Origin of the sequence: Shewanella sp. SM74 (assembly GCF_025653725.1) — a bacterium.
Lineage (GTDB): Bacteria > Pseudomonadota > Gammaproteobacteria > Enterobacterales > Shewanellaceae > Shewanella > Shewanella oncorhynchi.
Genome location: NZ_JAKKRZ010000021.1, coordinates 1 through 57,671 on the forward strand (window position 1 = coordinate 1; position 57,671 = coordinate 57,671).

Genomic DNA, 57,671 nt, shown 5'->3' on the forward strand with positions numbered 1-57,671 from the left:
AATATTACCTATAGTGCCAATCATCCCTATTAAAATGTCATTAACATCAACTTTAGAACGCTTATTTATTTCATCGAAATCGATTTTAGAAATGTATTGAACATCGTCATAATTGATGTACCCATTTTTAACATTTTTTGATGTAACCAAGGGAAATCCGTTTTGTTGGTACTTCGGTGATGCATGAGTACCATCCCTCACGTCGCAAATATCTTCTAAAACTTTCTCCTCCCACTCCCCACTAAACCCCTTAAAGCGAATCTCCGGCACTTTGTTTTTAACACTCATCTTATTCGCCTTTCAATAAGTTAGTGAGTTCACTCAAGCCTTGTAGGTCAAACTCATTTCCGGTAAGTTGGCCCATCATGTCGGCCAATTCTTGCTCGGTGGTCTCTATCTCATTCGCTACTTGCGAATAAGTCACCGCGTATTTATCGGCAAGGGCTTGCACTTTACTGGTGAGCTGAGTAATCACGGCGCTTGGCATGGCGGCGAGTTCAAGACTTAATGGCGCTATCCATTTTAAGTGCAGCAATTCGTTTACTTGATCAATGGTTAAGCCTTCGATAGTGGTTTTAGTTTTTAAGTGCAGGGCGATTTGGGCTTCCTTGACCGCTTTTTTCAGGGCTTTTTCTTCATCAATGAGTTTATTGGTCGCCATTATCTTGGCTTCGTAGCTTTCCTGCTCAAATTTAACTTTGCTGTCTTTCTGTTCTTTCAAGAAGGCTTTGGCCGCCTTGGCCACTTCGGCATTGGCAAAGCCGTCTTTGCTTTCTTTTACGGTGTCTTGCTCTTTGTCTTCTTCAGAAAGGGATTCGAGGATTTCTTCCAGCGTGCTGGCAATTTCGACAAGGCGGTTTTCTTGTTTATCCAATGCGGTTAAATCATCACTTAGGTGCGTTTGTTGTACTAAATCAAACGGCAATACATGGCCTTTGTAGCCGTCTTGTACTTCGGTGTCTTTACCGTCTTTTTTCTTGATAACAATATTTTGGTCAACTTGTTTCGTGGCGGCAAAGCCTTCGGTGTGCATCATCTCTAAATCGGCGCTAATCACTTGCCATTGGTTGTTTAAAAATTGGTAGGCTTGGTATTTGTCGATTAGGGCAATAGGTGCCAAACGGGTGAATAGCTCGGTACTTAATTCAGGCTCTTGCTGGTTGCGGTTAACACTTTCCCAGTTTTGGATCAGATGGGTGTGCAAGTAGTCATCAAAGCTGCTGTTGCCACTCACACCATGACTGCCGCCATCAAACGCTTGGTTGTAAGTGTTAATAAACTCGATGACTTGCGGGTGCTGGGTAATGGTGGCGTTGACCGCGTCTTTAGTAATGGCTAACTCGCTGTATGCGCTGGAGGTTGGCGTAAACAAAGCGGCGTGCAATTGTGGCAGGGTTTGCCAGTAGTGTTTTAGTTCGGCAATTTCGCTATTGGGAATGCCGCCTAGCATGGTGGCGCGTAAATCCCAGCTTGGCGTGGCCTTAGAGGAATCGACATAACGGGGTATGTTGAGATTGTAGCCGTTGTCGCGCAGGGTTTGTTTGCTGACCAGCTGCGAGAATGAATCGTTGTTTTCGCGGTGAATGACCGCATCCACAATGCGCTTGATGTCACTGGCTTGCAGTTTGTTGTTTTTGCCTTCTTTTAAAAAGTGTTTAGAGGCATCCACCACTAATACATCGGTATTTTGTCTTTTTTGTTTTAATACCAAAATCACGGTAGGAATACCGGTACCAAAAAAGATATTAGCGGGTAAGCCGATAATGGCATCAATATGATTTTGCTCAATGAGCTGGGTGCGAATTTTCCCTTCTTCACCACCACGAAACAGTACGCCGTGGGGCAATACAATGGTCATAATGCCATCGGGTTTTAGGTGGTAAAGGTCGTGCAGCAAAAAGGCAAAATCGGCTTTGGTTTTAGGCGCTAAGCCAAAACGGGAATAGCGCGGGTCGCTGTCTTTAAAGCTGGGGTCCCACTGTTGCGAATAAGGCGGGTTAGAGACGACCGCATCCACATACAGGGCGTGGTAAGAGCCTTGCGGGTCGTTTTCATCAAAATATGGCCAATCGTCTTCTAAGGTATCGCCATTACGGGTTTTGATGTTGCTAGCTTTAATCCCGCGCATGATGAGGTTCATACGGGTGAGGTTGTAGGTGTTGGCTTTTAGCTCTTGGGCATAATAGGTAATGCTGTCTTTACTTTTGGCGTATTTTTCGACCGCTTCACCAATGTTGATCAGTAGCGAGCCAGAGCCTGAGGTTGGGTCGTAAATTTCGATGGTGTCTTTGTGTTTTAATTCGTGGGCAATAATGTGCGACATCAGTACCGAGACTTCATGGGGCGTGTAAAACTCACCGGCTTTTTTACCGGCATTGGCGGCAAATTTTTCAATCAGGTATTCGTAAATGTAGCCCAGTACGTCATAGCCTTGCTGGCTATTCATGGGGATACTTTTGATGAGATGCAGTAAATCGCTGATGGCTTTAGTACGTTTGCCCGCGCTTTCACCGAGTTTACTTAGCCCCGTTTCTAGGGTGGCGAAAATGCCTTCAAACAATTTTTTGTGGGTAGGTGAAATTAAGCGACTAAAGGCCGAAAGTGCATCGCGCACGTTGGACTCGTCAAAGTCGAAGCTAGAGTCAACCCAGGTAGAAAACAAATTATCGTAAGCGATGAAATAGCCTAAGTTGTCTTGAATGTATTTGACCGTGTCGGCGTCTGCTTCGTTTAGGGCTTTAATGTCTTCAGGTGTCATTTCCTCTTTGGTGACAAACTGCACTAATTGGTCACTGAGGTATTTGTAAAAAATAAAGCCTAAGATGTAATCTTTGTATTCGTTAGCTTCGATTTTAGAACGCATCTGGTTGGCGGATTCCCAGATTTTGGCGGCTAGTTGTTGTTTGTTCATGTTTGCTCTAAATAGTCAGAATGAGTGAGGTCGCAATATGTTTAAAGGACATAAAGCACGTATCAAAATTGGGGGGTTGCGAGTTAAACACCATGGGTTTAACAAAATCATTAAAGCGTTGCCTGAAGAGTGGGTTGCTTTCTATCTCCTGTAAGCCAAGGCGTAACTCATTAGCTGGGTCCATGACGAATTCGGCATGTTGGTTGCCAAAGCGAGCAATATCTTCTGCTAATATGGCGAGAAAAAGGGGCGCAAGTAATTCATTATCAAGGGCCTGTGCTGCATGAATACAGTGTACGTCGTAAATATGTCTAACTAAGGTGACGTCATCGTTTCGGGCTGCATCACGCTTAACAGACATTGTGCGGCGTAACATGGAAAGCACTTTCTCTACCAAGGTGGTATTTACTGATACGCAGATGAATACGTTCACTTCTTGTGGCAGCTTATAAAGCTCTGCGACTAACGATTGGATGCCCCGCGTTTCCAGCGCAAGCAGTGGAATGGTTTCCATCAGTTCTAACTTGATGATTGGGCGTAGACAAGGAGCCTGGCTAAATTGTTGCGGATATTTAAGCTCATATTCCACATAGCGATATTCATCCTGAACTAATCTAGCTTCGATAGAAAATTTGTTCGATGCAATAATCGCTGTTTCAATTTGTACTGCTAACGCTTTACGATACTGTTTTTTCCTGCCGCGACTAAGGTGTTGAAATTGCGGCGTCGGGATCAGCTTTATGTCCACGTCTTCAGACATTCGAAGTATTTTAACATTGGACTTCGCCAGTGCGGTACCGCCGGAAAACACCATTTGATGAGTTTCAAACGTTAACTGTTCAAGCTCAGAAAGTAGAGCAACCACCCAATAATCTTTTTCAATAATGGCGGGGTTTCCGAGCGCTAATGCATCGGAAACCTCTAAGAACTGTTGTTTCAGTTTTTTCATGATCTACTTGCTGGCGTCAACAGTCTGTTACCAACAACCAATTTGCGATTGAACTGTTTTTGATCCCATGAGTAATGAACGGATGAGGGGATTTGGGTGTTTTTACCGGAAAGACTTTCTAAGGACAGATTATCTATCTCGAAATCGATGTCTTTCATTTTTAATATTTCACGCATAAGTGCATCGCTACCACCTGGACAGGTAGGCATTAAACGTCCTGTCAGACTATTTATTCGCGCTTTCGTGTATAAGCCATAGCCAAGCTTCATTATCTCGCCTCTATCCATTAACTGGTTAAGCGATCGGCCAATCTGGTCATAGCTAGCAATGCCGTCAAAGTCTTTGCGTTCGAAAACGTAGCGTCTAGAACGCTTTATCTTTTGAAAGATACTGTCAACAGCAGCCATTTAAACCTCCTTACTCTACAATAGCGCGAGTATAGCTTAACGTGAGGATAATAGGAATAAATGCGGCATTGCATCAAGATTTAATGCTGCAGCAGGATTTAATTAAGCTAATGATTGATAAGTTTTAATTTATATTAAATTGGTACCCACCTATATGCCTCTGCCATTCTCACCTAGTCTGCAATGCAACAGCGTTCATCCATGAAAATGAATTATTCCGACCCAAACTCGCTCAACTTGGCTACTTTAGCAATGGTAGAACGACTGCATTTAAGCAGACTCTGCACCTGTGGCGAGCTTTTCCCTTCATCGAGTAGTAACCGAATATTTTGCCTTAATCCATGGTCAGGCTGACGCCCAAGATACTTGCCTAAGGTTTTGGCCTTTTCGGTGCCTTGCGTTTGTCCATCTATCTATTAGATAACAATCTCACTTTCTGAGGATATTCATTACTAATGGTAATGCTAAAATCGAATTTTAGAGCCTAAGCACTAAATGATTTATGTCCAAAAGTGAGTTTGAAAATGATCAAACTTAATTATGAGAAACTGAAATTCGTCCTCAGATAAATTATCAAACAATAGCGGTATTACCGTTCATGACACCCATAATTTTTATCAAACTTTATTATGGTCGTACAGGTGTTAATGACTAACATCGATTGGCCATCCGGCGCGACATGTGCGACTCAGGAAGAGGACGGTGAAATCATTTTCTGGAAAGCCCCGGTGGAGACTGTATTGTCAGTGCGTGACGACGCTGAAAGCCGTGGTGATCTGCCATCTCTTCTCCATAAGGATATGGTACATAGCTGGTATCATAGGGATAGCGGCCATGACGATGATTTACCAGAGCTGGCGTGTGATTGGCGTACCGCGTTAGTCACCAAACCAGCTCGGTTCTAAGTTAAACGATGACAGAGATAGGCCAGAGATGAAAATCAGTAAGTTAGTTGAACATCAGTACCGTGCTAAGCCAAAACAGCTGGCGTTAAAACCGATCCTTCACCTCGTCTGCGTCTTAGAAGAAATCCTAGGAAATGCCAGTGCTGAGCAACTGCTGGCTATTATCAAAGACCATCAACAGCTAGTTGCGTTGCGTAAGCAATGCGCCACTCCGCACCACAACACGCTTGACGTTTATCGGATAGTGCGGAAAACCTCGCCGTTCAGGGCGAGGATGAATAGCGCAACGGCGAAGCCGTTCTGAGGGCTACGCCGGAGTTTGTTGCTGCTCAATATACTGCCGGATGATCTCAATTGGCGCACCACCACAGCTCCCCGCAAAATAACTGGGCGACCAGAGCGCACCTCCCCAGAGTTTCTTTTTGATCGAAGGGTAATTCTTTTTTCGGATCATCCGGCTGGATACACCTTTGAGACTGTTAACCAGATTCGACACGGCCACCTTCGGCGGGTAATTCACCAACAAATGCACATGGTCGTCTTCACCGTCGAACTCAACCAGCTCTGATTCAAAATCAAGACAGACCTTTTCAAAAAAGATTTTTAGATCATCCAGCACTTCTTTGGTAAAGACATTTCGTCGGTATTTTGTTACAAAGACCAAATGAACGTGCATTTTAAAAACACAATGCCTGCCATGCCTTAAATCGCTTTCAATTTCCATAGACCAATCTATAATTGAGTTGTATTGACACAGTATGAGCAAGCCATGCAACGACTGCAAGCCTACAAATTCGAACTGATTGTCACTGGAGAGCAGCAGCGTCAGATGCGCCGCTTCTCCGGTGCTTGTCGGTTTGTCTATAACAAGGCGCTGGCGTTGCAAAAAGAACGACATGAGCAGGGTGAAAAGAAACTATCGGCCTTTGAACTGAATAATCTGTTACCACAATGGAAAGCAGAGCCAGAAACAAAATGGCTGTCTGATTCACCTTCTCAAACGCTGCAACAGTCGCTGAAAGATTTAGATCGGGCGTACAAAAATTTCTTTGCCAAACGAGCAGACTTCCCGCGCTTCAAAAAGAAGGGTCAGTCAGATAGCTTTCGCTATCCACAAGGGGTGAAACTGGAGCAAGGCAATAATCGACTCTTCCTGCCCAAGCTCGGCTGGCTGCGTTACCGCAACAGTCGGACGGTGGAAGGTGAGATTAAAAACGTCACGGTCAGTCAGGTTTGTGGTAAGTGGTATGTATCGATCCAGACCGAGCGGGAAGTTGAAATTGCCGTGCATCAGGGCGATGCCATCGGCATTGACATGGGCATTGCCCGCTTTGCCACCCTGTCCGATGGCCGTTTCTACGCCCCGCTCAACAGTTTCAAACGGCACGAAACCGCTTTGCGCAAGGCGCAGCAGGCCATGAGCCGCAAGGTAAAATTCAGCAATAACTGGAAAAAGGCCAAAGCCAAAGTTCAGCGCATTCATTCCAATATCGGCAACAGCCGCCGTGACTACCTGCATAAAATATCAAACGACATTAGCAAAAACCACGCGATAGTCTGTATTGAAGATTTGCAGGTCAAAAACATGTCAAAATCAGCGGCAGGAACCGCCGAGCAACAGGGTAGGAATGTTAGGGCGAAGTCAGGCCTGAATAAAGCCATTCTTGATCAAGGCTGGTTTGAGTTCCGTCGCCAGCTCGATTACAAGCTGGCATGGAATGGCGGCCACCTGATCGCCGTTCCACCGAAAAACACCAGCCGGACGTGTCCGTGCTGTGGTCACATATCGAAGGATAACCGCGCCACGCAAGCTCGGTTTGCCTGTGTGGAATGTGGCTTTGAAGAAAACGCCGATGTCGTCGGCGCGATCAATGTATTAAGGGCGGGACACGCCCGATTAGCCTGTGAAGTGAGTGGTGCAACAATGCCGCCAGCAGCAGGAACCCACCGAAGCGAGTCCGGCGTTCGCGCCTAACCGCAGTAGGAATCCTCGTCGTTTACGGCGAGGAGGATGTCAATTCATAGACGGATGGCGAAAAAGCGATATCCCCAAAAGTGGAAAGGAAATACCTGACAAGCTATTAGAGATGTACAAGCTAATCGGGAACACGTTCCGTAGTTTCTCTGAGGATGATATTGCGAATAACATCTTAAGTGGTGAGTTAAGAGAGGTTCGAAATGACTGATGAACGCTTAGATAGAATGCACAAACTGGCTCAGCGTTTAGCTAAAAATGGCACGATGGATCAGCTAACCATGCGAAAAATCGATGCACTCGCGCTCAGCGCAAAGCTAGATGAAATGACAGCAGAGCGAATAAAGCATATTAGGGAGCGTGAGCACATTAGCCAAGGTGTCCTCGCTACGATTCTGAATATGAGCAATGAGAGCATTCAAAAATGGGAACAGGGAAAGTCTAAGCCACAGGGTGCCGCGTTAAGATTGCTTAACATGATTGATAAGAATGGCATTGAGTGTGTGCTTTCTTAAGAGACACAAGCCGCAGACGGAGCCGATGGTTCCGTTTTTTGCTTCTACCGTTCAAATTCCTGCAAATCTGCACCAAGCTAAATCACACCTAACAGCATGAATGTAAAGTGTTAACTTAAATATTTTCAGCTTAATTCCACCGAATCAAAGTTTGAATTTAGCCCTCCCTTACTTAAAATAATGTGACATAATTTACTATTAAATACCCCTACGAGAATTTGCGCATGGTTCAATCAAATCAACAGATAGAAACGATTTTAGCCGCATGGCTTAGCGTGGGGAATGAGTTCAATCCTCATAATAAATTGTATCGGCATCCTGAGTTTATCTTTAGAAAAGCCGGAGAGTGGAATGGATGGAATGATTTTTTTGGTCTGAGCCCCGATGCAGACACTTATGAGGAAAATGATCGAATAAATGAGTTAGAGAATCAGGCTTGGGAGTTATACAAAGAACGCTTTCATCAAGTGCGCCTTCCTTAATATATGTCCCCTGGGAGCGTTGCCGGGAACAACACATCTCCCATGTAAAGGCCTAACAGAGTTACGGACCTGGGGGAATCATGTCCCGGAGCTGAAGAAGTCCCGGACTAAAACACTCACATCTATGTCAGTGCTTAACACACATCTCAACGTCGCTTCATATCTATCCGGGCATTGGCCAAAATCAACAATTCCCATGTAATCGCCTAACAGAGTTGTCAGCCTGGGGGGAAAGCGTGTCCCGGAGCTGTCGTACTTGAGCCATCAGAAAAACATCAATCCCCGTTTGAGAGATTCCCTAGAAATTTGTGTCGTTTTGAATCTGTGAGAAGCTGCTAGAAACTCAAAGCAGGAGCGTACAAGATGACGATGAATATCCTAGGGACAGTAACAACGAGCGAAGGTGGCAGCACTCAATGCCTTAATCAATCCGGCAAGTGGGACTGTAGTTCTCTCTTTAATTGCTGTGATTGCGGCGTAAGCGACGGCGGCGCGGGTTGCGGTTGTCAATACTGTTTTAGCTGCAATGCTTGTGATCATTGCCTACAAGAAGAATGAATCGCTATGAGACCACTGTGTTATTCGGCAATAAGGGCGCGATTAAGCGCCTTTTTCCATGCTTAATGGCAATAAAAACCCGCACTAAGCGGGTATTAATTAGAAGGGACGCTCTTAGCCATTAGAGGTTTTCACGCGCCCAGTCGTAGGCTTGGCGATGATTGTCTAACGAGACTAGGCTGACTGCCAGCTCAACAAAGCCAGCCGCTCGAAGTGCTTCACATTGTTCAAGGTATTTGTCCATTTCGCTTGCGGCAGCAAGAAACGCATCCTCAATTTTTTCGTAGTCTGAAGAAGTGCAGTTGCTAACATCTGACTCGTCAGTGATTTCTTTAACAAACGCTTCTCTTGGGTCTACTGATTGAGTTTCCATCTATTTTTCCTCATTGGGTTATCTACTGTGAATAGGCTACCAATGATTGAATTTCTGGCAAATTTCAGATCTGGTGGATTAGACCTTCGGGAAAATATAGGTGCGTTCTATCTCGAAGCAGTGCAACGGTACTTTGTTAGCGCCGTACTCAGAATTAAAGTTGACCGTGGCTTCAAAATACCTGACGCGGGATACCCCAGCCTGCTTGTAAAAGTAATCAGCGGTTTGAGAGCGGTCATCGTTGTAGCCGCTCAACAAACTAAACTCTCGATGGATCCCCCCAAAAGCCTTCACGAAGGGATAGTACAATCTTGAGCGACTGCCATCATCAAAATCAGACTGATAACCGAGCTGTTTACCTACAGGCGAAGTCTCAGAGCAATCCAATTGGGTAAAGGATTTTTTCTGTTCTATTCCACCGTCTGCGTAAACACAGAGTGAACACGCTAGAGCTACTGAACACAAAAATCTGACTTTCATTTTAACCTTCCTTTTATCCACAATTTTTGTGAATAACGCTTGGATATGCTTAATACAAAATTAGGTTTCATCTGTTTCATCAGCAATTTAACACAAAATCCCCAGATAGAATCAAATCTATAGGGGCTAAATTACATCTTAGGCAGCTTCTTAGGTGCCTTGATGAAACAGAATATAGGCTGCGCCATTATCAATGGCCTCTAGGACCGCACCCCTGATTTCCTGCGGCACATCATCTATTGATACATCACCATCTTCATCGGAAATGCAGCAGGTGTTCACAACGAACTCCCAAATGCCGCAGTTATCCGCGTCATGGTTCTTGCGATGCGTATACGTCGCGATTTCTTCAATCCATGCCCAGACAGGCGTTTGCTCTGGCGTATCGTATTCAACGTATTCAGCCACATTGATGTCAGCAATATTCAGTATTTCCACTACCCTTTCCTCTCAGAATTATCGAGCCATTTGACTCATGCTCATTAACTCATATTGGGAAATTCACGCAAAAATTCGGGGTTCCCAGGCACGAATCAACTTACTCTGTTAACCTATTACTTTAATATTTTTTCGGTCACCATATATGGTTGTAAATTACGCACAAAAAACCGCTCATTGGGAGCGGAAACTCACTTGCGTGGATTGCGCCTGCAAGAGAGACTGTGATGGCCAGTGATAACATCTTGTATTTCACAGAAACATCCTTATATAGCACTATTGAAAAATTTAAGATTAATGTTTGCGGATAACATCGATTTCTTTCGAGCAAGCATAAATTCGCTTTGCCTTTCTCCCGAATCCATTAAACCCATATTTGAAAATATTTTGGCTCCGACTTATTGGGATCGGCCAGTTAAAGGCATGGCGCCGCAGGCTTTATGAGCCCCAGTGGACAGAACAAAAGCCGCTAAAAAGCGGCCATTTGAATAATCCCTACGAGTTATCGACGATAGTTATAATTCTGTTTCTGTGTATTTTGTGGGTAACCGCCCTGTGGTTGAGGCTGGTAACCGCCCTGTTGCTGTTGCTGTTGCTGTTGCTGTGGAGCATTTTGCTGGTAACCTTGCTGCTGCGGGGCATTTTGCTGGTAACCAGAGCTTTGGCCAGCACTGTCCTTTTGTGAGCTACCTAAAAGCTGTACCTGACCATCAAAGTCCACGACTACCTCTGTTGTGTAACGGTCTTGGCCGTTAGCATCTTTATATTTACGAGTCTTTTGCTTGCCTTCAATATAGACCTGACGGCCTTTACCACCGTATTGATTAATAATCTCTGCCAGCTTGCCCCAGACAACAATCTTGTGCCAATCGGTCACCTCTTGCTGAATACCCGCTTGGTCTTTCCAAGTGTCACTCGTGGCCACACTGAAATTTGCTACGCTTGAACCACTAGGAAGTGTTTTAAAATCAATATCCTGACCGATATTACCAACGATGATAACTTTATTAACTGAACCCATTTAGCTCTCTCCAAAGAAGTAATTAACGAGTATATTAAAACACAGACTCATAATCGCACAAATTTTGTATATTTAAATATTACTTGCCACCAGTTCCACACAGAACGTTGATACCGCCCTACCTACTCGCTTAGAAATCGCTTTCATTAGCAGAGTAATCTGCACGTATGCGGCAATTAGCTTGCTACGGCTCGGATCTTCTAGTCGTATCCAAAGAGAATGAAATGGATCGTTTACGTTGTTGCTTAGACAACCGTTGGCCAGCTGTAACAGATAACCCTGCACGTCCAGCCCAGTACCGGACTTCAATGACGAATACGATTTCACAGTTAATGGCTGACGATCACCAGCATGGATACACAAGCGGAAATCCTGCTTGTCGTGAGTAAGCACTGCATCGGCACCATAGAAACTAAATGCTTTACCAATTGGGTCGAGATTGCCGCTCGAAATCTCTGAATAGACAGCGTGAACAAACAACGCCTTTTGAGCGGGAGTAATATCCGGCGTTGGCTGCTCGCAAACTCTGGCACCGTGGTTAATTAACGTGTCAAACAATGAAAGCAGACTGTGTAAGGCGTTAACTTCGTTATCGGGCCACAACGAAGACAGTAAATCGGTTAACTGACTAGAGCTGGATAGTTTCATGAATGCCTCGCAATCAGGGAAAGATGGCCCGATATTCGCACCTGAATCAATTCACGCAAATTTGCTATCCCCTCCCCTGCCACGATTCACCGCAGAATTTCAATATAAATACCGTGTGACCACCAGAGTTTACTCGTCTACTCATAGATTTTTCTCGTCTGCTCTGGAGTGGCTTTCACAGTTTGATGCTAGAAATCAATACTGATACACAAATATATAGATCAAAATCTATCTGCTCCAGAAAATTACATTTAAAATCAGCAACTAACGCAAATTACAAATCATTTTTCCTCCTTGAAAAAATCTGAATCAAAAACTTAACAAAATTGCGCAAAAAAAATACAGATTTTTAATTGAAAGATCCTGTTGTTCAGCATGGAAAATAAATATATATAGAACAGCAGTTTACACTTGAATGACGAATTTTAATCACATTTTAAGACGAGTAAACTATATGGATTACACGAATAAAATATTGGTGTATTACGAGTAAAATATTGTGCAAACACGAAAACAATATTGAGAAACACGAATAAAATATAGGAGTCAACTTGTAAAAATTGGTAGGACACGAAAAAAATATGGAGTAAACACGAAAAAAATATGGAATAGCTATTTGGTGACCGTTATATTGATGCTACGGGAGGATGCCATGACAGATAAAACAAACAACACGCAGATTCAAAATGGTTCAGATGGGGTAACAACAACATCGAAAAAGGTCAAAACTGACAAATTTGATGTTCATCCTGAAGCGCAGCTGCCTCAGACTTATAGAAAGAACCACAATTTAATCTACAGTCGCATTTCAATGACGACTCATGAGCAAAATCTACTAGCTCTATTTCTGATCCAGATGCAAAAGACAGAATGGAAAGAAGATACCCAGCTCGAAATTTCTATCCCAGCTTCAAGATTGGCTGATTGGCTGGAAGTCGAATCCAAAAGCCTAGCTGCAACAATTAAACCTGTGGCACTTCGGCTTCAGAAACGAACTGTTCTAGCAGAGCACCCAACAACTCATGAATTTGAATCATCCGTGCTTTTTCCTACAGTGAAATACGCTCGAGGAAAGTTAACAATGGTTCCAAACTATGATTTGAGAGATTTCTTCCACGATGCTTCTAAGGGTTATGCTTCGGTCAACGTAGCAAGATTCCTACGACTGCGAGGTAAATACTCTAAACCGATGTATGACCTATTATCTCGGTTCAAAACACCTGACAAGCAGTTGTATAAAACAGACGTTATAACGCTCAAAGGTGTTTTCGGGTTAGTTGACGACAAAGATAACTATCTTCCAGGCAAGAAAACGATGAAGGACACATCGGTGTTCGTTAATCAGGCACTTGTAAAGTCGATTGAAGAAATAGAAGAAGCCTGTGGTGACGAATTGATGTTTTTCAACACAGATGCGTCGGGCAAAAAACGTCATGGCATTATCGAAAATAAAACTGGCAACAAAATCACGAGCATCGAGTTCGAGTACCTTTGGATAGATCAATTCATTAAATTGCATCCAATGGATCTCGAGGCGGCAGCGGAAGTCGCAATGAATGCAGAAAATCGCCTCCGTTTGAAGAAAGAAAAGATTACACAGGAAGAGACCGAGCAGCTGGCCGTCGCATACTACGTACTTTCAACACACTATGAAAAATACAGACCCCGCTGTAGAGAGTTATTTTACGATATCTACAAACACTACCGAAAAATTTCAATTGAAAAAGCGGAAAACTATACAGAATCGGAACGGCCCAAACTAAAGAGTTCAGCCCTCGATAAATTAGACTTCTTGTTAAACGTCGAAACCGACAAATAACTCCTCCCCTATCACTCCCTAGATCTATTCCAGTAGTTTACTCAATTGCGAGTAAACTACTGGGTTGCACACGAATAAAATACACAGAAAGTCACGAGTAAACTGCTGGTATATACACTAGCAAACTACATGAGTATTTAGTCAAAAATCTTAAAACCTATGTATCAAGGACTTACATTGAAAATATTACGAGTAAACTACATGTCTCGACACGTATAAACTCTATGAGTCACACGAATAAACTAATTGTTTAAGTACAAAGTTTATTCAATTTAGGGAGTCAACCCTATTTTTAGTACAATAAATAAGCTAATTTTTAGGTTGTGGATAAGTACACTAATAAACTCTATGGGTAACACGAGTAAAATCAGGGTATTACACGAGTAGACTCAAGTTTGATCACGAATTAGATCTGGGTGTAAAACGAGTTAGATCTGGGTAATCGACGAGTTAGATCTAGGAGTAAAGCGAAAAAACTATTTAAAAAACTATCTTAAGTTGCTGAAAAATTAAGGTAATACTTTCCTTATAGATCTTTATATCTTTCATAGTTCTTAATAAAAAGATCATATTTTTTTATAATCCCAAGCAAATAGATCGTTTATTTGATCTTCTTAAGATCAAAAGCATCAACCCCCTCATTAAGACCTGAACCAATGCACTAATGGGCATTACGATCATTTTAGACAATATCACTAAAAAACCCCCTACTAATCATAATGAAAATCTCTCTGGGATTATTCAGTGGATTTATCTCATGCAGTCAAAAACTAGCTACAAGGTGCGGAAAATAACTCACTCAATATGAGGTGTGTATTTTTACGCACTTACTATTGAAATCCACACCTTTTAGCAGTAGTCTTATACGCAATTGATAAATGGAGTTAAATTTCGATGAATGATCACTTCAGAGACAAAATGCAAATCACTGCTGACAGAGCACGTAAAATGCTCAATACAATGTCAGACTCTATTTCTAAGCACAAAATCGAATTTGGTTTAGACACCTTTCACCAGCGTTACTCAAAAGGCGCATTAGCCAACTTGAGAGGCCTTACACGTAAAATCGTGGAAAAGTCGATTAATGAGATGGAAGCTGCCGGTTACAAATTCGATAAAAAACTAAACGGTAGTGTTGAGGTTTATGATCTCACTGTTGAACAGGTAATCGATATTTACAAGCATCGTGGACACAAAGCGTTAAGAGAAAAATTTGAACGCGGCTATGTAGTATTCCTTTGTAACCTCAAAGGCGGTGTAAGTAAGACAGTTTCTACAGTGAACATTGCCCAAGCGTTACGTTGCCACTCTGAAATGATCCAGCATGACTTAAAAGTGTTAGTGCTGGACATTGATCCTCAAAGCTCAGCCAGTATGTTCATGAGCCATAAAAACTCTATTGGCACTATTGATAACACAGTTGTACAAGCGGTGTTTCAAGACCTGACCCGTGAAGAGCTATTAGATGAGTTTGTCATACCTACTCAAGTTCCAGGTGTAGACATCATACCTTCAAGCATCGCAGATGCGTTTATTGCTTCACAATGGGAAGCTCTATGCGTTCAGCGTTTTGGTTCGGATATTAATCCGTTTGAGGCTTTATCTCGCAACGTGTGTGAAAAGCTGATCAACGATTACGATTTTATCTTTATCGACTGCGGCCCACACTTAGACTCACTTTTAAAAAGCGCATTGTGTGCAGCTGACGTCTTAGTTACTCCGTTACCACCATCAACTGTCGATTTGCATTCAACATTGCAATATGTGACTCGTATTCCTGAAATGCTAGATCATTTAGAAGCAGAAGGCGCAGCAACAAATCTAAAAGGCCATTTGGCATTTATGTCTAAGTATTCGCAGAGCGAACAGGATATTAACAGCTCAATGATTGCTAACGCTGTTTTTGCTGAAGACATGATGATGGCTAGCATTCCTGAATTATCTGCTTTCAAGCGTTGTGCAGAAACATTTGATACCGTTGTGTCAGTACATCCTGGTAGCTACACAGGGGACTCAAAAGCCCTTAAAAAAGCTAGAGAGTCACTAGACCAATTTACCTTGGCGCTATTCCAACACATTTCAAGAATTAGAGGATCAGAATATGGTTTCTAATCCTAAAGAAGCACGTAAACGCGTACCCTTCGGAAGATCCTTAATTGACTCTGCTGGTTTAAATAGCCAATTACATCCAGAATCTGCTGAGTCTGCACTCGTTGCTAATACTGATGTACGGAACGAATCAGCCGCTGCAATTAAAATTAAATTGTCCAGTGGTCGTACTCTTACATTCACTCGTAAGCACTTAACGGCAGAAGAACTCAAAACAAAGTCTTTTGTACACCCATTTAACCCGCGTCCCGCTGCCGATGTAACTCCAAATTCATTGCTGCTCATCCGTGAAACAATAGCAAAAGTGCAATTTTCAGATGCATTGGCAACACGAGATTCTACTGGCTATCACTTGTTTGATGGTCAGCGCCGCCGCATGGCAGCAATCTTAGAGGGTTCCGGTCTAAATGTGCTGTTTACTGATTTTGAGCTCACGGAAGAAGAAGTTCACGAAATCGTTAAATACGTCCAAACCTCAGAAAAGTACAGTTACCGAGATGCTGGTTTTCAGATGAAAAAAGCACTCGCTAAAAACGAGATTGAGATTGCTAACAATGACGAAAAAGAAAAGCCTCAAAAACTCTCCCTAAGAGATCTAGCTGTTCAATTCGACGTTTCTTATTCGTATGTAACGAGAGCGCTGAAGGCCACAGAAATTCCAGATGAAATTATTGAGTTGTTCCCCTGCCCTTCTGCTTTAAGTTCGACACAGATTATGGCTCTTTATGACATTACTCAAAAGCATCAACTTTCCGTTTTATTGAACGAGCATTTACTATCGGCAATAGAAAACATTCGCATAGATGCAAATGAAAGCGGAACATCGGTAGCGGGATTATTCGATGTTGATGGCCTGAAAAACAGTCAGATACTGAAGGTGTTTGAAGATTTCGATAAGCAATTAAAACCCAAGAAGTTGGCAAATGATAAAATTGCAGAGGGTAATGACCGCAATCGTTGGGCTAGATTATCTACTCAAAACCGAAAGACAAAGGTGGAAGTGACAAGGTTGTCGGAGCAAGAGATTGAGAAGCTAAAACAATTCTTAATTGATTTAGTAGAAGCTAAAAACCAGTAGTAAAAAGAAACTGACAGGCCGACCGCCAAGCCTGACCTGTCATGCACCAACAAACATACTTATTCGGAGTATTTATGTCAGCAGAAGTGATGTTAACACTAGCCACGGCCTTAAACAACGCGATTACCAATAAACAACCATTCAGACTTCCTGCAATGAAGTTCTATGAACTGGCGGAACTTAATCGTTGTTGCGCGAAATTGAGACAGAGGGCCCATTAAGAAAATGAAGCCAGCAGTGATGCTGGTTTTTTTGAGTGATTCGGTGGAATCAAGCGTTAAAATATTGGATATATATTTTAAAAACAACAACTTAAGAGATTTTTAGTTTGGTGCGTTTTTTAGATAGAACCTAAATATCTGCACCAAGCAGCCTAGCGCGTAAGGTGTTGATAGTAATATGTATTTTAATTTTTTATATCAGTGATTCCACCGAATCAAGCCCGAGTTTTCTGCCCAGCCCTGGTATAGTGTTAAGCTCTAACTGATTTCGTTCCGCCCAGTCCCGCAATATTTCAATCAATGCTGGATTGTTTAGCTTAAACGCTGCTGCATAAGCCTCCCCTTTTAGCACAAACCCGTTTGCTCCGGCATCTAGTATCGCCTTAGCAATCTCAGGCTGATTTGAAGTAATTGCCGCACGCAGCAAAACACCATTCCTAAAGTTCAATAGATTACCCGTGAGCCCTGCTGAGATGTACTTGGCCACCAAGTGAGGTTTTTTATCGTAAATGGCCTTAAGTGCTTTGAGTTGCAGATTCATGTTCCTTCTCCTCCCTATCGAGTTGCAGCCAGAGAAGATTTACGTCTTGCCAATTTGATAACAGACTTGCCTTGTTCGGTGTAGCCTCGGTACTCGTTTTTCTTAATGCTATTTTTCATATTCTCAAGAATTATTGGCAGATCTTGCTCAGCGATAGTCCAATCATCATCGTGAAGCTCAAACACTTCACAAATTGCACAATCTCCCGTTTCTACGGTAATGAGTGGGAATAGACGCTCTGCATACTCGGTTTCTTTCAAATGTGGCTTAATCACTTTTAAGTAAAACACAGCTTGCAAATCGTAGCGTAAGTCTGCGAACTGGTAGGCAGCTAATGCTGGGTTAGCACTGCGCGTGGTTTTCAAATCGCAAGGAACAATGAATTTTTTTACGGCAGTTAACCAATCCACTTTACACTTAAGCATCAATCCGGTCTCAGGATCTCTTGTAAAGAATGCGACCTCCGCCATACCGTTTTTACGATTTAAAAATTTGTTCGCGTGAGCGTTGCGTTCAATGGCTTGATTGAGTCCGATAACACTATCAAACATCTCCTTTGACACTGGCAGCTTAAGCGCCTTAAGCGCGATGTGTTGATTATCCTGAAGTAATTTAATGATTGCAGCACAGGTCACCGTAGACTGAAGTTCGGTATCGCATAACGCAAAACACTCGTCACCAATATTCGCTTTTATCCACTCCAATTGACGAGACTCGAACGGTTTTTGCGGAGCGTTGGCTTGCTCAAGACGTTTGATTAATTCGGCAATGGTGCCGCTGGTTGTTAGTTTGTTGGCTGTGCAGGCATCTTTAAGCTCGGTTAATGATTTTGGATCATCTGGGAATTGCTCTGAGTCGAGCAGAGCAAATCTGCGAGCATTAAATACATCGGCTCCCTCTAGTGTTAATTCATGGCTTAGAACACCGGACTCGCGGGATTTAGCGCTGAAATTTTTACCTTTACCGTTGATATACGCTTGTTCGTATTTCATTGGGCTATCTGCATAGCACTTAACCTGACTTGAGCTAATGGCATCTAATGAGTGATACACATCGTTTGGAATATCTGAGTAAACACCTTCGATAAGTTCACCGGTGTCAGATAAGAATTGTGCTTTGCCGTCCACATAACCAGGCTTGACTAAATGCGTCAGGCTTGCGGGGATGATGCTTGAGGTTTGCTGGCTGGTGATGGTAACCGTGCTCACGCTGGCAGGATCAAAAAATGCGTTCATAGCAGAATTTAACGCATCTAAATCAAAATCAAATGAACTCATGATACTCACTCCAAAAATCTAAATCTTCAATTGCAACCATCATTACACGGCTTCCAAATGAGGCAAATTTTTAGAAATGGAGCAAAAAAATGCCCGCAAGAGCGGGCTATTGGAGTGAGCTTTTAGCTAATAGCTATAAGTTCTAGTTGTTTTAATAATGACTGCATCATACCAATCAAATTTTATTGCGCAAGAAATTCACGAAAAATGACTTGAAAATTGACTTGTGGATGCAAAACTGCTGAAATGCACAACACACTTTTTGGATTGTAAGCGCTATGAGTATCAAGAAAAGGATAACCAAAATTGCGTTAGCAGTATCGCTTGGTTTGTGTCATCCGCTGGCTATGGCCAACAGTGGCTTAGATGCTTTGTTAGAGGCTAACAAATCAGCTAAGCAGTCACAAACACAACCAGAGAAAATGCCGGAAGGAGAGGGTAAGGAGCTTATCAAGAATGCTTTCTCGATGTTAAACGACATCGTATGGTCTCAAGCGCTTCCCGTGAAAGGTATGGTGATGATGGTCTCTCGAGATGGTACTCAAGTGCTCGCCTCCACGGATGGAAGGATTCTCGTTAAAGGCGGCGAGGTATTCGATGGCTGGAACCGTTCACCTATAGCAACTGAAGCCAACGCAAAGGCGGCATGGCTTGCCAAGATTGATAAGGTCTTAGGGGTTTCTGTGAAGGATATGGCTGCATATTACATTGGTGATTTAGCAAAAACAGAGCCCGATCTAGTTGTATTTGTAGATCCTTTATCGAAGTTAAACGCTGACCTATTTAACAAGCTCCTTTCGATTAAAGGTAAGCAAATCGCGTTACTGCTTACCCCAATAGTGAATGGTAAAGAGGCTGCGATCAGAGCTAGGGAGCTGTGGTGCGCCAAAGACCAAAGTGAATCCCTACGATTGCTAGTTAACAGTGATTTCACCACAGCCCCAGAAACCCTCGAAAACTGCGACATTAAAAAGCTATCCACCACGATTGGGGTTACTCAATTTCTACAGATCCGTCGTTTACCCTATTTCGTTAACGGACACGGACTGCACAACGTCGGATTACCCGATTCATTAACTGATTTCATTTCCCAAACGGAGAAATAATGATTACTCGAGCATTAAAATTAGGCATGGTCGCAGTTAGTTTGGCAACTCTTTTTGGATGTCAGTCGATGTTCGAAACGGGTGAAGAACCTACGGTTTGTGTGAACACTCAAAACAGCGGATTACCCTGTACCACCACTAGAGAAATTCTGAAACTGGCTGATACACCAGGCGGCATTGAGGCAGAAAAAGCGCGGCGAGCAGCTGCAAGCGATGAAGATTGCCCTGACTGTAACGTACCTAAGAAGTCAGTGGCTACCTCCGGCGCAATGGCCAATCAATCCGGCTATGGCTTGGACGCTAACGGCCAACCAATTACCCTGAATGACGTCAGTAATGCTTACATGTTTAGGGCTGATAACAACCGTGCATTACCCGCACCAGAGCCTATCGCTGTTCGACAGGCGCCCAAAATGCTTCGTGTTGCATTTGCTCCATGGCAAGACGACAAAGGCCGTTTACAGAACGTCGGTTATGTCTATACCGAAATTGAAACCCGTAAATACACCTATGGCCGTGAAGCATTCAACATGCCTGCTCAAATCACTCCGCTTTATATTCGTCAGCAATCCATTGAAGAAGAGCGAAGGGGTAACCCAAGCGAAATTAACGGAGTTGGCATTAAGACAGGTAAACCTGGGCGTAATAATTTCAATGCTGATCTAGAAGCGGCAAAGGCCACTTTGGACCAAGCGCCAAAAGCAGTTCAAGAAGCGTTACGCGCTAACGGCAATTAACACGGGTGCGAAATGACAACTGTAAATAACTGGAAAAATAGTCAAGGCATTGAGAAATATTCCTCAATCATCCCAATCTTAGATGAATTTGTGAGTGAGGAAGGGGAGCATCTTGGTTACATCTTAGAAGGGGGTTACCTTGGCGTAACGTGGCTATGTCCACCGTCAGGTGGTTATGGTGCAAATACGATTTCCACGCTGGATTCGATTTTCAAAAAAGTCTATCCAGAAGGGACTGTGCTGCAATTCTCGCTAGTGGCTTCAGACGACTTAGTAACAGTGTTAGACAATTACCGACATTGCCGTGGCAAGCGTAATCGGTTCGATACGGTCATTGATAATGACAATATGACCGAATACATGGTTGATTATTATAAAGCGCTTGCTGATACCTCAATCCCTTCGCGAGATATGGAAGGTGTACCGCTTCGCAACTTCGAGGTATGGGCCTCAATCAAGGTGCCTATCAAGAAAGCCATGCCGACTACAGAGGAAGTCGAAGATTTTGTAGATATGGCTAACAACCATGAAGCGTCATTACAACAAATCTTTGGTGTAGCGACCAAAATGCAACCTGAGATCCTAATTAACCGATTGCAGATGATCCACAACCCATCCCCGAATGCAGTTTGGCGCCGTGGAATTAAAGTAGATGGTAGACAAGGCTGTTACCGTTCTACTCAGCCCATCCGTGCGCAGTTGCTTGAACCTGGCACTGAGGTCAAAGTCGATGGTTCTGATTATATGGCGATTAAAGCGGAAGATGGTTCTACACGATTTATTCAAAGTGTGAGCATTAAAGAGTTCCCAGATTCCATTTACCAAGGCACGTTACATTTAATGACTGGCGATTGGTTGAAAGGGGATGATGGCGCTATTCCCGGCAATTTCATGATCAACCTTGTTGTTGAAATGAGCCCTAAGAAAGTCGCTAAGGATTACTCCAAGCGCCGCCTAATGGCCAAACAGATAGGTGAAGGTCCGTGGGCTCGTTGGATTTCGTCTTTGAAATACGGCCTGCAAGATTTTGAATACTACGAGCATTATCTAGAGCGAGAAAAGGCTCAGCATTGCCGCTTTCATTTAAACTTTCAAATGTGGGGACCGACTTTAAAGTCAGTTAAGAACTGCACTAAAAAACTAATCACGCGCATGGAAGGCTTTAGTTGGTCAGCTGGCGTGGATAGCTTGATTGGCCGTTTCACTTGGCTAAATGGTCTGCCAATGTGTACCTCAAGTGAAGTCAGTAGTTTCATTGAACGCTTTGACTTTCTCCCTAGTAACTTGGTCAAGTTCTTCGTTCCTATGGTGGCATCGTGGCCAGGAAACGCAGTGCGACACCCTGTGCTGACATACATTGCCCGTGATGGTCAGTTAATCACCTTTGACCCATTAAAGTCAGACTCCAATTACAACATCTTTATAACCGCAACCTCTGGCGCTGGGAAGTCGGTCTCTGCTAACTATTTGATTGAAGGTCTACTTTCAACCGGAGAAAACCGTTATCCAGATGCACTTGGTAATATCCACGGTGATCCTGATGGTGGCCGCGTATTCATCATCGACTCAGGTCGCTCATACGTTAAAACAACAGAGTTGTACGCAGGACAGTTCGTAGAGGTTATTCCGGACAACCGCTTTGCGTTTAACCTATGTCCTTTTAAGAGTATCGACGAATCTCAAAAAGATACTGATGAAGGCGTTGTAGATAGTGACGCTAACAACTATTTAGGCGCTCAAGGTGAAATGCTGTTGAACATCCTGAAGTTGATGGCTTTCCCACTTGGAGACTGTAACAGCTATCAATACTCTGCAATGTCAGTATTGCTCATGCAACTGTGGAACGAGAAGGGTAGGGAAACCAGTATTGACGATTTCGCTGATGCTTGTGCTAAACATCCCCGAGAAGAAGTTCAACAAATCAGCGACCAATTGACTCCTTGGTGTTACTTACGCGGTGGCCAAAACAGTTGGATGTTCAACCCTAGCAAGCCGCCCATTCAGTTTGAGAAGGATTTAGTGGTGTTAGAGCTAGACGGACTTAACGGTTCAGACCAGCTCAAAGCGGTGTGTATCATGCTGTGTATTCAACGTATTCAGCAGGAAATGTTTAGGCATGATCAACTGCATATTGTGAAAGCCTTTATTCTCGATGAAGCGTGGGAGTTCTTAAAGGAAAACAAGGGTGTAGATGAGCAGACCCGTCAGGTTCTTCAAACTCTGGCAAAATTCCTCGAATCTGGTTGGCGTCGTTTCCGTAAGTACAACAGCCTGGGTGTGTGTATTTCGCAATCGATGAAGGATGCCAACGAGTCGCCTGCGGGTATCGCGATGGCCAGTAACTCGGCTCACTTATTCTACCTCATGCAAAACGGTGAGGAACTGGCCCGACTCAATAAAGAGGGTAAGTTCATTGAGCAGGATTACCTTTTACTGAGGAATATCAAGACGGTTAGGCCGTTTTTCAGTGAAGTTCTGTTATGCAGTGGCGGCACAAAATCTGTAGGCAGGCTATATCTGCCAAGGGCTAAAGCACTGACTTACTCTACCGCTCCAGACGAGAAAAAACAGATTGAAATCATGATGAAAGACAAGGGGGTCGATATGTTTACCGCTTGCCAGATGATTGCTGAAAGGGAAGGAAAAGATCTAGTCGGGACATGGCGACGTCGATTCGACGCCAAAAATGAATCTTAGGCCTGCTGCTCGCAGGCCTCGCGTTCTTACTTAAAAGAATTGATTAGCGTTGATACTGGAAACAACTTCTTCAAGCTGTCTCTCAGGGAGGCTCGAATCTACCCCAGGGAAGGGGGATAACAGATGTTTATGGGCAACAGCGGAAATCGCTAATGTGATACTCGAATGTTCATTGGCAAGATACAGCTCTATTGCTTGCAGTGTTTCTTCGGGGAATGACCAGTGTCGAATGAACACAGGAAGTAGTTCTTGGTTGAGTGCTGTGCATTCACCAATTGTGACATTAATACCCATGTGATCAGCGTAACCAGCTACCAGCATAGCTCCACCGAATAACGCAATGCCTGTGATATACGAACTGGGTTTGCGCTGAATGTAGTCGAGTGCGATGGCGGTGTCGATTGAATAGTTTATGAGTTGAGTACTGACGTCATAAGCGGAGCTAGGCAACAGTTGTCTTAGCATGTAGGTAATGATCAGATTGACACTTCTGAGCGTTCCTAGTTTGGTGATTGCACGTTTTAAATCATCAAAGTTTTTAATGACGGGTAATGCAGCTGAATTGGCTACACGAAGGAACAACGCAGCGAGAGCAGCATCATTACCCACAAGTCGGTAAAGTTCATTAATGGGATCGTCGTGCTTCAAAATTTCCCTGATCTCCGGTACGGGGACATTTTTGATAAGTAAATCAAACTGAGCGCTTTGGGTTGCGTCAGTTATTGATTTAGCCGATATGGTGTAGTTAGCCATAAATCATCCATTAATTAACCGCTTAGACGCTTAGACGCTTAGACGCTTAGACGCTTAGACTGAAGAGTATCATGAAACACCTGTTGAGTGTAATCGTACATCAGTATCTATGCCGTACAAAAAAATTAATTAGTATAAACTACTTTAACTATGGGGGTCGCATGTTGAGAAATATAAATTGTATGGTGTTAGGTTTGATGTTGGCTGTTTTTTATTCGTTCACGGCGCCAGCATTCGCATCACCCGCGCCTAATGAGGCTGAAAGCTGTGCTGTTGCTATGGCCCAGTTTCGCTATTACGCACATGGTTATGAGACTGGGGCTAAATGGATCCCAGGCAGTTTAGAGGCACCTAAGTACGCTGAAAGCGAAGTCAATCCAGAAGGGGTGATTATTGATTATTATATTGCTAAAGAGTACACCGAGGGTAGCAATCAGATCCCTGTTGAAATTACTCGTCGATTAATTCACACGGCATATAACAACTATCAATCGGGTCATAGCGCATCGTTTGGGAGCTACTGGACGTTGGCCTCGTGTATGGGGGTTATTAATAAGCCAATCGAGTTCCTAGGACGCTGTGACGAAAGAGAAGCGCAGCCGACGAAAAGGGGATTCCAAGAATTCGTGCAGTGTGCTAGTCCCAACAGCTAATTCTCAAAATTTGCCTCAATCAAGAAGCGTGATCTAATGGAGACATAGAACACGAATCGGATTGGGGCATGACAGACACGTCTTTAGAGCAATTATCCAAGTTTGGCATAACTGAGTTATGGCAAGTTGGACTTGTAATGCCTCTGCAATACAAAGATTTACGCCTTGTTCAATATGACTTGAATCCCTATCAAGGCTTCTCTGGGATGACGCTTTTCGGCGGTCATATTCACTCCGTATCTGACATCAAGTTAGGACGCACTAAAAAACGCAGTCCCTTCATCATTGTTGAGCTGACAGACCAACAGGGGTTCCGACTGAAAACCTTCGTTTACGACACAGCTGAAAACCTAAAATCGTTGAGCAACGGGCTCGCGATGGCTAATCAGCATCACCCTATCTATGTCTATGGCTTACCGGAATATCAAAACCAACAACTGATTTTAAAAAATCAGGAGTTTATTGCCCCCGATGATTTAGGGCGGTTGCATGTGTGCTATGAACTGGCCAAGGGAAGGAGCAAAGCGGAACCCAAGGTAATCGATTTCCTCAGCCGCTTACTGTCAGAACGTGATGTTATCAAGGAGTGTGCTGACAAGATTAGAGAGCTGCTTTCAGCTACCGCTGTAAGTAACAAACGACTAAAGCAATTTCTGGGTGCAGCCCCGAGTGACAACATCGAGCAGATGTTACAGGAGATCCATTTCCCCGATTGTGTTCAACGAGGTTACGCACGGATTCGGCAAGTTAGTAAGTTAGCAGCAGTCCTCATTGGTGCAGAGGCAAAGAAATTGGCGTCACAGTGGGGAGTAAAGCGTGTCCCGTTGCAGTTTGAGTCAGAGGCGATAGATAACCGCATTAAATCGTTACCATTCCAAATGACCGAGGAACAAAAATCCGCGGCATTAAGTATGGTCGCGCAAATGACCACGGCAGTATCTCAACACATGATGTTAATTGGTGACGTTGGCACCGGAAAAAGCTGTGTGATTGGCACCTGTGCCGCCTCAGTTGTGGATGCTGGTGGGCGAGTGGCCATTATGCTGCCTACTTCGAATTTAGCGCGTCAGTTACATCGAGAGTTCTCTGAGTATTACCCTGACATCAGCCCGACGTTAGTCATTGAAGGGGAGATCATTGAAGAGATTTCCCAATGTCGAATGTTGATTGGTACAACGGCGATTATACACAAACAGTGGCCATTCACATTTGATCTGGCCGTCGTGGATGAGCAGCACAAGTTTTCAGTAGAACAGCGTGAGCTTTTTTGCGCTGACGGGGCGCATTTACTGGAATCGACAGCAACCCCAGTACCGCGAACAGCGGCTTTGCTGAAACATGGAGTGCTGAAGGTATACGAGCTAAAGCATTGCTTCGTAGATAAGCGTATTGAGAGTCGTTTGTTAGAGCATTACGTAGGTCGAGACTTGGCAATAAGAGCGTTAAAAACGCTTCAAAGCGGCCAAAAGTTATTGATCGTTTGCGCCCTTAAAGATGAAAGCAAGTGTGAGGCATTTGCGGATATTCAGAATGCGACAGAGGCATACGAGAAATGGTGCCGATTCATCCATAGTAATCGTCACGTCCTGCCGGATGGTAGCGGGGTAGTTCTGGCGCATGGAGGGCTAACAAACGAAGAAAATGCTGCGGCAATCGATGCGCTCAATACGGGTGATGCAAACGTGCTGGTAGCGACGACATTAGTTGAAACTGGGCTGACGATTAAAGGGTTAACCCACTGCATTGTGATGAATCCAGACAGGCTAGGTCTCGTCCAACTCCATCAGCTTAGAGGGCGCTTAGCAAGGCACGGAGGGGTAGGGTACTTTGATTTACTGTTACCCCTTGAAATAAGCCCAAAATCAAAGGATAGGCTTGAATTAATTTCTCAAATTTCACATGGCGTGACGCTAGCGATTGAGGACATGAAACTGAGAGGATTTGGCGATTTAACCAAATCAGGTCGCTCGCAAACGGGAGTTAATCAGCGATATTTGTTCGGTTACAAAATCAATCTTGATGATTTAAACGATGCAATTGAGTTGATTGATACCTCAAGTTAGGTCAGAATCAACACAATTTTATTAACTCAAGAGCTTTATGGTTTATGGGTAAGGTATGAAACTACAATCGTTAAGTAAAAAATCGTTCATCGCATTTATTGTTATCTTGGCTCTTGCCCTTCTCGTTTGGGTAGTGAGCCAGTTCAACAGCTATAAAACATCACTACCAACGGGTGTCGCCAAAGATGGCCCTCCGGCCCTAGCAACTTTGTTAAGCAGTAACGCCAATAACAAAGTGATCCAGAAATGGAGTGTCACCGACGGTTCGCAAAATATCACGGGTTGGCTGGTGGATCTGAGTGGTCAAAAACAAATTTATTGGAGCACGGGCGACTTTGTTATTGCTGGTGGTCTGGTGGATGCGAATGGCGTCAACTTAACGGAGCAGTGGGCGACGACGCTGGGCATCTCCGAAGCCGATAGGAATCAGCCACAACAAGCAGGTCGAGCACAACGCGCACCTGTTGCTCAGCAAACTTACACTGAGCAGGATTGGCAAAGTCTCACTGCGGCGAAATACATTCAACTGGGCTATGAACAAGCGTCAGCTGAGAAAGCTATTTATGTATTCTTTGAACCCTTCTGTAGTGCTTGCAGTAGTTTACTCGCACGTTTGAAACCCGAGATTGAAAGCAAACAGTTGGATGTGCGCTTGGTGCCGTTAGCGTGGATCAGCGCCAACTCTGTCCCAGCAATCCAATCCATGATTGATGGCGGTAAGGACGCGGTGTGGAAGCACGAAGAGGCGAAGCAAACTAAAGCTGCTTATGCCACTGCAACACCAACCCCAGAAACTAAGATGGCCATCATCCAAAACTCTGAGCTCATGGGTACACTGGGCATCCAAGGTACGCCAACGCTGTTTTATCGCAATGGTGGTGAAATGGTCAAAGTTGTGAATAACTTTGCCGCAATCTCCCAAGCCATAAACTCGCTACAACTCTCCGCATCAGTCAATTAATTTCCCATCTCCATAAGGAGATCCCAATATGGGATCTCCTTGGTATCAGAAACTCATTTGGTTAATTTAATGTGCATTTATTCATCGCAAAATTCCCGTTAATTGCTTAAAAAATGGGTAAATAAATATATCCATTTATATAATTCTGATAACCTATGTAATCATAAAAAAATGTTGGATTCAGAATGAGCGACTTAATTTTCAGTAAATCCGCCATAGCGCTACTTATACTATCGCAATCGGCGTGGTCATTTAACGCTTTAGCTGTATCCGGTGTAACCATCACTGGTGAACTGTCTGCAAAAATGCCCGAAATCGTCTTGACCCCACCTTCAGGAGTGGTGGCTAACGTCCAGCAGGTGAAAATCAAACCAACTCAAGGAACCGGTGCGGGTTGTAGCTTAACGACGGATGTAGCGGCGGCAAAAGCCTTTACGCAGTCCCAAGGTAACATGCTCTGTTTACTGGAGTGGAGCTTGCCATCAGGGTTAAGCACTTACAGCGATGGTATTCAGGGTTACTTTAATAACTCTGGCAATAACATCATCGGGTATACCGTAAGTATTTATTCTGGCAGTGGCAGTGAAAAAGTGCTGGTTGAAACAGGCTCGATGACTGTGGAAGCGGCGCAAGCTATTTCCCCAAACATCGTTGAAATCGTAAGTGACTTAACCACTGGTATCCAGTTAGGCTCGGACGTAACCAGCAACAGCAAGGGAAACATCCTCAAAACCGTCCAAGTTAAGACCGATTCAAGGCCATATACCCAAGTAGTTAATGCGCCGAGTCTCGGGGCGTGTACCATCCCGATTGGCAGCACATCATGTACCATGTCCACAGCTGGCACGACTATTGTCACCGACACAAGCAGTTCGACGGGCTCAACCAACTACAGCATTAGCGTGGATTCGGATAATGGCTATTTCAAAACCATCAATGGCCAATATCAGTCGCAATACAATCTCGCGTGGGACTTCAGGACCGCGACACTCGACGATTATATGATGCAAGCGGTGGCCTCGGGTAACGAGGTGCCAATCACTAAAACATTTGCAGACGGCACGACACTAACTATCGAGAACGAAAAAGCGCTATTAACAGTAGCTACCCCTCACGCGGGTAAATCCGGTACGTGGTGGCATCCACAGGCGACTATTACGTTAAAACCAGATCCACAGTATTCAATTAAACAACCAAGCTATAACCTGGCTGGAAATGACATTCTCTCTACCGATGTTATTACCTTACCTTCGGGAGAACTTAAGCTGAGCCCTAAGCTCGTTGAGCAGCATACGGATGTATGGGCATTCGAGTTTGACCTGTCTTCACTTCCAGATGGCGTTTACATCCCATACGCGACGTTGACGGACGCTTACAGCAACACATGGGAAGGTGTCGTAGGTGAGTCCAGTAACATCGATAGAAATCCTCCAACTATCAGGATTTACAACACTAACGGCGGCATTGTTAATGCTGCCGACCCTATTTATTTCTTTGATGATATTCTCGTTGCGGCTGTTGATTCCATGTCTGGTGGGGGGAAGGTAATTGCTGCGTCAGTGGATGGCCAATCAGTTCTTGGAGATGGTATTGATGAAGGGATTGAGTATTTAAAAATGCTCAAAACTCCAGATACTCCATTAGAGCCCAATACTGATAAATTACTATCCGTGGTAGTCCAAGATAATGCTGGTAACACATCAGTTCAGGAAGTCTCAATTCGATATATGCCAGTAAAATGGCAGATTGACGACAGAAGCCAGACTTATAGAAGAGGTGTTCAAGCGGTCTCTATGCCACTCAAAAACACCGAGGGGGTTGGTTGTCGCATGTATGCCTCAGCTGAGCAGGCACGTAAAGCTGGTGGTCAGTTAAATTATCGCTGTTTTATAGAATGGCTACTATTCCCTGATGGCACCGGCTCTCAATGGTCTAACTCTCAGCAAGTGCTCGCGGGTACGTTCCAAAAAGCGACCAGTACATCCTCACTTAACGAGGCTAAGTACAAGGTTTGGATGATCAACCGAAAAAACTCAGAAGCGCTCAGCTTTGTGGGTTCGCAAGTATTTAAAGTGACTGAGCCGGAGCCGCCAGTAGTAACTGTTGCTAAATACCGTGAATTTAAACCTGACATTTTTACGACGACAGTTGATGGTGGGGTGATTACCACCACGTCAGCTGAGTTTATTAACGGTGATTTAACTTTTTCAATCACCAGCAGTGATGGCTCTCAGGTGTCATACCCTTACACACAATCAGGCTCTGCTCAGTCTAAAAAGCGGATTGGTAAAGTTTTAAGTGTGGGGGCATCTGCCTTGTGGACCTCAAGAGATATTGAGTTAAAAGCTCAGTACACCGGGGACAAAACCGCGTTAGGAACTAAGAAGGTTGTTCTGGTCTAATCCCATCGGACACTTAATTTTGAGACAGTATGGTCAATAAATTAAGAGGTCTATATGAGTCTGAAGAAATCACATAAGAGTTATCCGCAGGCATTTAAAGATGAAGCCGTCTTGATGGTGCTAGAACAAGGTTATAGCGTTGCCGATGCGGCAAAGTCTCTTGGAGTTAGCACGAGCCTGCTTTACAACTGGAAGGAAAAACACGAAGCCCTGAAACAAGGTATCACCTTAGAAGAATCTGAGCGTGATGAGTTGAAACGATTGCGTAGAGAAAACAAAGAATTACGCATGGAGAAAGAAATTCTAAAAAAGGCAAGCGCCTTCTTTGCGAGAGAAATGAAGTAAGATTTCGTTTCATCAAACAGCAATCTAACCTGTTTCCTATAACACTGTTATGCCGAGTAATGAGTGTCAGTAAGTCAGGCTATTACGATTGGCATAAACGCCCTGCAAACGTGATAAGCCTTGAAACACTGAAGCTTTATCGCCTTGTTAGACAGCTATTTAAGCAAAGTCGAGGCAGCTTAGGAAATCGTGAAATGGTGAAGAAATTGCGCAAGGAAGGCTACCAGGTTGGTCGCTATCTCGTTCGTAAAATTATGCACCGCCTTCGACTCAAAGCAACCCAGCGACGCGCTTACAAGGTGACGACACAGCGAAAACACTCAGATGCAGTGGCAGATAACCTGCTAAACATGAACTTTAACCCCGTATCGGCTAATGAGGTTTGGGCGGGTGACGTGACCTATTTAAAGACGGGTGAGGGCTGGATGTATTTAGCTGTGGTGATGGATTTATATTCACGCCGGATTGTGGGATGGCACATAGACAAACGCATGACCACGGATTTGATATCTAAGGCATTAATAAAAGCCTACAACCTGCGCCAACCGGCCAGAGGGCTGGTATTTCACAGTGACCGAGGCTCGCAATATACCAGTAAGCAATTCGGTAGGCTGCTATTGAGCTATGGTATCCGAGCCAGCATGGGTGATGTGGGAGCGTGTTGGGATAATGCCGTTGTTGAGCGATTCTTTGGCAGCTTAAAACACGATTGGATTTTTAAAGTTAATCAACCAACAAGGGAGTTTATGAAGCAAGATGTGACTGCTTACATGAAATATTACAACTTGGAGCGACTCCATTCTGCTAATGGTGATCTGTCACCTGTAGAGTTTGAAAATTCTCAACTAAAAGTGTCCAGTTTGGGTTGACCAGTACAGGTTAAAGTTCTGACTGTGCCAGCTAACACTATTGTAGCGAAGCTAGAAACCCCCGAGGTACTTCAAAACACTCAGTCTACGATCACTGCTAAAGTGAGTATTGGCTCTCTGGACTTCTTAACTCGAAAAATGACTTACGATAAAGATACTATGGGTGATTGGTCTGCAGTCATTGCATTGGAGTCGCGAAACAAAGAAGGTACTAGCTATCAAAACCTAACAGATCCATTAAAGCTTAACAGTGAAGGTGTGGCATCTGCGGAAATCCCATTAAAGGACTTTTCTATTGGCAGTTCTCGCTTAGTGGCTCTTGTGACTGTGGATAGTAAACTGGCTGATTACCAAAAAACGATTAAGAGTAATTCTGCATTTTTCCAGATTTATAAAGGTGAGGCTATTGACGGAGATATCCAGATAAAGCGCATGGCGAGTAAAGCGCCATTCGCGGCTCAACTGCTATACGTACCTAATACACTAGATGACCGTCGTGCTAAAGGCGACGTGACTTGGGAAATGTCGAAAGATAGTGGCGGTACGTGGGAAGAAATTGCCACTAACAAAGACTTTGTTCAAATCCTGTTATCGACAAAAGGGATCTACCAATTTAGAGCGCAGATTGCGAACAAATACAGTGGAATTAGAACAACCACTGATTTTCAAGAGGTGTTGGTGTACGAGCAACCTGATCTGAAGATTGAAGGGGTTAGTGCATTGCATAGTGGTGAAACTGGTGAGTACAAACTTCTGGATAATGACGAATCTATCGACTTGACTTCAACGGAGGTCCAATGGTCTTTAGATGGTGTGAACTGGGTTAATGGAGATGATAGTTTAACATTAACAATGGACAACGATACTCGCTATAACGTTTATGCTCGCGCTGCTTACGTGAATACTGAGCTGGCTGGTGATGCTAGATTCTCGAAGGCTACTAAGATTGTACGAGCTGCACGATTACAACCTGTGAGAATGTCGTTGCCAGTAATCAAGGCGATGGAAGAAGGTGTACCCTACACACTAGATGTGACAACTACCTTAGCTGATACTGCCGCAGGTACTCCAATCATTACAGAATGGACTTTGCCGGACGGTACTAAAACTCTATCACCATCTATTACTTACACCCCAACAGCGGCAGATGTCACTAATAAGCTGGTTACACTTCAAGTCAGAGCATGGGCAGAGGGGTATCAGGCAGAGACAGAAAACCTGAAACGGTTAACGCCTGCTGCATGGAGATATACTTTCCCATCTTTTGAGATCATCAGCAAAACGAACAGTAGTTATGCCCCAACTTCTGGTTCAATGTTGATTAACACACCGACAGATCTCCCTCCTTACTATTCAGGAGTGACTTTCTCAGTAGAATGGAAAATCCCTGAGACATTTGAAGTGGTTCGTAAGTCAGATAAGCAAGTGGTTTTCAATGTGACGAAAGCGGGAACCGAGAATGTTCAAGCTACGGTCACCGATAACAGAGGAAACGCTAAGGTGATTTCAAGCTATATCGGCACAAACCAAGCGCCGGAGCCCCAGTTGAGCATTGAGCCACGTTATAGCAACACTATGATGCGCGAGCCATTAACCGTGATAGCAAACTTGTCAGGCAAAATGGGACATCCATTAGACAGAATCAACACGGTTAGTTGGTATCTAGATGGCAAGCTGGTGGAGCCTACCAATCTGAGGGTGATGGTAAGTGGTGTTGAAGCGGGTGTTCACAAACTAAAAGCGGTTATGACATCCGTATTCAACATCCAACGGGAGTACGAAATGGAAATCCCCGTTGCCAAAAACGTAGAACCCAAATGTAACGTGAAGGAAAGCAATTATTCCAACATTCTCCGACTCGATCTGATATGTACTGACGAAGATGGTAAGATGGCGAAATACGAGTGGAACATTAACGGTGAAGTATCACCCTACATTGGCTCTTATATTTACGTAAGTAAGTCAACTGGTTATAGTGCTGTGATTATCGCTAGAGGCGTGGATGACTCTGGCGCTTACTCAAATTCAATTGAGAAAAGCTACTCTTATTAATTCGTTTTGATCCTGTTGAGAATCCCGCCCCCTCGGCGGGATTTTTTTGGAACGGTGAAATCGGCGCATAAAAAAACCGAGGTGGTTGAGGCCTCGGTAAAGTGGGTAGCAAAGGAAAAGGTGAAATCAGCTTTAGGCGGTAGCTCGTTGTTTTGCCAAGGTATGCACTAAAAGGCTTGAAATTTCAGACAGTGAATCGTTAGCACCAACTTGAGTATCGATTTCAATTTGTTGATAGTAACCCAAGACGCATGTGTCATCATGCTTGCTCGTGCTGTTAAAGAAACAAAATGTCGGGTCTAAGTAGTAATCACTACGTTTCAACCATCGATGCTCAAGCGCAATGGCGTCATCCCCGATAGCGATAATGACGATACCCTGAACGATGGCATCAGCCCCTAAAATTGAATGTGTTCTACAGCAATTTACAAAACTCTTTCCACACTCAATATGTGTAGATATGCGTTCTAACTCGTCAAGAGACAAGCCAGTAATACTAATCGGTTTAAGTGTAGAGACATCAACTCCCAGTTGATTCCTAATCAATTCTAAATCGTTTGCAGTAGATTCCATCATCGCACTCGTTCTTGCTGATCTGCTCGCTGTCTAGTAATATACATGAACTTTGTGTTTAAATAAATGTGTATTATGTTCAAGTTCGACAAAGCTAACTGGCGTCATACTTACTTATTTCCGTTCTGCATTGCAGCTGTCATCGCAGCGGCGGTGACGTGGTTCAGTCATGGCTACAAATTGATCTTCGTGTTTAACAGCGATAAGTGCATCCCTGGCTCAGTGTTCGTCGTTGATACACAACAAAAACAGGTGAATACGGGTGAGCTAGTGATGTTCAAATCCCATCAGACGGACATTCTTCCGGCGGGGATTAACATCATAAAGCTGGTGGCAGGTGTGCAAGGGGATCGTGTCGAGGTGGGCCAATTTAGCGTGTCCAACAATAGCCACAAATTTCCGGCGCCCATCGACTCAGCGGCGAAGGCACTAAACATCGACACTAGAACGCTAACAGGTACTCGGACCGTCGAAAAAGACAGGCTTTTTGTGCTAGGCACATTAGCTGGCAGTTATGACAGTCGATTTTTTGGTCCCATCAAAACTCAACAGGTGATTGGTCGTGCATACCTCATTATCTAATAAGCAGTCACTCGTTAGTGCGTTCGCGGCGATTACATTGTCAGTTATCAACTTTAATGCGGTATCGGCCGATGATAACCAGCAGTTCATTTTGGATGCTAAGCGCCAAATGGATGAAGTGCGCAGCCAAATCGAGGCTATGAGACAGAACAATACCCAGCAGCCCCAAGGTGGCCTCCCCGCTGCTTGGGGGCAGCAATCTTACATTTCACAAGCACAAATGCTCACCCAGCAGGCCGATGCGATCAGGCATCAAGTGCTGCCAAAGCCAGAACCTGTCACGCCTGTTGTGCAGCAAGAGATAGCCGCAAACGGAGAGGTATTCATTTTCGCTTCATTCGGTATGCCAGCATACACGCTGAAATCAGCGCTGAGAGCAGCATCTCAAAGCCAAGTTAAAACAACAGTCGTATTTAGAGGACTGAAAGATGAATCTGAAAGTCTGCGTGATGCCTCCAACGCCATTCATAGAGCGATAGATGAAGCAGATTTAGATGTGACTCCAAGAGTTATCATCGACCCTCGTTTGTTTAATACCTATGCAGTCGAAGTAGCGCCAACAATGGTGTATCGCAACGGTGGCAAAGTGGTTACCGCGACAGGGCTACAGTCATTAGAAGATTTCGTTAAGCAGTCCGAAGGCTTGTTGCAAAGCGGCTCGCTCGGGAAGTTGTCAGACACTTACGATATTACTGAGATGGACATGCTCGAACTTATCCAACAGAAGCTCAAAAAAGTAGATTGGGAAGAGAAAAAGCACGAGGCCGTTAGCCGATTCGTTAACCGTAAAGAGGTTCAGTTGACAGAGAGCCTTAAAGACGAGGATGTGCGTTACAAAATTGACCCGCGTGTTCGCTTTACCCAAGACCAAACAACGCCGGATGGCCAGTATTTTGCCAAGGCCGGTGATGTTGTAGATCCTACGGCATTACTCCAAATGGAAACCCGCTTATTCATGATTGACCCAACCAGTGAGCGTCAGCTGGCGTGGATGAATGATGTACTTTCCGTGACTGAGCACAAGCAAGTTTACGTGCTGCTATCAGCTCTGCCAGCCGGTAGCGATTTAACCGAATTTAACCAGTTGCAGACAAAACTAGGCCGTCGCTTGTACTTGATGCAACCGACGATGGTGTCTCGTTTTCAGCTTGAGCATTTACCCGCATTAGTTGATTTGTTTAAGGGAGAAATCCGCGTCACTGAGATTGGTCAACGAACTCTGAGTAATGCGGGATTACCGACACTATTAGTAGCTCCAAATGGCGGTGCCAAATGATGAAGAAGTTCGCAAAAGTAGCAGTTTTTCTGGCTTCCATGATGTCCGTAAATGTGAGTGCGAACAGTATGCCGGACTCGGTTTGCCCCGATGCTGGCTATTTCTCAAACCTGATTAACTCCTTTTGCTGGTCATGTACGCTACCTTTTAATCTCGCCGGATTCTCGGACAATGTGCCTAAAGGGGCTAATTCGAGTCGTTTATGCTCATGTTCGGATGCTCTGGGTGTGCCGGAGCTTGGGGTATCTCTGGGTTACTGGTCACCTGATCATTTAGTTGAAGTCTCTGCAACGCCATGGTGCAGTCCAACGCTAGGTGGAACCTTGCTACAAAATGACATGACGATGCGGGGGAGGGCATCCAACCCTGATACTCAATCTGCCGAAACGGTATCGTTCTTACATTACAACTACATCATCAATCCGGTTTTCAAGATGTTAGGTCTTTTCTTGTTGCCTGAGTGCGACACATCCCCTGGTTACTTTGACCTCGATATTGCGTACATGTCAATTCTCGATGTCACCTACGAAAACTCGGCGCTATCATTTCTGTTCACTCCTGACGCAATTCCTATTGCGAATCCTGTTGGCCGCGCCATTTGTGTTGCCGATGGGATGATCACTGCTAGTAGCGGCAGTGCTAACGAGGCACTGTGGTTCTGCGCTGGTTTAGATGGTCCCTTGTATCCATTAACCGGCTTTATTGGGGCCGACAATGATTTTATCCGCAATACTCAGTTAATCACGACTCGTTCACTTGCTGCGCTACATCGCAGGGGGTTAGCGCGAAAAACTTACGGTAAAGAGGCGATGTGTAACGCCGAGTACAGTCCAATGATCCCTAAGGCGCAGTACAAAATTTCTATGATGTATCCGTCTCCTGAAGCGAATCCTGCTGCAGCATCAGCCGTGAAACCCACGAAGGCTTTTAACATTGAGGATCTACAAAATCCTGAAACTGGCAATAACGACAACAGCGAAGATAAAAATAAATCAACCCTAGATGGTTCATGGGATGAATGTTGTCACCCTCTCGGTTGGCCTACGATTTGGTGGGGTTCAGGTAGAAAGTCTCCTGGTAATGGAAAAGACCAACACGCGGTTTATTCAATTTTCAGATACACCGATTGCTGTGTGAGGGTTCAATAACAATGGAAGATAAACTGGTTACGTGGTGGGAAAAGGCAATCTCTTACGGAATAGGAAGCATTTACTTATTCAATATTTTAACTATGAGTTTTCTGGCGCTATTTCTCACAAGTAGCCCTGCATTTGCAGATCTCCCATTGCCAGTATCTCTTCAGTATTCCTGCCCAACAGGGTGGAGCTTTTCAAATGGCACTTGTGTTAAGTACACCTATGCAGCGCCAGTAGTGACATGCCCTACAGCTGGTTATTCCGTCACCACTGTTGATGGCTTACAAACATGCGCCAAAAATGAGTCCCGGACAACGATTAACAGTTGCCCCACTGGGACTAACTGGCTCGATATCCAGCAATCGTGGAATTATCAAGACCCACTGTATCCCAATTATTGCTCTGCAAGGCAAAGCGCATCCTCATTAGCGAATTGCCCCAGTGGGTACACGACATATAGCAATGGGATCTGTTTTAAGCTACAAACTCCATTGGGAAAAACGTGTCCAAATGAGGGCGGAGCCTCTGAAAAGGTTGAGCAAATCTGTCCCCAGACCTATGTAGACCTCGGACTCTGTAAAAAAGACGAGACAGTCACTGTGTCACTGCCTGACCAAAGCTGGCAAAAGCAGAATGAATCTACTTGTAAGCGCACTCTTTACGAAGGTACGGTCTCCACCTGTCCAACGGGTCACACCCCTGCCGGTGATGACAACTGTGTGAAAGTGCAAACAACCCCGTCTACGGTAAGCTGTCCGTCCGGCTATTACCAAGATGGCGGTCAGTGTTCACCTGGGACGGCCCCGAGCTGCCCAGCAGGAACGTCGTATAAGAATGGCTCATGCGTGAGCACGTCAGGTACAGTAACCAGCTGCCCAGCAGGAAAAGAGTTAGATCCCTACAGCAATACCTGTATTACGGCGAAGGGAAACTTATCAGATCCTGATTACTTTATGCAGATGGGCCGCGATTTTGGCAAATCCGCGGTAGGCGCCATTGAGCTGCCAGGAGGTACAACTAACAATATTAAGCTTAATTACCGGAATGTTGGTCAAACAGATATGACCACATCTAATATGACCAATGCTGATATGCTCGGGCTTGACTCCAATAACGGTTACAACGTATCTGCAACAGGTACTTATCAGGACGAAAAGGCGCAACAAAAATCGATTAAAGAGGCCGTTGAGCGAAACACGGCTTATGGAAAGTCAGAGCCCGTTGTTGGGGCAAATCAAGATGAAACGAATGATGCGCAAGATCATAGTGCCAATGCTTATCTAACCTTGCTTGATGCTCAAAACAAGAACCCGCCACACACTATTGGAAAGGATGCTTCATTCCTTAAATCTGGATCACAGGAGCAGCAAAATATTCTTAATGGTAATGGCGGTCAATTCTTTGGTGACTGTACCGCGTCTACCGTTACTAAGACCACGGTAGATGACTCCCTCGTACAGAGTACAACGCAGGAGTGTTTTAAGCCCAACCGCAACAACCTATCAAGTTGTAATAGGGAGCGGGTGTTAACTCCGCCCGATGAAAACAAAATATTTGGCTCTGGCTACGGTTTGTGTGGAAAGAGGTGTATTAGCGTAACTATAGGACAAGAAGGGGATAATTATCTGACGGATTATCCCGATGGTACTTGTAAGAGGTATACAGAAAAGAAAGCGTTTCGCCTTGCAGATGACGTCAATATTGTATCGGCAACCATTGGTAAAACGATGTATGACGATTGGTACAGACTGTCGCTTAACGGCGTATCCCTGCGTGAATCTAGTAAACTACCTGAAGATGGGGCAAGCTGTGGTGAATTGAAAAACACATGGCATAAAAATCCTGAAGATATTACCACTACCGTTAAGGCGGCGCTGGCTAAAAGCCGAACCTTGTCATTTGAACAAATTGTAGCGGTTAAAGACGTTGGTGAAGGCTATGCCACAATCACGATTAATACTGATAAAGACCTAATAGCAAATTGGGAAGAAGAAATTATCGAGAGCCCTGAAGGATGCGAGGCTTCGTTGTCAACGCCTGACAGTTTTTGTACGGCTTCTGATTGGAAATGCGATGCTCGGTTAGATTCAGAGTTAATCAACAACGGTGGTGTTCTGAATCTATCGGATATTGAAGGAGCTCCGGGTGTTCAGGCAGTTTCCGGGCCAAATGACGTAGTATTAATGGTTATGCGTAGGGATTTTGAACCAAGTTTGGCAAATGGGACTAATTCAAACTGCGGTAACATAGTTGGCACCACTGACTCCGAGGGCGATAATAAAAACGATGACGGTCTATGGGTGTGTAAAGAAGGCATCGGATTCCAAACCCACAGTATCTATAGTGGCCCAGGAATGTACGGGACAGAGTTTGTAAACGTCTTACCCAAGAGGAACAAATGGTCTGTCTTTGCTGTAAAAATTAACAATGGTCTGACATCTCGGTTTTACAATGAAAATGGTCAGATATTTAACGCTAAGCAGATGTATGGTGGAAGCTTTGACTCATTAAAGCAGCGTCGAATTATCATTGGTCGAGGGAATACCTCACAGGATTGGACCAAACGTGCGAATGCGCCACTCTATCTGGCTCATTGGGAAGTGCTTCGTGATATTACCTCGGATCAACAAGTGCTCGACGCACTAGAAAAAACCAAGGATATGTTTGCACTGGTCAACTTAGACCCCTTATATGAGGGTGATGATGGTCTTACCCCTTGCATGTACGCACATATGGAAGATTATGTGTGTGATCCTCTCAAGGGAAATCGATTACCGCTTAATGGTGGTTCAGTTGGTTATTCTGACATTCGCACAATGGGTGACCAATGTACCCAGTACACTTCAGATGAAAAGTGCAGTATTGAATCCTCTACGTGTGCGGAAGGTTGGCTAGATTCAGCAACGAATACCTGTTTTGGTTGGGATGTCACGTATCGCTGCGAAAGCGGTTCGGTCATAACTAAAACCGAAACCGTGGAGAATAATACTTGTTTCACTGATGCATCTTGCGTTGATGGAAATTGCGAGACAAAAGCTAAAGAGACCAATACAGACTTTGTTCAAACCGCTGCGATGTACGCGGCGATTAACGAGTTAGATAATGGTTCGTCGTGTACCGACCCAACTAATCCAGATACATGCCAGGTTTTCGTGGGCAGTGTCGAACAATGTAGCTGGGATCAACTCAAGGTGAACGATTGCTGCTCTACCAAAGGCACGGATACCACGTCTAACTTGTTCAAACTTTCATTGATGACCTTTCAGGCAGGGCAAAATGCGGTATCCAGTGAGAACGCGTGGGTGAATGAGTATTTAGGCGGGGAATATGCCAAAAAAGGCTGGAACATGGTAAAAAGTGGTTGGAATGATGCTGTTGATTGGGTATCTGACACAACCAAACCAGCGACAGAGGCCGCGCAGGGCGCATGGGATTATCTTAGTAAATCTTTTTCATCTGAAGCCACGGCAACAGCGGGTAACGCAACAACCACAGTTTCAGGGGAAGCGGGTGCCGTTGTCACAGATTTTTTCTCCGATTTGGCGACCTCAATTGATACGGTAAAAACAGAAATCTATCAATGGGTTTACGATGTGATGCCAGAGGCAATGCAAGAAGCGATTCTAGCTGGCGCCGAAGCGCTTGGGGTTGAGATGGCTGGGGAGGAAGCAGGTGCTCAAGCGATGGAAGGGATTGCCAGCAACCTCATCGCAGCACTTTCTTTCGTTATGATGCTTTACACCATCTATAACATGCTGAAATTGCTTTATACGATATTGACGGCCTGTGATGACGAAGAGCTAAAAATGGGTACAGAGCTGAAAGAACGAAAGTGTTTCTTTGTCCGTAAGGTTCCTTGTAAAAAGACATTAGGGATATGTACCGACAAGGCCCATAACGAGTATTGTTGTTTCAAGAGTACCTTGGCCAGAATAATTATGGAGCAAGTAATTGTTCAGTTAGGTCAAAATCCGGTGTCATGGCATGACAACGAAACGTGTCGCGGATTGACTCTAGACGAGTTAGCAAATATCGACTTGGGTAAAGTGGATTTCAGCGAATGGGTAGGGTTGATGACTGAATCAGGTATGTTCCCTGAACCAGACATGGAAAAGACGGGTAAAGATGCTGTGGTTAACCGAGAAGCTCGAGATAGTGCCGATGACAGGATTAAAAATCAGTTAGGGGTTGACACTGGTGTTAAAGTTCAAGAAGCGTTCCAGAACGCATCACCTGCGACTAACTTAGATTGTTCAGGTTTCCCAAGACCGCCGAGCTGTCCTGTATAAAAACAAAGGCCGTTACAGCGTTTATTGTAACGGCCTTTTTGTTAGGCTTTAGGTTTGATGAATAAATGGGTCTGTTTTTTATTCAGGTCGATTACCTGCTGATATTTTGCTCTCAAATTATCAGCATCGGGGCAGTCTCTATTCGCAACAGCATCCACCGGAGGCACATATAGGTAAGTTGGATAAGTGGTCGAGATAGCATTTAACTTATCTAGCAGCACGAGCTCTCCGCAAGTGCTCACTGACGTTGTAATTACTAAATAGTCTCCAACATCAAATGATTGATCAAATAAGGAAGATGCCTGTTCAGCATTTAATGATGTCGCTGGGGTGGCGACGCCATAAGTTAACCATGCCCAACCTGCTTCTTTCTTGTTTGGCGCTAACTGGGCTTTAGAATCCTTAACAAACATTGGGTGAGTCATTTTGCTCCCAATTTTTACACTTCCGATCTTATATTCAGTTCCAACATCTTTGCCTAAATAGTCGGCTAATTGCTGAGAATGTCCTACCAAATCTGCGGCAGGAATCACTTGAATAAGGTTAAACTTTGCTAAAGGCTTTTTGTTCGTGGTTCCGAGAAAGAACAAGCCTGCATTCATTAAACCGCCACTTAATCCACTGCCACCGAATGCGCCAATACCAGCAGTGCCTGCAGCCATATTCATCGCCATGACAGAGCCTGAAGCACCATTAACCTTTTGCCAATCTTCCGCAGATAGTTCAGTGTCTTGAGTGTTTTTATCGCCTCCAGCTGCTTTTAGCACTTTTAGAGCAAACGAATCGTCTGATTGAATAGCTAATTGATCGAATGACTTTGTTTCAGCAGCACTTGCTGTCCCTGATACAAATACTGAACTAGCGACTAATGCTGATAATGCGATGATTGATTTTTTCATGTCGAACTCCTGCCTGAATTACCAACAATGTTAACACAGGCCTAATACTTGGCAAATTTCTTGAAATATAAGAAGAGTGGTTAAAAGGTTGATTGTTTAGCTTACGAAACTTATCATTCACGCAACACATAAATTTAATGGCGAAGTTTAAATGGGCTCAACAAAAGATCAGGGGTTAGTCATCGAACGTGACGACAATACCCTTGTTTGTGCATTACCTGGAAGCGGCAAAACCTATGTTTTGGTAGAGCTGACTAAGCGTTTACTGTCCAGAGATGGCGCCTATTCTGTCCATTTACTCACCTTCACGGATGCGGCTCGTGTTGAGCTCACTGAGCGAATGCTTCACGCCCTTACCCCACGAGCTATGGAACGGGTAACTATCAGTACCTTTCATTCAACTGCGTTAGCGATGACTCGCGGCAAACTTAATCGCCGGTTATTAATGGCCAATGAGTTAATGCTGTTCGTTAAGTCGGTGCTCAATGAAGCTGACCATTTAGACCTCATTGATAAGTTCAGATTTAAGGTGCCGGACGTTGTTAGGCTGTTTGATGAAATGGGCCGAAGCCAAGACCTGTCAAAAGAGTATAGTGACACAGAAGTTGCTTTGTACGAGCTTTACAAAGATATGCTTATTAAGCAGGGCAAGACGGATTTTAACGTCGTATGCCAACTGTCCGTGAGCTGGCTGGCGCAAAGGGAAATCCCCCCTGTGTCGGCTACGCATATTCTGGTAGACGAATTTCAAGATACCGATGCACTGCAATACATGTGGCTACGAGAACACGCGCTGCTTGGTAAAAAGCTGGTGGTCGTTGGTGATGACGATCAAGCTATCTACTCGTTCAGGGGTGGTCAAGGATACGACAATATGGTGGCCTTTCAGTCAGAGTTTAACGCAGATGCTTACGTGCTGAGAGACTGCTTTAGATGCTCAAAGGAAATCCTGAATCGAGCGGGGATGCTGATTAAGTTCAATAACCCCGATAGGATTGATAAGCCGATGAATGCGGTTAGGGAAGAGCAAGGGACTGTCAAAATCATTAAGTCTGGCACGATGGATAACCAGCTTAACAGGATTTTAGATGCGGTGAGCAAAGAGCCTCATACGTGGGCAGTAATTGCGAGGAACAATGCCATCCTTGACCGCGTTGAAACGGTTATTCAGGGTCATGGCATTGAGTACAATCGACGCGGCGGTAAGTCGTTTTTTGATGGCGTTGCACCCTACAGCTTGATTCAAATTGCCTCTGTGATTTCAGGCAAACATGATGACCATACCCTACATCGGGCTTTGGCGGCTTTGTCAGTGCCAGAGGCGGAAACGGCAAGAATTATAGGTTTATGCCGGACGGCGAAAACGACCTTTGGCGGCCTTAAACATGCGGAGATTGGTCATCATGCTGACCTGCAAAAGTTCCACTCATTAGCTGAAGGCTGGCATGACATACCAGCAGGGCGTGAGGATGCGAAGCGAACCTACATGCAATCTATCGTTAAATTGTTAGTCATACACCTCGATAAGCGCGACCAAAAACATGCTCAAGTCGTCGGTGATGTCATTGCTGGACGTCACTGGGAGAGCCTGGGCGAAAGTATTGCGCAACTGAAGTCTTCGTTAGACAGCAAAAAGCGCAAAGACCAATCAGAAGAGGCCGCACCTAAGCTGTCATTGATCACTATGCACTCTTCAAAAGGTTTGCAGTTCGACAACGTGTGGATAGTGGGGAGCGACACAGGAACCATCCCGAGCAAAGAGGCGTTAGCAGGGGGTAAGATAGCGGAAGAACGTCGATTAATGTATGTGGCCATGACTCGCGCTATCTCGTCGCTCACTATGAGTTACACCAGTGAGCCCAGTGAGTTTCTGTACGAGGTTAACAATGAAAGGGTTGTAGAGCTGGAGTCTGGATATGAAGACGATGACGACGATTTTGACGCCGCATAAGGTGGATAAGTCTAATTGTTGTAACACCGATAAACACAGATTGACAAGCTTACGAAATTAAAATAATGTGTAAGCAGGCGGATGACCTTCGCCTTTCTAAGTGTTCTACTTTTCAGTAGGCATTCTTTTCAGGGCCATGATGTACACACCTGTTCATGGCTTTCGTATCGGTGGCTTTAGCTATTTCTGATTTACCTCCAGTTTCACTAGGAAATAACGATTTCCTAGTGCAATTGCGCAACCGAACCTCCCACCTAAACGTCTGGCTCGCTGAATATCAGCTTTCCATTTCTTTACGAAAAATCTATCACTGAAAAATTCAGTTAGATAGATTCGGCGTTTAGTTCAAAAGGTGTTGCTACGCAGCAACCAAAAGTCTCCGTTAGCCTCGGACTCAGACTCAATTCAGATTAGCGACCTGAAACCAGATGTTTAGATTTTCTAAATATCTTCCCTTGTGGGTGAATATTCCCCCACAGGGATTGTTCACCCAATTTTTAATTATTGGAGTGAACTATGAATAGTATTTTTTCGGCCGAGAGTGTTCTGCATCAGATCACCCTTAATCAAAAAATCACACTTTGTGACGCTGAAGGCGAGATTCAAACTGCTTCAGCTCAGATTGCCTTGCTTAACGATTCTCCGTTTCGTGATGTCAATTCAAAAATTCAAAAAAACGCCAAATTCCATGCTGATTTAGCTGGTGAGTTGTGTGGGACCCTTTATTTATCTGCGGCTGAATCTTTGAAATCAGAGATGGTTGCGACATTTAAAGAACTAATGAATCGACTCCCTTTAGAGCTTCAAGACAGTTTTACGTATGCCTTGCTTGACTCTGGCGCACGTACACGCTTGGCCAAACGGAATCTATTCAACTTGTTACATTGATTAACAAACCTACCTTTTTGGGGTGATGAATTGCCCTAAAAGGCGTTCTCACCCCTTTTCTTTTTTATTTTATTAAAACTGGAGTGAGACTATGGACGCTATCGTATTTGCGGCAATCTTTATGGGTTTTATGACTATCTATCTGTTTTTAGTTAGACCTGTATTAGAGAGATTGGGCCTAGTTTGGTAATGCCAAATTAACCACTGTAAATCGACATCACTTAAGCGTCCTCTAGGACTGTTTATGGGGTGTCACTAATGCTCTTTCGCAATAGACAGCACTAGCGACACTCTATAAACAGGAATTTTACTTATGTCTACACTATCTGCGATTTTCTACTCTGATCTGAATGTGCTCGTTACCGCGTCTGAAAAATGTGTTGCTATTACATCAAGCAAGGTTGGTTTTGATGTGAGCAGCAGTGATCATGGCGAACTGGCTGAGCGTTTATCAGTTTGGGCAAAATCTCAAAACATTCTGTCACCAGAGGAAACTCTAGGTGTTATCTAACCGGCTAGTAAGACCGTCTTACGGACGTGTCAGCCAATCAGTGCCGGTGCTGATTGGCACAACTAACCAAAGTGGGTTTTTTCAAGCCTATTTTGCTTAGTACCACTCCATGCTTCCTCACAACAACTCCCAATTAAGCGCTGAACATCAGTATTCCAATCGCCTACGCGAAACTGGAATTTAATTGCCGAGTTGTTGTTTGGTTGTGGTGCGTCTACTAGAGCATCTAGTTTGACCATCACAATCTCCCGAAAGGGCGCTTTGATGCTGCGTTAAGCATTTTTTCCCTTGTGGGTTCTGCCCACTAAAGGGCCGTACCCGCAACTTATTTATTTGGAGTGGGTATGGCTAAAAAATATCAAACCCGCGAGAAATCGTTGGGTGAATTAGGCATTCATGAATCTGTTGATTGGAGCGCTGAACAATGTCGCGCTTTTTGGGACGGAATCATTTCTGCAAATCTGGAGTTACTGAGAGATTCGGTGACTGAAGCGGAAGACATTCTTGACTGGGTGTTTTCAGAGCAGTTTCTAGTTGCTTGTCGTTATGCTGGTTTAGATTGTGATTTACTGAGGGATGGTGTCTTAGACGTCGTTGACCCAGTTGAAATCGTCAATGCCAGAATAAAGCTCAACAACGAAACTTGGTCTAAAAAACGCACTAAGCAGCAATCGCAATTGCGAAATGGCGAAGGCGTTTGGCAGACTATTTCTTGGGGCGAATCATTGGCACTATTTTGAGTCAGTATCGCTCCAGCATATCCAATTGCATCAGTAGAATCCGAGCCATAAAACGCTAACGGAGTTTGACTGCTGCAGCTGGTGAACAAATCAATTTATTAACCCTTGGGGTGAGTTTTGTCCCCCCGGGGCAGACTCACCCTTTTTTTATGCCTAACGGGCATATTTGGAGTGAGTCATGAAATTTAATACCGCAGGTAACATCGCTGCACGTCAGGCCAAAATTGCTTCATTGCAAGGCCAAAAAGGTCTCCATCTGTCTTTAGATTTCTCGTCCTTTTCGGGCAAGAAGTCAGAGAAATCATCAAAGGTATTTGATGATCAAGGTGGGGACGTGTCAGAAGTCACAGAGAAGCCTCGTAAGTTCTTGGTTGATAAATCAGCCCTCAAATTCGTCAGTAAATATTACATGAGAGCTAAGCGACTCATGGATACTGCTGGCATTCCTGTTTGGGGTGGGTGGTTAGTCCCTGAGAGTGAGTTCGATACCTTAAAAATTCGCTTTGAAGCAATTCAGCGTGCTTTTAATGAGGAAGCAGAAGCCTTCGTGAAAGATTACGAAGAGCTGCTGGATAACCAGTGTGCGGCACATCCTGAAGCGGCAAGATTCATTCGCCGTGATGCGCCTACTGTCAGTGACGTGGAATCACGCTTCTATATGAGCATGAGCCCACCAATGTCTATCGTTATCGGTTCTATGTCCGATGATGAATCGGCTGCTGCTGATACTCACTTGGATAAAAAGCTGCTTCAAGAATTTGCGGATTTGTCAGAGGATGTGTTGAATAAGATTGGTCGCGGCGACGTGATTGGTCAAAAGGCAATTTCATTCCTTGCTGATATGGAAGCAAAGGCGGCGAACTTCAGTTTTCTTTCTGATACTTGGGTCGGACTTGCGGCATGTCTCAATGAGATGCGCAACTCGTTCCCTAAGAATGGGCAACTGGATAGCAAATCGTTAGGTTTGTTACGGCTGTTACTAACGTCATTAAGCAACAAAACCGCGCTTGAAACTCTGTTAACGTCATACGACGAACTAGGCTTGGAAGCGATGGTTGAGCCTGAAATTGTTAACGAGCCTATGGCTGAGATTGATGAAGATGTCGCTCAGTTGCTACATGCGTTACGCGGATCCACAGAAGACAGTGGTGAAACGGAAGTTACAACGGCAAAAGTGACTGAAGAAGTGGAGCACTCGGAATTAAGTGCCGAGTTAGATGCCGCTTTTGCTGCGTTTTTTAATTAATTTTTAAACCCTTGGGGGTGAGTTTTGTCCCCATGGGGCAGACTCACCCTTTTATTTTAATGCCTTACGGGCATTTCTAAAATTTTGGAGTGAGTTATGTCTATTAAAGCTAAACAAGTATCCGGTGCAACAGTATTCCCATTATGCCCAACTTTAAGCGGTAAAATGGTCGCTGTTTTTGAAGGTATGGCTAACGTGCCAAAAGTGAACCCCAAGTACAGACCAAACGAGCGTAATTTGCTCATTGCGCTGACTTGGATGTTCGGAAAGAGTCGTAACATGTCACTGGCTTGTTATGGCGAAACAGGTACGGGTAAAACGGAGTTTGTCGCGTTTCTTGCGGCTTCTCTTGGCTTATCTCTGCACCGAGTATCCGTGAGTGAAACCATGCGCCCCGAAACGCTGAAGGGCAACATTGGTATCAAAAATGGTGAAACCGTTTTTGAAGAGAGCGTGGTGGTCAAAGCGTATCGCGAAGGCGGTATTCTGTTGCTGGACGAGCTGGATAAAGGCTCATTCGACCTGCTAGCTAGTCTTCACCCAATCCTCGAGGGCAAACCTCTTGCGATTGAGAAAACTGGCGAGGTGGTAAATCCTCACCCGCTCTTTAGAGTAATTGCAACGTGTCAGACCCCAGGTATAGCCGACATGTCTGGCCGTTACGGTTCTATTTCATCCGATATGGACGAGGCGGTTAAACGTCGCTTCCTTTGGATTGGCTTTGAATATCCAGCAATTTCTGTGGATACAGATATTCTCGGTGATATGACTAAGCTGTCTTATCGTATTCGTCTTGCGATGGCGAAATTTGCCAAAACGGTACGTGATGCGATGAACACCGATGCTGTCAACGGCAATTCTCAGCACTGCATTCAATCAGCACTATCAACTCGTGTTTTAGTTGATTGGGCGGTAATGTGGGAGTTGTTGCCTGACTTCACGATGCAGGAGGTGTTTGAGATTGTGTTTACAGCCGCTTCAACTCCTGAAGAGCGTCTAGCGCTTAATGAGTTGGGCAAGCTGCATTTAGCTGAAATGTTTACGCAATCGCTAACAGCTGCGAATGCTTAATTTAACCCTTGGGGGTGAGTACGCCCCCAAGGGCTTTCTCACCCCATTTTTTTGTACCTTACGGGTGCAATTGGAGTGAGAAATGAAAAGAAATACTGAACAAGCGTCATTCTCGATGCTGTCGAATGCGTTAACTCGCAAAGGCGTTAACGTCACGATTGCTGGTGGCAGTTCTTACACCAACGGTAAAAGAATTGTCATTGGGGTTGGCCCGTGGGATCAGATGGTTTGCTCGTTACTTCACGAGTCGGCCCATCTCAATCACACCAACTTCAGTGCAATCGGAAACGTCATGCAGCAGACCAGTACAGCGTTGAAAAACGCAATCAACGTGCTTGAGGACATAAGAATCGACTTGCGCAATATCAGGGAATTTCCTGGCGCAATACAGTCTTATCAATCAAGCCGAAGAATATTGGTAGACATCATTACCAAGCGTGAGTTTACAAACTGTCTCGACGACATTTTGTATTACGTACTTCTAGTCGGAAACCTTGAAAACGGGATTACTGCGATCAAACCAGCATTAGCTGGATTTGATTGGGTAACACTGGAGCTTGATAAGTTGTGTTTGAAATACGCACAGCTTGCACAAACGGCGAAAGACACCTTAGAAGTGCGTGAGTTGGCAGAAAACCTTCTGTTAGAGCTTGCGGCAATGCAACAGGCTAATCAGCAAGAAGCTGAAGGTGAAGCTGAAGGTGAAGCTGAAGGTGAAGCTGAAGGTGAAGCTGAAGGTGAAGGTGAAGCTGAAGCTGAAGCTGAAGCTGAAGCTGAAGCTGAAGCTGAAGCTGAAGCTGAAGGTGATGCTGAAGGTGAAGCTGAAGGTGAAGCTGAAGGTGATGCTGAAGGTGATGCTGAAGGTGATGCTGAAGGTGATGCTGAAGGTGATGCTGAAGGTGATGCTGAAGGTGATGCTGAAGGTAAAAGCAACGGCAATACTAGCGGGAAGGCTCTTAGCAATAGCAAAGGGTTCAATGAAATCGATTTGGAGCAATCCTTCGAGGACTTGGACGTTGGCAAACTGTTAGAGGCTCACCGATATCAGCAAGATATGAGTAACTATTCTCGTGTTCCTGAACCAATCAAAGTCGTTCCTTACACAGTGCAAGAGTTGCTGCGTGGTAATCCAAGCAATGTTTTCCCTGCGGCAAATCTGCAGGTGAATGGCGCTGTCGCCAATGCTGTTAAGGTCATGTTCCGACAACGAAACATGAAATTATCCGGCGTGACACAGTTTGGGGAGTTAGACGAGGATCGGTTGGTCGATGCTTTTCTGGGGAATCCTGGCGCTAAAAATATCCGTCGTGATATTGCGGCAAACCTTTCAGTTGGTGTGTTGCTTGATGCTTCAGGTTCTATGGGGTATCCGTGGGACGACACATACCGCTCTTATGTAGCAACAAAGGCGGCAATGGCAATGACACAGGCTCTTGAAAAACAGAGTGGTGTTTTGACGTCATTATCGTTGTTTGGTGATTTTTATCTGGAGCTAAAAGGTTTTGCTCTGAAGAAGACACCTTCGGTTTTGCCATATGTAGAGCTCGGCGGCACAAGTACTGGAAGTGCGATGATGGAAATGGGCAGCAAGCTCATTTTACAGTCATCGCAAAAAAAGGTGATGTTTGTGATTACCGATGGTCAACCGGACGTTCCGCAGGAAGTGGTTGGTTCTCTCGATTGGTTAGCTCAGCATGGCGTTGTGGTTTTGCCTGTCATCATTGGTCAGGTGGACGTAAGGTTTACTGGTTTTAAAGACCTTAAAGTAGCCTGTATCGACCACGTCAACGAGTTACCGAAACAGTTAATGCAGTTGCTTAAGCAACACATTTAACACTTTAAATCCCTAGAGGGGCGTACTTCCCCTCTAGGGAGAAGTGCGCCATTTAGCGCATGAATACGCAGTTTGATTGCTTCCCTGCAATCGCTCTCTCTGTGTGTTCGTCCTAGATTTCCCTCGGGGGATCTTTGATGCGTTCTCTAGTTAGTGGGTATCAAAGATCCCCTGAGTAAAGGAGCATTTATGGACGCAATACAAAAAATCCAAGCTATTCGGTCTAGCGTTAATCCGTTAGATATTTACGGCAAAATTCCGGCGCTCAGCGAAGCGCTACGCAAGAAACCATCTCAAGTACCTGATCCTCGGACGGGGAGTGGGACAACCGTGTTTCGAATTGCATCCAATGGTTCAACTTACCTCAACGGGGTTGGTTACATGGATGTGATAGATACGGTGGCATACGTACTTGATCTACCGAAGATGAAGGCCTGCGATGAAATCAGTCGTTTGGCTAATCTGAAATTAGATTCTGAGTACGTGGCATCGGGTTCTAGCAAACCTGCCGAGTACACATTACCTCCGGAAGATGTTGCAAAACGTACCGAGTCATTACGCAAGGTGTGGTCAAAATCCGTTCACGCAATGGAAGCTGATTATGTGAAGGCTTATCTGTCTAAACGCGGTTTAGATGTATCTGACTTACCCAATACACTGCGCGGAATTAAATCGTGTCTGAACGTCAGCAATGTCGATGGGAAATTGGTGAAAAGCTGGACTCCAGCGATGTTAGGCGTTTATTTCGATAAAGAAGGCAAGCCCCTGACATTGCACCGGATCTACCTGACACCCGAAGGTAATAAGGCCAATGTGGAAGACGTAAAAAAAATTATGTCGCCACCAGGTGATATAAGAGGTGGAGCTATCCGCCTTGATTATCATCCTGGGGAACACTTGGCTGTTGCTGAAGGCATTGAGACTGCTCTGGCAGTGCGAGAGATGTCCGGTTTACCGACGTGGGCGTGTTACAGCGATAGATTGTTAGAAGCTGTTCACATTCCATCGAGTGTAAAACGAGTCAGCATTTTTGCTGATAAAGACGTTTCTGGCGCAGGTCAGGCGGCAGCGGAAAATCTCAGGAAGCGGTTAGAATCGCATGGTGTTGAGGCTCGGGTATTTTTCCCCAAGCAAGCAATACCAGCGGGTTCGAAAGGCATTGATTGGCTTGATGAATACAATCAACTATCAAAACCGACAGCGGCTTGAGTCGTAAATGAATACCTTACAAAAGGTGTTCATTTTAAAGTGGATTAATAACAGTCTACTTTGAGATGAACACCTAAATACCACACACAGCGAGGGCGAAAGCCCTCAATGGGAAGCCCTCACTCTATAAACTAATGGAGTGAATATGAGTCAAAACGGCTTTCCAAACTGCCCAACGAACTACGTTGATGAAGTGAGCTTTTTCCTTGAGTTTCAGCCGAAACCGAGCAAGAAATCTACAGGAGAAGAAATCCACATCAACGGAAAAAACTACCTGCACCCCAGCGTGAAAAAGGAGGAATCCTGTAGCGTATGGCGGTTCATTGAGACAGACGGTGAGCGAATGATCACAAGCTCTCACACCGATTGCGGTGAAGTGCTTGGATACGTTCTTAGCCGGAAGTCACCCCCCGCAGGTATCACTATCAGGGTTCCCTTTGATAGTTAATTCCAAAGCCCTGCCAACGCGGGGCCGTTACCGAGTGGCCAACTTTGATGACTACTCGGTAACGGCCTCAGTGCTAACCGAGCAACCCTTCCAACCTTGTTTAAGACCGTCGTAAATCGACTACTTTAAATACAGTTGGATTTTGCATGACTAATGTACTTGATGATTCTTGTACTGCGGTCATGTATTGGCGAAAGCCCGTCGAACCTACGTTAAGGTCTAACAATGCTTTAAGTACCGCTTAAAGCCAACCCCCTTGAGGTGTGCATAGCCTCAAGGCCTGCGCACCATTTTACTTTTTTACTAATTAATTTTTAGGAGTGAGTTATGGGCGCAGGTCATTTTTGTCTAGCAAACGCAAGTACCGTACATATCGAATTACCATTTGATGAAGCTTGGGAACCTTGGGAGTTGCACGACGAGACTCAGTGGTTTATTGAGAACGTAAAAAAGACAGTTCAGTCTCTTTTACCGAAATCATTCACTGAGCCAACATTTAATGTTCGCACTAGAGATGGAGAAATTATCGCTGAAAACGGCTTTTATAAAGTGCTGTTAACCAGCTGGTGTAGCTACATCGCTATCAGCGTACAAATCAAAGAAGCGAATTGGTCAGAACCTTGGGAATTTAATCCTTTGGCTCTTTTCCATCATGCTTCTGCAAGTACAAAACTTTTCGATGAGTTAAGTGAGCAATATGAATTCCGAATCGCGACAAGCGCTTGGACTTCTGGTGCTTACATTCGAGAAGCCGCATAAATATAAATCAACATAGATTAACCATCCCTAGGGAATTTTGCCCTAGGGCGGATTCCCTTTAATTAACTTTATAGGTATCCGCTATGAAAAAATTCATTTGTGATGGTGAGAACTCAGCAAGGGTGATTGATGCCACTTCACTGAAAATGGCTCAAGAATCTTTTGAGTTAGCTAATTATGTTTAGTTGTTCCACAGGAGAATATTCATGTTACAACAGAACGTGCTACGATGCTCAAGTAAACTTTTTATACGAGTATCTAACATGCCATCAATCACAATTCGATTTGATGATCGTGACACTCTTCTTGCAGAATTGGAGGCCAAAGCTTCTCAGCTCGGTATTACAACTGAGCAATTGGTTCTACGTTTCGTTTCAGCAGGAATGCAGAGTGACTGTTCGCCATCGATCGCAGGAGAGTCCATTGAGGATTTCTTAGCGAGAAATGGGGTATTCAGCAAACCATAATTCAATCAAATTATTTCCTACAACTAGGTCGAGGTTCCTATGAGTAACCCTACGGCCCTAGTTGGGGTCATTCTATTTGCCTGGTTCCCTTCGGATGAACATCCTAATCGGCCAGGCCCCAAATTCCGTCCTGTTTTAGTTGTTGATGCAGACCCGTCTGGTACACAGTTGCGCTTGGCTTACGGCACAAGTCAACGAGTGGACGAAAACCACCGGGGAGAGCTCACTTTTAGAAGTCACGAGATGGAAAAATTAGACAAAGATACAAAATTTTGCCTCGGAAGAACTCGCTGGGTTCCTGTGACACCGGAATACTTTGTCAAAGATGGCAAACAAGTGATCATCGGTACCATACCTAAAAATCGCGTTAGAGACCTCTATTTGCGAGTACAGGAAGTGCTGTAACCTTATCGAATTTGATTTTTAAACCCTTGGGGGTGAGTTTTGTCCCCATGGGGCAGACTCACCCTTTTATTTTAATGCCTTACGGGCATTTCTAAAATTTTGGAGTGAGTCATGCAATTACAGAAAATCAGTTTCAAAGAAGCAAAACAACTTGTGGCTTTGACGGCACCACATTTGGACGTATTGATAAACCAAAAGCGTCAAACAATCGTGCTGTTTTACAAGGGGATGGAAGACATCCTTTATGTAAAAGGGTCTCAAGTCATCGTTGTAGATGATATAGAAAACCTGACAGGTTTTGGATTAGTTAATTCAATCCAGAACCTGAACAACATCATAATGAGAGCAGACTTTGATGATTACATATCCCTTATGAATTGGGCATCTTCGGAGCATCTTCAAGATGCAGAGAAGGTGGTCAATCAAGACAGGATATTGGAGTTTCATCAGAATGCCTCCCGCACTGCATTATTAGCCGCTTCGATTTATGAAAATCTTAAATTGATTCAAGCCGAAATGCGTAAATTCGAAACAACAATGGTTTGACACCTTTCAAGCGAGCCCAGCGCCGCTTAGTGAAAGAGCCTTTGTAGTCGATATTTAACCCCCAAGGGTACACAAGTGCCTTTGGGCTGCGTGTACCTTTAATCAGTAGTGAGGACACGCTATGAGTAAATTAGAAGGTGGCAGTAAAAGCGAGATTATAGATCGTCGAGAGCAGCGTTTTTTTGCGATTCTCGATGCTTCTTTTTTAATAACTGGGCTTTTTGGATATGTACTGCTTTTTAATGCAACCAAAGAGGATTTAATCGTTTTAATTGGGGTCGTTAATTCGTATGTGCTATTGAATCAGCTTGTTAAGGCAAGTTTCAACTTCAATTACATCCTCAAAGTGGCAGTTATATCTATCGTCTTTAGCGCGATATACCGCTTTTTAGCTTCACTAGCAATTTAACCTAGACAGTTAATGCTGCCATTGCAGCTTAACATCAAAATTTAACCCTTGGGGTGAGTAATGTCCCCTAGGGCCATAGCTCACCCTTTTTTGTTTTATGCCTTACGGGCATTTATGGAGTGAGTCACATGGCAACAATCATTAATACTAAAATTGGAGATTCCAAAGGCCGCGCTCGCGTGTGGGTCGAGGGTTCCAAGCTATCACGAGAAGGGTGGGATGCAGGTCGAAATTACACTATTCACGCAAACGGAAATGAAATCCGCTTAGCGGCAGATGAACAGGGTAAGTACACCGTAAGCCGTCGCAGTAAAAACGGTAATATCACACCCATTATCGATTTAACCTGTAAAGCGATTACAGAGGTTTTTGAAGGCATTAGCAAACTCAGAGTGTTGATTAAAGCAGGGGTAATCATTATCTCAGCGCATCATCAATCTGAGCGGGTTAAGAGTCGGGAATCACGATTAATGTCACGCCTGCAAAATGGTGAGTCATTGAAAGTGGCCTCGTTATTCCATGGCGGTGGCGTGTTAGATAAGGCTGTCCATCATGGATTAGAGTCGGCGGGGATCTCCAGCAAAATAGCTGTCGCTGTTGAGCTAGAGTCCCAGTACCTCGATTCGAGCCTGACCAACAATCCAGAGTTGTGGGATAGCAGTTCTATTGTGATTGAGTCTCCGGTTCAAGATGTGAACTTGCAGCAATGCAATATGGAGGTCGATGTGCTAGTAGGGGGTATCCCTTGCGTCGGTGCATCAAAAAGCGGTCGAAGTAAACTGAAGCTCCAGTTCGCAGAATCTCACGATTCGGCAGGCGCTTTGTTCTTCTCGTTTCTTCAGTTCGCGCAAGTGTTAAATCCGGCGATTATCTTGATAGAAAATGTGGTCGAATACGCCAATACTTCATCAATGACAGTCATCAGGTCTGTGCTGGGTTCGTTGGGGTACAACCTCCACGAAACCACATTAGATGGTGGCCGCTGGGTTTTAGAACGTCGTAAACGCTTAGCCGTTGTCGCTGTGTCGTCGGGAATTGATGTGTCAGAGTTTGACATCGATTCACTAACGCCATCTTGCTTTCCAGAGCCCAGTCTAGGGCATATTTTGGAGGCGGTGTCGGACGACAGCGACAGGTACAAGCCGTTTGATTATCTAGCAGCGAAGGAAGATCGCGATAAAGCGGCAGGTAAGGGGTTTGCTCGTCAGTTATTGACAGCAGATTCCGATGGCTGTGGTGTGATAGGCAAGGACTACGCGAAATGCCGTAGCACTGAGCCATTCATCATCAATCCAGTTGACTCCGCGTTATCAAGATTGTTCACACCGGTTGAGCATTGCCGCGTGAAGGGGATCCCCGTTGAAGTCATTCAGGGATTGTCTGACACACTGGCGCATCAAATCCTTGGGCAATCGGTGATATACCCTGCTTTTAAAGACTTGATGCAATCAGTAGGAACAACGCTTTTAACCAATACCGTTAATACTGCAGTTGCAGCTTAACATCAAAATTTAACCCTTGGGGGAGAGTTTGCCCCTCCGGGCCATAACTCCCCCTTTTTTTGTTTATGCCTTACGGGCATTTTTTAAATTTGGAGTGAGATATGGAAAATTTAGTAGTAGGTGCCTGGGAAACAAGCACTAAAAAAATCGTGGCCTATGCCACTTTACAGGGGATTGAAATTGACCGTCGCCCTAAGCTCTATGTTTATCACATTGGTTTATATGAGATAAAACAATCAGGCGACGTGAGACTTGCAGCTGTTGAGACCGTGAAACTCGAAGGGAACCTACTTCCGTTTGAGATTCAGGATGAACTAGAACTCATGAATTTGTGCTTCTGGGGCTTCCGTATTGCGAAAGCAAAACCAACGTCATTGAAGTCAATTAGCCGTGATGACATCGGGCTTATTGAGTTCTGCTATGCGATGTCTTCGAAACCTCAAGCAATGCCATTGCCACTCACTGAAGAAGTTAGCTGGAACGGGATTGTGAGCTTCGGTCAAAACGCAGGAAGATTAGCACATGCTTAATAACTCTCATGCAAACAAGAAAACGTCATTGTTAAACATTAACGAGCTGAATGAGTCGTTAAAAAATATCGATGGCGACCTGTATTGGTTCAGAAAAACAGGTCAGAAATACATCTCAAGTAAGGAGATTGCTCAGAAACGATGGTTACGCCGACTCATTAAGAAGCGTATCCAAAAGGGCAGAGCAAAACCGGAGTTAAGTATGTATGGGTCTACGATGGTCAGAGATTTCTGGCCGTTCGGCGGCTCATTAAACTTTGAGTCCTCACTTAAGAGTGGATGGGAGCGGGAGTATTGCGACGAGTACCAAGGATTATGGGTTAACCCTCAATCTCTCATGTTATGCACTTACACCGAAGGGGACGTGGTTTACGTCAACGCCCCTGACGAGCTTACGTACCAATCGGAATACAACCGGCACATCTGTTTCATCAACGATCTTTAGTCACGATTAATAACTATCGGGTAAGACCTTACCCGACGGGTGTGGCTTACTTTAAAAGGAGCAAGTCATGCTTATATCAATTGAGTCAGATAATAACTCCACTCTTCTTTTGCAGCTTGAAGTTAAAGGTATTTCTGTTTTTACTGAATGCCGAAGCGGTTACTGCGGGGCTTGCAGCACCAAATTAGTTAATGGAGTTGTAAGCTATAAAGAAGAGCCAGTTAGCGTCAAAGCCGGTCATGTGCTTGTGTGTTGTGCAATAGCACATACTGACGTGACCTTAGAAGTTTAATTTCTATTACCCCTTGGGTGAGCAATCACCCTTGTGGGTTGCTCACTCTTAATCCATTCGGAGTGAGTTATGCAAGTAGATAAAGTTATTCGATTAACAGAGGAAGACGAAGGTGGTATGGGGATTGTTCGAATGTGCAATTATAACATCGTCAGTAGTCCTTCTCGCCGTCAAGTGCTTACTAAGCGATTTATGCGTAAAAAGCCAGTTACGATCCAAAACCTCGACAATGGGTTCTGGATCCTGCGCTATGCAATGGGTAATTCGGGAAATCTTTCACTAACGAAGAATCAGATAGCGATAGATTACGACGGGATT

Annotated in this window: 54 protein-coding genes and 1 pseudogene (1 of these 55 running past the window's edge); 39 read left to right on the forward strand and 16 right to left on the reverse strand. The window is 44.5% G+C overall.

Annotation, left to right across the window (positions count from 1 at the left end; translation table 11 throughout):
- The 5 genes and pseudogenes from L5M49_RS18415 to L5M49_RS25285 all read right to left on the reverse strand — a co-directional run.
- Window positions 1–288, reverse strand: a 288-nt coding sequence (locus tag L5M49_RS18415) for a restriction endonuclease subunit S (RefSeq protein ID WP_263170121.1), incomplete at its 3' end; no start/stop codon positions are given.
- Between the two features lies 1 nt (window position 289).
- Window positions 290–2,911 carry a type I restriction-modification system subunit M gene (locus L5M49_RS18420; protein ID WP_263170120.1) on the reverse strand — a complete coding sequence of 874 codons (2,622 nt, stop codon included), beginning with the start codon at window positions 2,909–2,911 and terminating at the stop codon, window positions 290–292.
- A gap of 7 nt (window positions 2,912–2,918) precedes the next feature.
- A complete protein-coding gene (locus tag L5M49_RS18425) occupies window positions 2,919–3,860 on the reverse strand; it encodes a nucleotidyl transferase AbiEii/AbiGii toxin family protein (RefSeq protein ID WP_263170117.1) in 942 nt (313 codons plus the stop codon).
- Complete coding sequence (locus L5M49_RS18430; protein WP_263170114.1) at window positions 3,857–4,267, reverse strand: DUF6088 family protein; 411 nt, start codon at window positions 4,265–4,267, stop codon at window positions 3,857–3,859. The genes L5M49_RS18425 and L5M49_RS18430 overlap by 4 nt, the downstream gene beginning before the upstream one ends.
- Before the next feature lie 212 nt (window positions 4,268–4,479).
- Window positions 4,480–4,671 (reverse strand): annotated as a pseudogene (locus L5M49_RS25285) (resolvase); the annotation flags it as partial.
- Between the two features lie 243 nt (window positions 4,672–4,914).
- Here L5M49_RS25285 and L5M49_RS18435 point away from each other — a divergent pair.
- Complete coding sequence (locus tag L5M49_RS18435) at window positions 4,915–5,172, forward strand: hypothetical protein (RefSeq protein WP_218737364.1); 258 nt, start codon at window positions 4,915–4,917, stop codon at window positions 5,170–5,172.
- A gap of 28 nt (window positions 5,173–5,200) precedes the next feature.
- Window positions 5,201–5,476, forward strand: coding sequence for a hypothetical protein (locus L5M49_RS18440; protein WP_259216134.1), 276 nt, complete (start codon window positions 5,201–5,203; stop codon window positions 5,474–5,476).
- 3 nt (window positions 5,477–5,479) lie between these two features.
- Here the strand turns inward: L5M49_RS18440 and tnpA are convergent, their stop codons facing one another.
- The gene (gene tnpA / locus L5M49_RS18445) at window positions 5,480–5,896 is read right to left on the reverse strand and encodes an IS200/IS605 family transposase (protein WP_037426855.1); all 417 of its coding nucleotides are present in this window, start codon (window positions 5,894–5,896) and stop codon (window positions 5,480–5,482) included.
- Between the two features lie 45 nt (window positions 5,897–5,941).
- Here tnpA and L5M49_RS18450 point away from each other — a divergent pair, with 45 nt between their 5' ends.
- From L5M49_RS18450 to L5M49_RS18460, 3 genes are all read left to right on the forward strand, one after another.
- Window positions 5,942–7,147, forward strand: a complete 1,206-nt coding sequence (locus L5M49_RS18450; RefSeq protein WP_086904945.1) for an RNA-guided endonuclease InsQ/TnpB family protein — start codon at window positions 5,942–5,944, stop codon at window positions 7,145–7,147.
- A gap of 203 nt (window positions 7,148–7,350) precedes the next feature.
- Window positions 7,351–7,662, forward strand: a complete 312-nt coding sequence (locus L5M49_RS18455) for a helix-turn-helix domain-containing protein (protein ID WP_140906700.1) — start codon at window positions 7,351–7,353, stop codon at window positions 7,660–7,662.
- 224 nt (window positions 7,663–7,886) lie between these two features.
- Entirely contained in the window at window positions 7,887–8,144 is a 258-nt protein-coding gene (locus tag L5M49_RS18460; protein ID WP_259216132.1) for a hypothetical protein, read from the forward strand.
- Between the two features lie 679 nt (window positions 8,145–8,823).
- Here L5M49_RS18460 and L5M49_RS18465 read toward each other — a convergent pair.
- The 5 genes from L5M49_RS18465 to L5M49_RS18485 all read right to left on the reverse strand — a co-directional run bounded on the left by L5M49_RS18465 (window position 8,824) and on the right by L5M49_RS18485 (window position 11,662).
- Window positions 8,824–9,075, reverse strand: a complete 252-nt coding sequence (locus L5M49_RS18465) for a hypothetical protein (protein WP_259216131.1) — start codon at window positions 9,073–9,075, stop codon at window positions 8,824–8,826.
- A 78-nt stretch (window positions 9,076–9,153) separates the two neighbouring features.
- Window positions 9,154–9,555, reverse strand: a complete 402-nt coding sequence (locus L5M49_RS18470; protein ID WP_259216130.1) for a hypothetical protein — start codon at window positions 9,553–9,555, stop codon at window positions 9,154–9,156.
- Between the two features lie 150 nt (window positions 9,556–9,705).
- Window positions 9,706–9,993: a hypothetical protein gene (locus tag L5M49_RS18475; protein ID WP_259216129.1), complete on the reverse strand. Its 288-nt coding sequence runs from the start codon at window positions 9,991–9,993 to the stop codon at window positions 9,706–9,708.
- A 502-nt stretch (window positions 9,994–10,495) separates the two neighbouring features.
- Window positions 10,496–11,014 carry a single-stranded DNA-binding protein gene (locus tag L5M49_RS18480; RefSeq protein WP_263148828.1) on the reverse strand — a complete coding sequence of 173 codons (519 nt, stop codon included), beginning with the start codon at window positions 11,012–11,014 and terminating at the stop codon, window positions 10,496–10,498.
- A 72-nt stretch (window positions 11,015–11,086) separates the two neighbouring features.
- Complete coding sequence (locus L5M49_RS18485; RefSeq protein ID WP_263177133.1) at window positions 11,087–11,662, reverse strand: hypothetical protein; 576 nt, start codon at window positions 11,660–11,662, stop codon at window positions 11,087–11,089.
- A gap of 652 nt (window positions 11,663–12,314) precedes the next feature.
- On the opposite strand from L5M49_RS18485, the gene L5M49_RS18490 reads away from it, so the two are divergent.
- From L5M49_RS18490 to L5M49_RS18500, 3 genes are all read left to right on the forward strand, one after another.
- The gene (locus tag L5M49_RS18490) at window positions 12,315–13,481 is read left to right on the forward strand and encodes a replication initiation protein (RefSeq protein ID WP_259560892.1); all 1,167 of its coding nucleotides are present in this window, start codon (window positions 12,315–12,317) and stop codon (window positions 13,479–13,481) included.
- 894 nt (window positions 13,482–14,375) lie between these two features.
- Window positions 14,376–15,593: an AAA family ATPase gene (locus tag L5M49_RS18495; protein WP_259216125.1), complete on the forward strand. Its 1,218-nt coding sequence runs from the start codon at window positions 14,376–14,378 to the stop codon at window positions 15,591–15,593.
- A complete protein-coding gene (locus L5M49_RS18500) occupies window positions 15,583–16,668 on the forward strand; it encodes a hypothetical protein (RefSeq protein ID WP_259216124.1) in 1,086 nt (361 codons plus the stop codon). The genes L5M49_RS18495 and L5M49_RS18500 overlap by 11 nt, the downstream gene beginning before the upstream one ends.
- A gap of 414 nt (window positions 16,669–17,082) precedes the next feature.
- Here the strand turns inward: L5M49_RS18500 and L5M49_RS18505 are convergent, their stop codons facing one another.
- Window positions 17,083–17,430, reverse strand: coding sequence for a hypothetical protein (locus L5M49_RS18505; protein ID WP_259216123.1), 348 nt, complete (start codon window positions 17,428–17,430; stop codon window positions 17,083–17,085).
- 14 nt (window positions 17,431–17,444) lie between these two features.
- On the reverse strand, window positions 17,445–18,707 hold the full coding sequence (locus L5M49_RS18510; protein WP_259216122.1) for a PD-(D/E)XK nuclease-like domain-containing protein: 1,263 nt from the start codon (window positions 18,705–18,707) through the stop codon (window positions 17,445–17,447).
- Between the two features lie 278 nt (window positions 18,708–18,985).
- On the opposite strand from L5M49_RS18510, the gene L5M49_RS18515 reads away from it, so the two are divergent.
- Genes L5M49_RS18515 through L5M49_RS18525 form a run of 3 tightly spaced genes read left to right on the forward strand, consistent with a single transcriptional unit; the run spans window position 18,986 to window position 23,247 of the window.
- The gene (locus L5M49_RS18515; protein WP_259216120.1) at window positions 18,986–19,813 is read left to right on the forward strand and encodes a hypothetical protein; all 828 of its coding nucleotides are present in this window, start codon (window positions 18,986–18,988) and stop codon (window positions 19,811–19,813) included.
- A complete protein-coding gene (locus tag L5M49_RS18520; RefSeq protein ID WP_259216118.1) occupies window positions 19,813–20,550 on the forward strand; it encodes a TraV family lipoprotein in 738 nt (245 codons plus the stop codon). The genes L5M49_RS18515 and L5M49_RS18520 overlap by 1 nt, the downstream gene beginning before the upstream one ends.
- A 12-nt stretch (window positions 20,551–20,562) precedes the next feature.
- A complete protein-coding gene (locus L5M49_RS18525; protein ID WP_259216117.1) occupies window positions 20,563–23,247 on the forward strand; it encodes a TraC family protein in 2,685 nt (894 codons plus the stop codon).
- 30 nt (window positions 23,248–23,277) lie between these two features.
- On the opposite strand, the gene L5M49_RS18530 is transcribed toward L5M49_RS18525, so the two are convergent.
- Complete coding sequence (locus L5M49_RS18530) at window positions 23,278–24,000, reverse strand: HDOD domain-containing protein (RefSeq protein ID WP_259216116.1); 723 nt, start codon at window positions 23,998–24,000, stop codon at window positions 23,278–23,280.
- Between the two features lie 161 nt (window positions 24,001–24,161).
- On the opposite strand from L5M49_RS18530, the gene L5M49_RS18535 reads away from it, so the two are divergent.
- The 6 genes from L5M49_RS18535 (at window position 24,162) to L5M49_RS18560 (ending at window position 33,345) form a co-directional block, all read left to right on the forward strand.
- Window positions 24,162–24,653 (forward strand): hypothetical protein, encoded by a 492-nt coding sequence (locus tag L5M49_RS18535; protein ID WP_259216115.1) that lies wholly within the window; start codon window positions 24,162–24,164, stop codon window positions 24,651–24,653.
- A 68-nt stretch (window positions 24,654–24,721) separates the two neighbouring features.
- Complete coding sequence (locus tag L5M49_RS18540; protein ID WP_263266613.1) at window positions 24,722–26,716, forward strand: helicase-related protein; 1,995 nt, start codon at window positions 24,722–24,724, stop codon at window positions 26,714–26,716.
- Between the two features lie 55 nt (window positions 26,717–26,771).
- A complete protein-coding gene (locus L5M49_RS18545) occupies window positions 26,772–27,677 on the forward strand; it encodes a thioredoxin fold domain-containing protein (protein WP_140906686.1) in 906 nt (301 codons plus the stop codon).
- Window positions 27,678–27,862: 185 nt separating this feature from the next.
- Window positions 27,863–30,079, forward strand: coding sequence for an Ig-like domain-containing protein (locus L5M49_RS18550; RefSeq protein ID WP_263266614.1), 2,217 nt, complete (start codon window positions 27,863–27,865; stop codon window positions 30,077–30,079).
- A gap of 54 nt (window positions 30,080–30,133) precedes the next feature.
- Window positions 30,134–31,293 (forward strand): IS3-like element ISSba3 family transposase gene (locus L5M49_RS18555; protein WP_086011358.1). Its coding sequence is split into 2 segments (ribosomal slippage): window positions 30,134–30,383 and window positions 30,383–31,293, totalling 1,161 coding nucleotides; the frame shifts between segments, so codons are not numbered across the junction.
- A 24-nt stretch (window positions 31,294–31,317) separates the two neighbouring features.
- A complete protein-coding gene (locus tag L5M49_RS18560) occupies window positions 31,318–33,345 on the forward strand; it encodes a hypothetical protein (protein ID WP_263266615.1) in 2,028 nt (675 codons plus the stop codon).
- A gap of 132 nt (window positions 33,346–33,477) precedes the next feature.
- Here L5M49_RS18560 and L5M49_RS18565 read toward each other — a convergent pair whose 3' ends face one another.
- The gene (locus L5M49_RS18565; protein ID WP_263176883.1) at window positions 33,478–33,921 is read right to left on the reverse strand and encodes a hypothetical protein; all 444 of its coding nucleotides are present in this window, start codon (window positions 33,919–33,921) and stop codon (window positions 33,478–33,480) included.
- Window positions 33,922–33,993: 72 nt separating this feature from the next.
- On the opposite strand from L5M49_RS18565, the gene lepB reads away from it, so the two are divergent.
- The 4 genes from lepB (at window position 33,994) to traN (ending at window position 41,201) form a co-directional block, all read left to right on the forward strand.
- Window positions 33,994–34,500, forward strand: a complete 507-nt coding sequence (gene lepB, locus L5M49_RS18570; protein WP_263169745.1) for a signal peptidase I — start codon at window positions 33,994–33,996, stop codon at window positions 34,498–34,500.
- The gene (locus L5M49_RS18575) at window positions 34,481–35,776 is read left to right on the forward strand and encodes a TrbC family F-type conjugative pilus assembly protein (RefSeq protein WP_263169743.1); all 1,296 of its coding nucleotides are present in this window, start codon (window positions 34,481–34,483) and stop codon (window positions 35,774–35,776) included. The genes lepB and L5M49_RS18575 overlap by 20 nt, the downstream gene beginning before the upstream one ends.
- Window positions 35,773–36,924, forward strand: a complete 1,152-nt coding sequence (locus tag L5M49_RS18580; protein WP_263176881.1) for a TraU family protein — start codon at window positions 35,773–35,775, stop codon at window positions 36,922–36,924. Before L5M49_RS18575 ends, L5M49_RS18580 begins: the two co-directional genes overlap by 4 nt.
- Window positions 36,925–37,757: 833 nt before the next feature.
- Window positions 37,758–41,201 carry a conjugal transfer protein TraN gene (gene traN / locus L5M49_RS18585; protein WP_263176880.1) on the forward strand — a complete coding sequence of 1,148 codons (3,444 nt, stop codon included), beginning with the start codon at window positions 37,758–37,760 and terminating at the stop codon, window positions 41,199–41,201.
- A gap of 41 nt (window positions 41,202–41,242) precedes the next feature.
- Here traN and L5M49_RS18590 read toward each other — a convergent pair whose 3' ends face one another.
- Entirely contained in the window at window positions 41,243–42,100 is an 858-nt protein-coding gene (locus L5M49_RS18590) for a hypothetical protein (RefSeq protein WP_263176879.1), read from the reverse strand.
- A 151-nt stretch (window positions 42,101–42,251) separates the two neighbouring features.
- Here L5M49_RS18590 and L5M49_RS18595 point away from each other — a divergent pair, with 151 nt between their 5' ends.
- The 18 genes from L5M49_RS18595 to L5M49_RS18680 form a co-directional block, all read left to right on the forward strand.
- Entirely contained in the window at window positions 42,252–44,051 is a 1,800-nt protein-coding gene (locus tag L5M49_RS18595; protein ID WP_263148820.1) for an ATP-dependent helicase, read from the forward strand.
- A 516-nt stretch (window positions 44,052–44,567) separates the two neighbouring features.
- Entirely contained in the window at window positions 44,568–44,939 is a 372-nt protein-coding gene (locus tag L5M49_RS18600; RefSeq protein WP_037426830.1) for a hypothetical protein, read from the forward strand.
- 313 nt (window positions 44,940–45,252) lie between these two features.
- Complete coding sequence (locus tag L5M49_RS18605; protein ID WP_259560879.1) at window positions 45,253–45,450, forward strand: hypothetical protein; 198 nt, start codon at window positions 45,253–45,255, stop codon at window positions 45,448–45,450.
- A 344-nt stretch (window positions 45,451–45,794) separates the two neighbouring features.
- Entirely contained in the window at window positions 45,795–46,190 is a 396-nt protein-coding gene (locus tag L5M49_RS18610; protein WP_011711540.1) for a hypothetical protein, read from the forward strand.
- Window positions 46,191–46,368: 178 nt separating this feature from the next.
- A complete protein-coding gene (locus tag L5M49_RS18615; protein ID WP_011711539.1) occupies window positions 46,369–47,436 on the forward strand; it encodes a DUF3150 domain-containing protein in 1,068 nt (355 codons plus the stop codon).
- A 96-nt stretch (window positions 47,437–47,532) separates the two neighbouring features.
- Window positions 47,533–48,507: an AAA family ATPase gene (locus tag L5M49_RS18620; protein ID WP_011711538.1), complete on the forward strand. Its 975-nt coding sequence runs from the start codon at window positions 47,533–47,535 to the stop codon at window positions 48,505–48,507.
- A gap of 82 nt (window positions 48,508–48,589) precedes the next feature.
- Entirely contained in the window at window positions 48,590–50,341 is a 1,752-nt protein-coding gene (locus L5M49_RS18625) for a hypothetical protein (protein ID WP_263266617.1), read from the forward strand.
- Window positions 50,342–50,530: 189 nt separating this feature from the next.
- Window positions 50,531–51,550, forward strand: a complete 1,020-nt coding sequence (locus L5M49_RS18630; protein WP_086904913.1) for a toprim domain-containing protein — start codon at window positions 50,531–50,533, stop codon at window positions 51,548–51,550.
- Window positions 51,551–51,695: 145 nt separating this feature from the next.
- Window positions 51,696–51,998, forward strand: a complete 303-nt coding sequence (locus L5M49_RS18635; RefSeq protein WP_140907539.1) for a hypothetical protein — start codon at window positions 51,696–51,698, stop codon at window positions 51,996–51,998.
- 327 nt (window positions 51,999–52,325) lie between these two features.
- Window positions 52,326–52,757, forward strand: coding sequence for a hypothetical protein (locus L5M49_RS18640; RefSeq protein WP_259563904.1), 432 nt, complete (start codon window positions 52,326–52,328; stop codon window positions 52,755–52,757).
- Between the two features lie 263 nt (window positions 52,758–53,020).
- Window positions 53,021–53,224: a hypothetical protein gene (locus L5M49_RS18645; RefSeq protein ID WP_263149195.1), complete on the forward strand. Its 204-nt coding sequence runs from the start codon at window positions 53,021–53,023 to the stop codon at window positions 53,222–53,224.
- A 39-nt stretch (window positions 53,225–53,263) separates the two neighbouring features.
- Complete coding sequence (locus L5M49_RS18650) at window positions 53,264–53,629, forward strand: hypothetical protein (RefSeq protein ID WP_011711534.1); 366 nt, start codon at window positions 53,264–53,266, stop codon at window positions 53,627–53,629.
- 111 nt (window positions 53,630–53,740) lie between these two features.
- Window positions 53,741–54,175, forward strand: coding sequence for a hypothetical protein (locus tag L5M49_RS18655; protein ID WP_011711533.1), 435 nt, complete (start codon window positions 53,741–53,743; stop codon window positions 54,173–54,175).
- A gap of 121 nt (window positions 54,176–54,296) precedes the next feature.
- Entirely contained in the window at window positions 54,297–54,584 is a 288-nt protein-coding gene (locus tag L5M49_RS18660; protein WP_140907540.1) for a hypothetical protein, read from the forward strand.
- Window positions 54,585–54,712: 128 nt separating this feature from the next.
- Window positions 54,713–56,086 carry a DNA cytosine methyltransferase gene (locus L5M49_RS18665; protein WP_263176875.1) on the forward strand — a complete coding sequence of 458 codons (1,374 nt, stop codon included), beginning with the start codon at window positions 54,713–54,715 and terminating at the stop codon, window positions 56,084–56,086.
- Between the two features lie 101 nt (window positions 56,087–56,187).
- Window positions 56,188–56,616: a hypothetical protein gene (locus L5M49_RS18670; protein WP_263176874.1), complete on the forward strand. Its 429-nt coding sequence runs from the start codon at window positions 56,188–56,190 to the stop codon at window positions 56,614–56,616.
- Window positions 56,617–57,128: 512 nt separating this feature from the next.
- Complete coding sequence (locus L5M49_RS18675; RefSeq protein ID WP_037429954.1) at window positions 57,129–57,353, forward strand: 2Fe-2S iron-sulfur cluster-binding protein; 225 nt, start codon at window positions 57,129–57,131, stop codon at window positions 57,351–57,353.
- A gap of 69 nt (window positions 57,354–57,422) precedes the next feature.
- On the forward strand, window positions 57,423–57,671 hold the 5' portion of the coding sequence (locus L5M49_RS18680) for a hypothetical protein (RefSeq protein WP_037429953.1). 189 nt of this gene lie beyond the right edge of the window; only the first 249 of its 438 coding nucleotides appear in the window; its start codon is at window positions 57,423–57,425; its stop codon lies beyond the right edge, outside the window.

What these genes read in the sequence shown, in the direction of transcription:
- L5M49_RS18420 (WP_263170120.1), bottom strand. Translation starts at nt 2,911, where the DNA reads ATGAACAAACAACAACTAGCCGCCAAAATCTGGGAATCCGCCAACCAG.
- L5M49_RS18425 (WP_263170117.1), bottom strand. Translation starts at nt 3,860, where the DNA reads ATGAAAAAACTGAAACAACAGTTCTTAGAGGTTTCCGATGCATTAGCG.
- L5M49_RS18430 (WP_263170114.1), bottom strand. Translation starts at nt 4,267, where the DNA reads ATGGCTGCTGTTGACAGTATCTTTCAAAAGATAAAGCGTTCTAGACGC.
- L5M49_RS18435 (WP_218737364.1), top strand. Translation starts at nt 4,915, where the DNA reads ATGACTAACATCGATTGGCCATCCGGCGCGACATGTGCGACTCAGGAA.
- L5M49_RS18440 (WP_259216134.1), top strand. Translation starts at nt 5,201, where the DNA reads ATGAAAATCAGTAAGTTAGTTGAACATCAGTACCGTGCTAAGCCAAAA.
- tnpA (WP_037426855.1), bottom strand. Translation starts at nt 5,896, where the DNA reads ATGGAAATTGAAAGCGATTTAAGGCATGGCAGGCATTGTGTTTTTAAA.
- L5M49_RS18450 (WP_086904945.1), top strand. Translation starts at nt 5,942, where the DNA reads ATGCAACGACTGCAAGCCTACAAATTCGAACTGATTGTCACTGGAGAG.
- L5M49_RS18455 (WP_140906700.1), top strand. Translation starts at nt 7,351, where the DNA reads ATGACTGATGAACGCTTAGATAGAATGCACAAACTGGCTCAGCGTTTA.
- L5M49_RS18460 (WP_259216132.1), top strand. Translation starts at nt 7,887, where the DNA reads ATGGTTCAATCAAATCAACAGATAGAAACGATTTTAGCCGCATGGCTT.
- L5M49_RS18465 (WP_259216131.1), bottom strand. Translation starts at nt 9,075, where the DNA reads ATGGAAACTCAATCAGTAGACCCAAGAGAAGCGTTTGTTAAAGAAATC.
- L5M49_RS18470 (WP_259216130.1), bottom strand. Translation starts at nt 9,555, where the DNA reads ATGAAAGTCAGATTTTTGTGTTCAGTAGCTCTAGCGTGTTCACTCTGT.
- L5M49_RS18480 (WP_263148828.1), bottom strand. Translation starts at nt 11,014, where the DNA reads ATGGGTTCAGTTAATAAAGTTATCATCGTTGGTAATATCGGTCAGGAT.
- L5M49_RS18485 (WP_263177133.1), bottom strand. Translation starts at nt 11,662, where the DNA reads ATGAAACTATCCAGCTCTAGTCAGTTAACCGATTTACTGTCTTCGTTG.
- L5M49_RS18490 (WP_259560892.1), top strand. Translation starts at nt 12,315, where the DNA reads ATGACAGATAAAACAAACAACACGCAGATTCAAAATGGTTCAGATGGG.
- L5M49_RS18495 (WP_259216125.1), top strand. Translation starts at nt 14,376, where the DNA reads ATGAATGATCACTTCAGAGACAAAATGCAAATCACTGCTGACAGAGCA.
- L5M49_RS18500 (WP_259216124.1), top strand. Translation starts at nt 15,583, where the DNA reads ATGGTTTCTAATCCTAAAGAAGCACGTAAACGCGTACCCTTCGGAAGA.
- L5M49_RS18505 (WP_259216123.1), bottom strand. Translation starts at nt 17,430, where the DNA reads ATGAATCTGCAACTCAAAGCACTTAAGGCCATTTACGATAAAAAACCT.
- L5M49_RS18510 (WP_259216122.1), bottom strand. Translation starts at nt 18,707, where the DNA reads ATGAGTTCATTTGATTTTGATTTAGATGCGTTAAATTCTGCTATGAAC.
- L5M49_RS18515 (WP_259216120.1), top strand. Translation starts at nt 18,986, where the DNA reads ATGAGTATCAAGAAAAGGATAACCAAAATTGCGTTAGCAGTATCGCTT.
- L5M49_RS18520 (WP_259216118.1), top strand. Translation starts at nt 19,813, where the DNA reads ATGATTACTCGAGCATTAAAATTAGGCATGGTCGCAGTTAGTTTGGCA.
- L5M49_RS18525 (WP_259216117.1), top strand. Translation starts at nt 20,563, where the DNA reads ATGACAACTGTAAATAACTGGAAAAATAGTCAAGGCATTGAGAAATAT.
- L5M49_RS18530 (WP_259216116.1), bottom strand. Translation starts at nt 24,000, where the DNA reads ATGGCTAACTACACCATATCGGCTAAATCAATAACTGACGCAACCCAA.
- L5M49_RS18535 (WP_259216115.1), top strand. Translation starts at nt 24,162, where the DNA reads ATGTTGAGAAATATAAATTGTATGGTGTTAGGTTTGATGTTGGCTGTT.
- L5M49_RS18540 (WP_263266613.1), top strand. Translation starts at nt 24,722, where the DNA reads ATGACAGACACGTCTTTAGAGCAATTATCCAAGTTTGGCATAACTGAG.
- L5M49_RS18545 (WP_140906686.1), top strand. Translation starts at nt 26,772, where the DNA reads ATGAAACTACAATCGTTAAGTAAAAAATCGTTCATCGCATTTATTGTT.
- L5M49_RS18550 (WP_263266614.1), top strand. Translation starts at nt 27,863, where the DNA reads ATGAGCGACTTAATTTTCAGTAAATCCGCCATAGCGCTACTTATACTA.
- L5M49_RS18565 (WP_263176883.1), bottom strand. Translation starts at nt 33,921, where the DNA reads ATGATGGAATCTACTGCAAACGATTTAGAATTGATTAGGAATCAACTG.
- lepB (WP_263169745.1), top strand. Translation starts at nt 33,994, where the DNA reads ATGTTCAAGTTCGACAAAGCTAACTGGCGTCATACTTACTTATTTCCG.
- L5M49_RS18580 (WP_263176881.1), top strand. Translation starts at nt 35,773, where the DNA reads ATGATGAAGAAGTTCGCAAAAGTAGCAGTTTTTCTGGCTTCCATGATG.
- L5M49_RS18590 (WP_263176879.1), bottom strand. Translation starts at nt 42,100, where the DNA reads ATGAAAAAATCAATCATCGCATTATCAGCATTAGTCGCTAGTTCAGTA.
- L5M49_RS18595 (WP_263148820.1), top strand. Translation starts at nt 42,252, where the DNA reads ATGGGCTCAACAAAAGATCAGGGGTTAGTCATCGAACGTGACGACAAT.
- L5M49_RS18600 (WP_037426830.1), top strand. Translation starts at nt 44,568, where the DNA reads ATGAATAGTATTTTTTCGGCCGAGAGTGTTCTGCATCAGATCACCCTT.
- L5M49_RS18605 (WP_259560879.1), top strand. Translation starts at nt 45,253, where the DNA reads ATGTCTACACTATCTGCGATTTTCTACTCTGATCTGAATGTGCTCGTT.
- L5M49_RS18610 (WP_011711540.1), top strand. Translation starts at nt 45,795, where the DNA reads ATGGCTAAAAAATATCAAACCCGCGAGAAATCGTTGGGTGAATTAGGC.
- L5M49_RS18615 (WP_011711539.1), top strand. Translation starts at nt 46,369, where the DNA reads ATGAAATTTAATACCGCAGGTAACATCGCTGCACGTCAGGCCAAAATT.
- L5M49_RS18620 (WP_011711538.1), top strand. Translation starts at nt 47,533, where the DNA reads ATGTCTATTAAAGCTAAACAAGTATCCGGTGCAACAGTATTCCCATTA.
- L5M49_RS18625 (WP_263266617.1), top strand. Translation starts at nt 48,590, where the DNA reads ATGAAAAGAAATACTGAACAAGCGTCATTCTCGATGCTGTCGAATGCG.
- L5M49_RS18630 (WP_086904913.1), top strand. Translation starts at nt 50,531, where the DNA reads ATGGACGCAATACAAAAAATCCAAGCTATTCGGTCTAGCGTTAATCCG.
- L5M49_RS18635 (WP_140907539.1), top strand. Translation starts at nt 51,696, where the DNA reads ATGAGTCAAAACGGCTTTCCAAACTGCCCAACGAACTACGTTGATGAA.
- L5M49_RS18640 (WP_259563904.1), top strand. Translation starts at nt 52,326, where the DNA reads ATGGGCGCAGGTCATTTTTGTCTAGCAAACGCAAGTACCGTACATATC.
- L5M49_RS18645 (WP_263149195.1), top strand. Translation starts at nt 53,021, where the DNA reads ATGCCATCAATCACAATTCGATTTGATGATCGTGACACTCTTCTTGCA.
- L5M49_RS18650 (WP_011711534.1), top strand. Translation starts at nt 53,264, where the DNA reads ATGAGTAACCCTACGGCCCTAGTTGGGGTCATTCTATTTGCCTGGTTC.
- L5M49_RS18655 (WP_011711533.1), top strand. Translation starts at nt 53,741, where the DNA reads ATGCAATTACAGAAAATCAGTTTCAAAGAAGCAAAACAACTTGTGGCT.
- L5M49_RS18660 (WP_140907540.1), top strand. Translation starts at nt 54,297, where the DNA reads ATGAGTAAATTAGAAGGTGGCAGTAAAAGCGAGATTATAGATCGTCGA.
- L5M49_RS18665 (WP_263176875.1), top strand. Translation starts at nt 54,713, where the DNA reads ATGGCAACAATCATTAATACTAAAATTGGAGATTCCAAAGGCCGCGCT.
- L5M49_RS18670 (WP_263176874.1), top strand. Translation starts at nt 56,188, where the DNA reads ATGGAAAATTTAGTAGTAGGTGCCTGGGAAACAAGCACTAAAAAAATC.
- L5M49_RS18675 (WP_037429954.1), top strand. Translation starts at nt 57,129, where the DNA reads ATGCTTATATCAATTGAGTCAGATAATAACTCCACTCTTCTTTTGCAG.